The sequence below is a fragment of the Campylobacter sp. S4:11 genome, from assembly GCF_024723695.1.
Classification (GTDB): Bacteria; Campylobacterota; Campylobacteria; order Campylobacterales; family Campylobacteraceae; genus Campylobacter_D; species Campylobacter_D jejuni_C.
Genome location: NZ_JANQDC010000009.1, coordinates 1 through 57,671 on the forward strand (window position 1 = coordinate 1; position 57,671 = coordinate 57,671).

The 57,671-nt window shown below is 29.8% G+C and carries 55 protein-coding genes, 6 tRNA genes, 1 other RNA gene and 2 pseudogenes (1 of these 64 running past the window's edge); 30 read left to right on the plus strand and 34 right to left on the minus strand.

Annotated elements, in window-relative coordinates:
- Window positions 1-54: 54 nt before the first annotated feature.
- From CAMP5053_RS04430 to tig, 17 genes are all read right to left on the minus strand, one after another.
- The gene (locus CAMP5053_RS04430; protein WP_337217358.1) at window positions 55-639 is read right to left on the minus strand and encodes a bacteriohemerythrin; all 585 of its coding nucleotides are present in this window, start codon (window positions 637-639) and stop codon (window positions 55-57) included.
- Window positions 640-645: 6 nt separating this feature from the next.
- Window positions 646-1,236 (minus strand): bacteriohemerythrin, encoded by a 591-nt coding sequence (locus tag CAMP5053_RS04435; RefSeq protein ID WP_158211391.1) that lies wholly within the window; start codon window positions 1,234-1,236, stop codon window positions 646-648.
- A gap of 200 nt (window positions 1,237-1,436) precedes the next feature.
- Window positions 1,437-1,521: transfer RNA gene (locus CAMP5053_RS04440), tRNA-Leu, on the minus strand.
- A 5-nt stretch (window positions 1,522-1,526) separates the two neighbouring features.
- Window positions 1,527-1,603, minus strand: a tRNA-Arg gene (locus CAMP5053_RS04445).
- A 26-nt stretch (window positions 1,604-1,629) separates the two neighbouring features.
- Window positions 1,630-1,706: transfer RNA gene (locus tag CAMP5053_RS04450), tRNA-Arg, on the minus strand.
- 3 nt (window positions 1,707-1,709) lie between these two features.
- Window positions 1,710-1,786: transfer RNA gene (locus CAMP5053_RS04455), tRNA-His, on the minus strand.
- A 12-nt stretch (window positions 1,787-1,798) separates the two neighbouring features.
- A tRNA-Pro gene (locus CAMP5053_RS04460) sits at window positions 1,799-1,876 on the minus strand.
- A gap of 85 nt (window positions 1,877-1,961) precedes the next feature.
- Entirely contained in the window at window positions 1,962-2,684 is a 723-nt protein-coding gene (locus tag CAMP5053_RS04465; protein WP_337217359.1) for a TerC family protein, read from the minus strand.
- 41 nt (window positions 2,685-2,725) lie between these two features.
- Window positions 2,726-3,298, minus strand: coding sequence for a phosphoribosylglycinamide formyltransferase (gene purN / locus CAMP5053_RS04470; protein WP_087699180.1), 573 nt, complete (start codon window positions 3,296-3,298; stop codon window positions 2,726-2,728).
- On the minus strand, window positions 3,289-4,635 hold the full coding sequence (locus tag CAMP5053_RS04475) for an NAD(P)H-hydrate dehydratase (RefSeq protein ID WP_337217360.1): 1,347 nt from the start codon (window positions 4,633-4,635) through the stop codon (window positions 3,289-3,291). Before CAMP5053_RS04475 ends, purN begins: the two co-directional genes overlap by 10 nt.
- The gene (gene rmuC / locus CAMP5053_RS04480; RefSeq protein ID WP_337217361.1) at window positions 4,619-5,959 is read right to left on the minus strand and encodes a DNA recombination protein RmuC; all 1,341 of its coding nucleotides are present in this window, start codon (window positions 5,957-5,959) and stop codon (window positions 4,619-4,621) included. Before rmuC ends, CAMP5053_RS04475 begins: the two co-directional genes overlap by 17 nt.
- A gap of 2 nt (window positions 5,960-5,961) precedes the next feature.
- Window positions 5,962-6,651 (minus strand): NYN domain-containing protein, encoded by a 690-nt coding sequence (locus tag CAMP5053_RS04485; protein WP_039627173.1) that lies wholly within the window; start codon window positions 6,649-6,651, stop codon window positions 5,962-5,964.
- An 8-nt stretch (window positions 6,652-6,659) separates the two neighbouring features.
- Window positions 6,660-8,168 (minus strand): YifB family Mg chelatase-like AAA ATPase, encoded by a 1,509-nt coding sequence (locus tag CAMP5053_RS04490; RefSeq protein ID WP_087699177.1) that lies wholly within the window; start codon window positions 8,166-8,168, stop codon window positions 6,660-6,662.
- A complete protein-coding gene (def, locus tag CAMP5053_RS04495) occupies window positions 8,165-8,689 on the minus strand; it encodes a peptide deformylase (protein WP_087699176.1) in 525 nt (174 codons plus the stop codon). Before def ends, CAMP5053_RS04490 begins: the two co-directional genes overlap by 4 nt.
- The gene (locus tag CAMP5053_RS04500; protein WP_087699175.1) at window positions 8,686-9,726 is read right to left on the minus strand and encodes a GGDEF domain-containing protein; all 1,041 of its coding nucleotides are present in this window, start codon (window positions 9,724-9,726) and stop codon (window positions 8,686-8,688) included. The genes def and CAMP5053_RS04500 overlap by 4 nt, the downstream gene beginning before the upstream one ends.
- A gap of 14 nt (window positions 9,727-9,740) precedes the next feature.
- A complete protein-coding gene (gene clpP, locus CAMP5053_RS04505) occupies window positions 9,741-10,331 on the minus strand; it encodes an ATP-dependent Clp endopeptidase proteolytic subunit ClpP (protein ID WP_139426420.1) in 591 nt (196 codons plus the stop codon).
- Entirely contained in the window at window positions 10,331-11,650 is a 1,320-nt protein-coding gene (gene tig / locus CAMP5053_RS04510) for a trigger factor (protein ID WP_214100435.1), read from the minus strand. Before tig ends, clpP begins: the two co-directional genes overlap by 1 nt.
- Window positions 11,651-11,759: 109 nt before the next feature.
- Here tig and folE point away from each other — a divergent pair, with 109 nt between their 5' ends.
- The 11 genes from folE (at window position 11,760) to CAMP5053_RS04565 (ending at window position 20,964) form a co-directional block, all read left to right on the plus strand.
- Complete coding sequence (folE, locus tag CAMP5053_RS04515; RefSeq protein WP_012662169.1) at window positions 11,760-12,332, plus strand: GTP cyclohydrolase I FolE; 573 nt, start codon at window positions 11,760-11,762, stop codon at window positions 12,330-12,332.
- On the plus strand, window positions 12,332-13,642 hold the full coding sequence (fliI, locus tag CAMP5053_RS04520; protein WP_087699169.1) for a flagellar protein export ATPase FliI: 1,311 nt from the start codon (window positions 12,332-12,334) through the stop codon (window positions 13,640-13,642). Before folE ends, fliI begins: the two co-directional genes overlap by 1 nt.
- A gap of 54 nt (window positions 13,643-13,696) precedes the next feature.
- The gene (locus CAMP5053_RS04525) at window positions 13,697-14,185 is read left to right on the plus strand and encodes a hypothetical protein (protein WP_087699167.1); all 489 of its coding nucleotides are present in this window, start codon (window positions 13,697-13,699) and stop codon (window positions 14,183-14,185) included.
- Window positions 14,186-14,238: 53 nt separating this feature from the next.
- Window positions 14,239-14,418, plus strand: a complete 180-nt coding sequence (locus CAMP5053_RS04530) for a putative motility protein (RefSeq protein WP_087699165.1) — start codon at window positions 14,239-14,241, stop codon at window positions 14,416-14,418.
- 77 nt (window positions 14,419-14,495) lie between these two features.
- Window positions 14,496-15,641, plus strand: a complete 1,146-nt coding sequence (locus CAMP5053_RS04535) for a hypothetical protein (protein ID WP_261530379.1) — start codon at window positions 14,496-14,498, stop codon at window positions 15,639-15,641.
- A gap of 127 nt (window positions 15,642-15,768) precedes the next feature.
- Complete coding sequence (locus CAMP5053_RS04540; RefSeq protein WP_087699161.1) at window positions 15,769-16,947, plus strand: NifS family cysteine desulfurase; 1,179 nt, start codon at window positions 15,769-15,771, stop codon at window positions 16,945-16,947.
- A gap of 10 nt (window positions 16,948-16,957) precedes the next feature.
- A complete protein-coding gene (locus tag CAMP5053_RS04545) occupies window positions 16,958-17,929 on the plus strand; it encodes an iron-sulfur cluster assembly scaffold protein (protein WP_087699159.1) in 972 nt (323 codons plus the stop codon).
- An 85-nt stretch (window positions 17,930-18,014) separates the two neighbouring features.
- Complete coding sequence (gene nhaA, locus CAMP5053_RS04550) at window positions 18,015-19,175, plus strand: Na+/H+ antiporter NhaA (RefSeq protein WP_214100434.1); 1,161 nt, start codon at window positions 18,015-18,017, stop codon at window positions 19,173-19,175.
- Window positions 19,172-20,326 (plus strand): Na+/H+ antiporter NhaA, encoded by a 1,155-nt coding sequence (gene nhaA, locus CAMP5053_RS04555; RefSeq protein ID WP_087699156.1) that lies wholly within the window; start codon window positions 19,172-19,174, stop codon window positions 20,324-20,326. The genes nhaA (CAMP5053_RS04550) and nhaA (CAMP5053_RS04555) overlap by 4 nt, the downstream gene beginning before the upstream one ends.
- Window positions 20,327-20,382: 56 nt before the next feature.
- Window positions 20,383-20,457: transfer RNA gene (locus tag CAMP5053_RS04560), tRNA-Glu, on the plus strand.
- 63 nt (window positions 20,458-20,520) lie between these two features.
- Window positions 20,521-20,964, plus strand: coding sequence for a GNAT family N-acetyltransferase (locus tag CAMP5053_RS04565; protein ID WP_087699154.1), 444 nt, complete (start codon window positions 20,521-20,523; stop codon window positions 20,962-20,964).
- Here the strand turns inward: CAMP5053_RS04565 and CAMP5053_RS04570 are convergent.
- From CAMP5053_RS04570 to CAMP5053_RS04595, 6 genes are read right to left on the minus strand one after another with little or no spacing between them, the layout of a single operon-like run.
- Window positions 20,961-21,587 (minus strand): trimeric intracellular cation channel family protein, encoded by a 627-nt coding sequence (locus CAMP5053_RS04570; protein ID WP_214100433.1) that lies wholly within the window; start codon window positions 21,585-21,587, stop codon window positions 20,961-20,963. The genes CAMP5053_RS04565 and CAMP5053_RS04570 overlap by 4 nt on opposite strands.
- A 32-nt stretch (window positions 21,588-21,619) precedes the next feature.
- Window positions 21,620-22,663 (minus strand): Cj0069 family protein, encoded by a 1,044-nt coding sequence (locus CAMP5053_RS04575; protein ID WP_087699150.1) that lies wholly within the window; start codon window positions 22,661-22,663, stop codon window positions 21,620-21,622.
- 54 nt (window positions 22,664-22,717) lie between these two features.
- Complete coding sequence (aroC, locus tag CAMP5053_RS04580) at window positions 22,718-23,806, minus strand: chorismate synthase (protein ID WP_087699147.1); 1,089 nt, start codon at window positions 23,804-23,806, stop codon at window positions 22,718-22,720.
- Window positions 23,803-24,471, minus strand: coding sequence for a ribonuclease III (gene rnc, locus CAMP5053_RS04585; RefSeq protein WP_087699145.1), 669 nt, complete (start codon window positions 24,469-24,471; stop codon window positions 23,803-23,805). The genes aroC and rnc overlap by 4 nt, the downstream gene beginning before the upstream one ends.
- Window positions 24,464-24,904 carry a ribonuclease HI gene (rnhA, locus tag CAMP5053_RS04590; protein ID WP_087699143.1) on the minus strand — a complete coding sequence of 147 codons (441 nt, stop codon included), beginning with the start codon at window positions 24,902-24,904 and terminating at the stop codon, window positions 24,464-24,466. The genes rnc and rnhA overlap by 8 nt, the downstream gene beginning before the upstream one ends.
- A complete protein-coding gene (locus tag CAMP5053_RS04595) occupies window positions 24,901-25,863 on the minus strand; it encodes a hypothetical protein (protein ID WP_261545154.1) in 963 nt (320 codons plus the stop codon). Before CAMP5053_RS04595 ends, rnhA begins: the two co-directional genes overlap by 4 nt.
- A gap of 74 nt (window positions 25,864-25,937) precedes the next feature.
- On the opposite strand from CAMP5053_RS04595, the gene dnaG reads away from it, so the two are divergent.
- Entirely contained in the window at window positions 25,938-27,725 is a 1,788-nt protein-coding gene (gene dnaG / locus CAMP5053_RS04600) for a DNA primase (RefSeq protein ID WP_087699139.1), read from the plus strand.
- Window positions 27,726-27,790: 65 nt separating this feature from the next.
- Complete coding sequence (locus CAMP5053_RS04605; protein ID WP_214100431.1) at window positions 27,791-28,774, plus strand: argininosuccinate synthase; 984 nt, start codon at window positions 27,791-27,793, stop codon at window positions 28,772-28,774.
- Window positions 28,775-28,797: 23 nt separating this feature from the next.
- Here the strand turns inward: CAMP5053_RS04605 and CAMP5053_RS08640 are convergent.
- From CAMP5053_RS08640 to CAMP5053_RS04620, 4 genes and pseudogenes are all read right to left on the minus strand, one after another.
- Window positions 28,798-29,178, minus strand: a pseudogene (locus CAMP5053_RS08640) (methyl-accepting chemotaxis protein); the annotation flags it as partial.
- Between the two features lie 1,071 nt (window positions 29,179-30,249).
- Window positions 30,250-30,879 (minus strand): annotated as a pseudogene (locus CAMP5053_RS08645) (PDC sensor domain-containing protein); the annotation flags it as partial.
- A 192-nt stretch (window positions 30,880-31,071) separates the two neighbouring features.
- The gene (pbpC, locus tag CAMP5053_RS04615) at window positions 31,072-33,225 is read right to left on the minus strand and encodes a penicillin-binding protein 1C (protein WP_337217372.1); all 2,154 of its coding nucleotides are present in this window, start codon (window positions 33,223-33,225) and stop codon (window positions 31,072-31,074) included.
- 47 nt (window positions 33,226-33,272) lie between these two features.
- Window positions 33,273-38,558: an MG2 domain-containing protein gene (locus CAMP5053_RS04620; RefSeq protein WP_337217363.1), complete on the minus strand. Its 5,286-nt coding sequence runs from the start codon at window positions 38,556-38,558 to the stop codon at window positions 33,273-33,275.
- A gap of 98 nt (window positions 38,559-38,656) precedes the next feature.
- On the opposite strand from CAMP5053_RS04620, the gene CAMP5053_RS04625 reads away from it, so the two are divergent.
- Complete coding sequence (locus tag CAMP5053_RS04625) at window positions 38,657-39,019, plus strand: hypothetical protein (protein WP_087699863.1); 363 nt, start codon at window positions 38,657-38,659, stop codon at window positions 39,017-39,019.
- A 31-nt stretch (window positions 39,020-39,050) separates the two neighbouring features.
- Complete coding sequence (locus tag CAMP5053_RS04630; RefSeq protein ID WP_087699861.1) at window positions 39,051-39,365, plus strand: hypothetical protein; 315 nt, start codon at window positions 39,051-39,053, stop codon at window positions 39,363-39,365.
- On the opposite strand, the gene CAMP5053_RS04635 is transcribed toward CAMP5053_RS04630, so the two are convergent.
- Window positions 39,362-41,233: a mechanosensitive ion channel family protein gene (locus CAMP5053_RS04635; protein WP_087699859.1), complete on the minus strand. Its 1,872-nt coding sequence runs from the start codon at window positions 41,231-41,233 to the stop codon at window positions 39,362-39,364. The two genes, CAMP5053_RS04630 and CAMP5053_RS04635, sit on opposite strands and share 4 nt — an antisense overlap.
- Window positions 41,230-41,868, minus strand: a complete 639-nt coding sequence (locus CAMP5053_RS04640) for a carbonic anhydrase (protein ID WP_087699857.1) — start codon at window positions 41,866-41,868, stop codon at window positions 41,230-41,232. The genes CAMP5053_RS04635 and CAMP5053_RS04640 overlap by 4 nt, the downstream gene beginning before the upstream one ends.
- 160 nt (window positions 41,869-42,028) lie before the next feature.
- On the opposite strand from CAMP5053_RS04640, the gene CAMP5053_RS04645 reads away from it, so the two are divergent.
- From CAMP5053_RS04645 to CAMP5053_RS04685, 9 genes are all read left to right on the plus strand, one after another.
- Window positions 42,029-42,730, plus strand: a complete 702-nt coding sequence (locus CAMP5053_RS04645; RefSeq protein WP_087699855.1) for a Bax inhibitor-1/YccA family protein — start codon at window positions 42,029-42,031, stop codon at window positions 42,728-42,730.
- A 101-nt stretch (window positions 42,731-42,831) separates the two neighbouring features.
- Window positions 42,832-43,176: a preprotein translocase subunit SecG gene (gene secG / locus CAMP5053_RS04650; RefSeq protein WP_087699853.1), complete on the plus strand. Its 345-nt coding sequence runs from the start codon at window positions 42,832-42,834 to the stop codon at window positions 43,174-43,176.
- A gap of 13 nt (window positions 43,177-43,189) precedes the next feature.
- Entirely contained in the window at window positions 43,190-43,747 is a 558-nt protein-coding gene (gene frr / locus CAMP5053_RS04655) for a ribosome recycling factor (RefSeq protein ID WP_066006378.1), read from the plus strand.
- Window positions 43,748-43,749: 2 nt separating this feature from the next.
- The gene (gene pyrE, locus CAMP5053_RS04660) at window positions 43,750-44,358 is read left to right on the plus strand and encodes an orotate phosphoribosyltransferase (RefSeq protein WP_337217364.1); all 609 of its coding nucleotides are present in this window, start codon (window positions 43,750-43,752) and stop codon (window positions 44,356-44,358) included.
- Window positions 44,358-44,774 carry an RDD family protein gene (locus CAMP5053_RS04665; RefSeq protein ID WP_087699849.1) on the plus strand — a complete coding sequence of 139 codons (417 nt, stop codon included), beginning with the start codon at window positions 44,358-44,360 and terminating at the stop codon, window positions 44,772-44,774. Before pyrE ends, CAMP5053_RS04665 begins: the two co-directional genes overlap by 1 nt.
- Window positions 44,771-45,793 carry a ribonucleotide-diphosphate reductase subunit beta gene (locus CAMP5053_RS04670; protein ID WP_087699847.1) on the plus strand — a complete coding sequence of 341 codons (1,023 nt, stop codon included), beginning with the start codon at window positions 44,771-44,773 and terminating at the stop codon, window positions 45,791-45,793. Before CAMP5053_RS04665 ends, CAMP5053_RS04670 begins: the two co-directional genes overlap by 4 nt.
- 124 nt (window positions 45,794-45,917) lie before the next feature.
- The gene (gene dba / locus CAMP5053_RS04675; protein ID WP_087699845.1) at window positions 45,918-46,085 is read left to right on the plus strand and encodes a disulfide bond formation protein Dba; all 168 of its coding nucleotides are present in this window, start codon (window positions 45,918-45,920) and stop codon (window positions 46,083-46,085) included.
- Window positions 46,086-46,096: 11 nt separating this feature from the next.
- Window positions 46,097-47,614, plus strand: a complete 1,518-nt coding sequence (gene dsbI / locus CAMP5053_RS04680) for a disulfide bond formation protein DsbI (protein ID WP_337217365.1) — start codon at window positions 46,097-46,099, stop codon at window positions 47,612-47,614.
- A 90-nt stretch (window positions 47,615-47,704) separates the two neighbouring features.
- Window positions 47,705-48,334: a protein-L-isoaspartate(D-aspartate) O-methyltransferase gene (locus CAMP5053_RS04685; RefSeq protein ID WP_263664091.1), complete on the plus strand. Its 630-nt coding sequence runs from the start codon at window positions 47,705-47,707 to the stop codon at window positions 48,332-48,334.
- Here CAMP5053_RS04685 and CAMP5053_RS04690 read toward each other — a convergent pair whose 3' ends face one another.
- A complete protein-coding gene (locus CAMP5053_RS04690) occupies window positions 48,335-48,718 on the minus strand; it encodes a GNAT family N-acetyltransferase (protein ID WP_337217366.1) in 384 nt (127 codons plus the stop codon). It lies immediately after the preceding gene.
- A 118-nt stretch (window positions 48,719-48,836) separates the two neighbouring features.
- Here CAMP5053_RS04690 and CAMP5053_RS04695 point away from each other — a divergent pair, with 118 nt between their 5' ends.
- Entirely contained in the window at window positions 48,837-49,577 is a 741-nt protein-coding gene (locus CAMP5053_RS04695) for a carbonic anhydrase family protein (RefSeq protein ID WP_337217367.1), read from the plus strand.
- A gap of 11 nt (window positions 49,578-49,588) precedes the next feature.
- On the opposite strand, the gene CAMP5053_RS04700 is transcribed toward CAMP5053_RS04695, so the two are convergent.
- Together CAMP5053_RS04700 and typA are read right to left on the minus strand one after the other, a co-directional pair.
- Window positions 49,589-50,221, minus strand: coding sequence for a poly(A) polymerase (locus CAMP5053_RS04700; RefSeq protein ID WP_337217368.1), 633 nt, complete (start codon window positions 50,219-50,221; stop codon window positions 49,589-49,591).
- Window positions 50,221-52,029 carry a translational GTPase TypA gene (gene typA / locus CAMP5053_RS04705; RefSeq protein WP_039629177.1) on the minus strand — a complete coding sequence of 603 codons (1,809 nt, stop codon included), beginning with the start codon at window positions 52,027-52,029 and terminating at the stop codon, window positions 50,221-50,223. The genes CAMP5053_RS04700 and typA overlap by 1 nt, the downstream gene beginning before the upstream one ends.
- 126 nt (window positions 52,030-52,155) lie before the next feature.
- On the opposite strand from typA, the gene CAMP5053_RS04710 reads away from it, so the two are divergent.
- Genes CAMP5053_RS04710 through CAMP5053_RS04730 form a run of 4 tightly spaced genes read left to right on the plus strand, consistent with a single transcriptional unit; the run spans window position 52,156 to window position 56,886 of the window.
- Window positions 52,156-52,494, plus strand: a complete 339-nt coding sequence (locus tag CAMP5053_RS04710) for a hypothetical protein (RefSeq protein ID WP_039619431.1) — start codon at window positions 52,156-52,158, stop codon at window positions 52,492-52,494.
- Window positions 52,495-52,497: 3 nt separating this feature from the next.
- Window positions 52,498-54,198, plus strand: a complete 1,701-nt coding sequence (gene fliK, locus CAMP5053_RS04715; RefSeq protein ID WP_087699835.1) for a flagellar hook-length control protein FliK — start codon at window positions 52,498-52,500, stop codon at window positions 54,196-54,198.
- A 50-nt stretch (window positions 54,199-54,248) separates the two neighbouring features.
- Window positions 54,249-55,256 carry a flagellar hook capping FlgD N-terminal domain-containing protein gene (locus CAMP5053_RS08650; RefSeq protein WP_087699833.1) on the plus strand — a complete coding sequence of 336 codons (1,008 nt, stop codon included), beginning with the start codon at window positions 54,249-54,251 and terminating at the stop codon, window positions 55,254-55,256.
- Window positions 55,257-55,260: 4 nt separating this feature from the next.
- Complete coding sequence (locus CAMP5053_RS04730) at window positions 55,261-56,886, plus strand: flagellar hook protein FlgE (protein ID WP_337217369.1); 1,626 nt, start codon at window positions 55,261-55,263, stop codon at window positions 56,884-56,886.
- Window positions 56,887-56,896: 10 nt separating this feature from the next.
- Here CAMP5053_RS04730 and CAMP5053_RS04735 read toward each other — a convergent pair whose 3' ends face one another.
- Window positions 56,897-57,340: a hypothetical protein gene (locus CAMP5053_RS04735; RefSeq protein ID WP_087699830.1), complete on the minus strand. Its 444-nt coding sequence runs from the start codon at window positions 57,338-57,340 to the stop codon at window positions 56,897-56,899.
- A 52-nt stretch (window positions 57,341-57,392) separates the two neighbouring features.
- On the opposite strand from CAMP5053_RS04735, the gene ffs reads away from it, so the two are divergent.
- Window positions 57,393-57,490, plus strand: an RNA gene (ffs, locus tag CAMP5053_RS04740) — signal recognition particle sRNA small type.
- Between the two features lie 4 nt (window positions 57,491-57,494).
- Here the strand turns inward: ffs and CAMP5053_RS04745 are convergent.
- Window positions 57,495-57,671, minus strand: the 3' end of a protein-coding gene (locus CAMP5053_RS04745; protein ID WP_214126526.1) for an HD domain-containing protein. The gene runs 1,047 nt beyond the window's last position; the window shows 177 of its 1,224 coding nt (coding positions 1,048-1,224); its start codon lies off the right edge, out of view; the stop codon is at window positions 57,495-57,497.

Here is a 57,671-nt window from a genome sequence, read left to right on the forward strand (position 1 = left end):
TAACTAAAAATATTTAGCTATAAAACTTATTTTCACAATAATTTAGATGATAAATTAGTCTAAATTATCTTCCATAAAATTAAAACTTAATTCTTTAGAACATTTCTTACATTTATAGGCTATGTTTAGATATTTTATTTTTACATGTAAGCCATAATCAAGCTTATGAATCATACCTTTACATCCACAAATATATTCAAATTTATCATCTTTTTCTTTTTCTTCTATCAACTCCTTTTTTTCTAGACTTTTCTTAAATTTATTAATCCTCATATCATGCTCTACAATATGCTCCAAAAGCCATACTGATACTATTTTGTAAAGTTTTTCTTTAAGATCATTAGTGCTAGTACATTCACTAAGTAATGCACTCATGTCTTTTATAATTTTTTTATGCATTGCTTTGTGTTCTGATAAATATGGATAGTTAATAGTGTACATATAATCTTCTTCGTCTTTAAAATGAATTCGCATATAATCAAAAAAATCACTTAATAGCTCTTTAACCTCTGTTTTATAAATATGTCTATTTAAAAGTTTAGCTGTTTTATCTGCCAAGCTAAAAAGAGTTTGGTGTTGCAAATCTATGTCCACATTTTCTATACTGTATTTATCATTCCACACAGGGAATGCTTCCACAAAAAATCACTCTATACGAATTGGTTTTTTACAAACTTTACAACTATATCTTGCTCCATCAAGAATTTGTAAATGCAAATGATGAGGAATTTTGTGTTTTTCATTTAAACAGCCACAAACATAAAGAATATATTTTGGTGTTATTTCTTCAAAAGTACTTTCTGTCAACGCAACATCTTCTTCAAAAGTACTTTCTTTTGCTTGGAGTTGTTTTTGTTTTTCATATTTGTAATATTTCATATCTTCTTTTAATATATGTTCTAAAAGCCACTTTTCTGTAATAATATTTAATTGCTCTTTAAATTCATTCACAGTTTTAATATTTTTAACCAAAGCAATTAATGAAGCTGTTATTTCTTGATGAATTCTTTTATGATGCTCTAAATCAGGATAAGCTATGCTTTCCATATAAGCTTCTTCATCTTTAAAATGAGTCTTTACATATTCAAAAAGTTCACTTAAGACTAATTTGATCTCGTTTATACTTGCATGATTTTCAGCAATCAAGTAAGCTTTTTTTGCTATATCAAATAGCACTTTATGCTGTTCATCGATAATTTTATTATGTACACTGTATTCTTTTGCCCATTTAATCATAAATTTCCTTTTTAGATATTTTATAATCGAGCAATAAATAATATAATCTACATTACACATACAAAAAAACGGGTGGAATTATATAATAAATTTTAAACATTTGCAATAAAATTGATATTAATTTATAAAATATTAAAATAATATCTTATTTGGTAAAAATATTAAAAATAAAACTACAAAGATTTGATTTAATTACTGAGTGGTGCGGATGAAAGGACTTGAACCTTCACGCATTGCTGCACCAGATCCTAAGTCTGGCGTGTCTGCCAATTTCACCACATCCGCAAAAGTGGTACGCTCAAGAGGATTCGAACCTCTGACCTACGGCTTAGAAGGCCGTTGCTCTATCCAGCTGAGCTATGAGCGCAAAAAATAAAAGTAACAATAGGCTTATGGTGCGCCCGATAGGAATCGAACCCATAACCTACAGATCCGAAGTCTGTCGCTCTATCCAGTTGAGCTACGAGCGCTGATGGGGTGAGTGATGGGAATCGAACCCACGACCCTCAGGACCACAATCTGATGCTCTAACCGACTGAGCTACACTCACCATTTGTAAAAATGGTCGGGGTGAAAGGATTCGAACCTTCGGCCCCTTGGTCCCAAACCAAGTGCGCTAACCAGACTGCGCTACACCCCGATGTACAAAAATAAAGCGTTATTTTACATAAAAAAATATTAAAAGTCAAGATAAAAAATATTTAGCATAAAAAATGCTAAATATTTTAAGAATTATCCGTTTGTTTTTTTTGAGAAATGATGTTTAAAATTTCAACTATCAAAGAAAAAGCCATAGCTGTGTAAATATATGCTTTATCTATATGAATATCAAAACTTTCACACACTAAAACAAAGCCTATCATCACTAAAAATGCCAGAGCTAAAATTTTAATACTTGGATATTTTTCTACAAAATCTGCAATTGGTTTAGAAGCAAAAAGCATAACTAAAACTGCAATAATCACAGCAATAATCATAATCTCTATATCTTGAGCAATGCCCACAGCAGTAATAACACTATCAAGAGAAAATACTATGTCTATCACTGCTATTTCAGCTACTACAACCCAAAGTTTATTACTAATTTTTATATTGCTTTGATTTTCCTCTTGGTGCATTATACTTTCTTTAATTTCCTTAATAGACTTAACTATTAAAAACAAACCTCCAAGTAAAAGTACTAAATCCCTACCTGAAATTTCATTGCCTAATATACTAAATAAAGGCGTGACAAGCTTCATCACCCAAAACAAAGACAATAACAATAAAATTCTAGTAATCATTGCAAAAGCAAGACCTAAAATTCTACCCTTATCTCTATGTTCTGGTGGTAACTTAGAAACTAAAATCGCTAGAAAAATGATATTATCAATCCCTAGTACAATCTCCAAAGCTGTAAGAGTAAGCAATACCACCCAAGCATCTACACTAAAAATCCATTCAAACATTTACATTCCTTAAACAAAAGCGTAATTATAATGATGAAAAATTAATCATTTTCAAAAATTTTTACAATGGTTTCAGGTAAAAGTATATGTTCAAGCTGGTGAATTTTATCTTCAAATTCTTCAAAGCTTAATTTAGCTTTTTCAAACGCCTTTTGTGCAATGATTTTACCACCATCAAGCTCTTCATTAACCCAATGCACGCTAATGCCCGCTACTTTCATATCACTTTCATAGCTTTCTTTGATAGCATGAGCGCCTTTGAATAAAGGAAGCAAAGAAGGATGAAGATTAATAGCCTTTATATTTTGAGTGAAAACAGGACTTAAAATTCGCATAAATCCTGCTAAGATAGTCAAATCTACTTGACTTTCTTTTATAATTTTTACTAATTCTGCGTCAAATTCTTCTCTTGAGGTAAATTTTTCATGTTCTATGATTTTGGTATCAAGACCATATTTTAAAGCTCTTTGTATACCATAAGCTTCTTTTTTATTACACACACACAAAACCACCTCAAAGGTATTTTTGCCAAAAGTTTTTTTATGTAATTTTTCTAAAATATTTTCCAAATTGCTTCCATTACCACTAAATAAAACTGCTAATTTTATAAGCATTTTAACCCCTTTATTAATTTTAAAGCATCAAAGCTGATTTTATTTTTCTTATAATTTTTAGCCACCAAAGCATGAGCTAATACTGCATTTTTCGCAGCTTCTAAAGCATTAAATTTAGCTCCAAGTAAAGCTGCTATCATACCACTTAGCACATCCCCACTTCCACCTTTTGCTAAAGCTTCATTGCCACAATTTACTACAAAAAGTTTTTCTTTTTGAGCGATGATAGGATTAGCCCCTTTTAATACCAAAACACATTGAAATTTAGAGCTAAATTTTCTTGCATAAAAAAAACGTTTGCTTTGAATTTCTTCTACACTTATATCCTCATTAAAACAAAGTTTTAAAAGCATAGAAAACTCTTTAGGATGAGGGGTTAAAACAACATCTTCTCTGGCAAGATGTGAAAGTAAATTTTCACTTTGAAAGCAATTTGCATCTAGGACTAAAGGAATGTTTTTTAATCTTTCATCTTTTAAAATACTTAAATCATCAAGTCCCATGCCTATAGCAGCTGTATTTATTTTACCTTCAATATCATCTTTTAGCATTATCAAAGGCGAAAAGCTTTCTTTAGCCACTAAAGATACAAGTCCTGCTCCAAACTCTAAAGCACCAAGTCCTGCTAGAGTGCCTGCGCTTTCGTTTGCAAAAATATAAATATGGCCAAAATCACCTTTGTTTGAGTTAGTCTTTTTTGTAATGAGTTTTAAATCTTTTTTTTCTAGTAAAAAACTTGGAGTGTTTTGTATATAAGGTTTTAACCCCAAATTTGCAATTTTAATTTTACCCACAAATTCTTTTGCAAAATCTTCTAATAAAATTTCTTTAATCACTCCCATACAAAGTGTATAATCAGCTTTAAAACATAGCTCTTGTCCAAGACCACTAGGAATATCACAAGCTATTTTTAAAGCCTTACTTTTAGCAAGCTTTTTAAAAATTCTTTGTATATTTTCATCTAAAACTTTATTTAAACCACTTCCAAAAACACAATCAATTATGATGTCAAAGTCTTTAAATTGAGGTTCTTTTTTTAAAAAATTAAAACTTGCATTTTTTAAAATTTGCTCTTGCTTGATAAACATTGTGCTTTTTTTATACGGCATAACATAGGCAAAAGCTTTTTTTAAATGTCTAATAGCTACAAGTCCATCGGCTCCATTTCCACCAGTACCAAGCAAAAATAAAATTTTGGCATTTTTTATTTTTTTACTTTTTTTCTTAATCAAATTTGCAAGCTCTATGCCTGCATTTTCCATCATTAAAAATTCATCTAAGCCTTTTTCAATAAGCTCTTTTTCATAAGAAACATTATCTTTAAATACTGCTTTCATCGCTCATCTCACATTTTATAAGCTTTTGGGTTTTAGCACCTAGCTCTTTAAGCTTTATCACTCTTGAAGCAATATTTCCACTTCCATGAGTAAGCTTTGTTTGCATATTTTCTACATTTGTATTTAATCTTTTGATGTTTTCTTTGATTTTTTCAAAATCATCTAAAACACCTGCAAATTTATCATGAAATTTGCCAAGCTCATCAAAAGCTTTTAGGATATTTTCATTACTTTGTATATTTTTCCATGAAATATTTATAGTATTTAACGCCATAAAAAGAGTGTTTGGTGTAGTTAAATAAACCTTTTTTTTGTAAGCGTATTGATAAATTTCAAGATCTACATTTAAAATCAAATCTAAAATATTTTGATAAGGTATAAAAAGCAAAACAAACTCATAAGTATGTTTATCATACTGCATATAGGGCTTTTTAGCTAACTCATCAATCCTTGATTTTAGATTATAAGCTAAATCAATGCAGGTATTTTTATTAATATCTTCAAAGGCAAAATCACTTGGTAGAGAAAATTTTGCATCTATGATTATACTTTTTTGTTTATCTAAAAACACAACCGCATCAGGAATATAAGTCTTACCCTCATCTTGAAATCTATCTTGCAGTTTATACTGAATACCTTCTACCAAACCACTATTTTCTAAAACAGATTTTAATTGTAATTCTGCGAAATTACCACGAATTTTTTTATCACCCTTTAAAATTTTAGCTAGCTTATCTGCGTTTTCTGTTATATTTTGACTAAATTTAAACATATGATCGATTTGTGTTTTAATGCTAACTTCATTTTGGCTAAGTTTTTCACTGTATTCTTTAACACTTTTTTTCACAGGCAAGAAAATTTCTTCTAAGATTTTTTTTGTATCTTCATTGAGCATAAGTTTGTTTTGGCTTAAAATATTAGCATTTTGTTTTTGTAAATTTTGTTCTAATTCTTGTTTTAATTCTACCAAACCTTGCTTATATTTTTCTTCTAGTTTTATTAAAGTTTGAGTGTATTCTTCTTTCAAATTCGCACGCTCTTTTAAATGTATATTTAAAAGTTCTTGCTGGGTTTGTTCTTTTTGAGCTAATTTTGCTTCCAAAGCCTCATTTTTAGATAAATATAATATTTTTTCATCTAAAAGTTTGGAATTTTTTTCCATAAGTGTGGTTTTTTCAAGCTCTACATTAGAAAGTTGATTTTGCAAAGCTATGTTACTTTGGTTTAAAAACTCCAATTTTGCTTTTTCTTTTTGGCTTTTAAACACATACCATATAAAAGCTAAAATTACAACAACTAAAAAGGCTATCAAGATATTTTCCATTTTTAAGCCTTTGTTTTTTCAATAAGAAAATAAATATTTTTTTCATTACCTTCTTTAAATTGTTTCATTTGCGGTAAAAACTCTTTTACTAAAGCTCTAAAATTTTTAAAACCAAAATTTTGTGGAATAAAGTTTGCGTGTTTTCTATTCATATTAGTGCGAATTTGAGCATATTCAGCACGACCTTTTTCTTCTATCAAGGCTTCTGTGATATTGATTAAATCTTTGATATATTCTTTAGTACTTAATACTTTTTCTTTGGATTCATCTTGATCTAAATAAAAAAATTCACTAAAAGAATTCACATAAGATTTTACAGCTTGTTTCAAACCCATACCTATAACTTGCTTTTTACCTTCTTTAAGCCTTTGGATTAAACTAGTATAATCACTATCACTTGAAACAATGACAAAAATATCAATATCTTTTTCATAAAAAAAACTCATAATCTCGGTGATTAAGTACATATCGCTTGAGTTTTTATTAGCTATAAAATTAAATTGTTGCATGGCAATAATAGAATATTGTGCGATTTGTTCTTTCCAATTTTGTATATTTTTTTGTGTCCAATCTCCATAAATTCGTTTTATAACGATTTCTCCATAATCAGAAGCGATGTCAAAAATTGATTTTGCATATTTTGAAGGAATATTTTCTGCATCAATAAAGATCGCTACACTTTTATTGTCCATTTTTTCTCCTATGTAGTTCTCATTCTAAAACTTAATGCTTTTAAAATATGAGTTTTTAAAATCAACTCACTTTGCTCTAAATCCGCAATAGTTCTTGCTACTTTTATGGTTTTATTCACCCCTCTTTGGGAAAGATTATATGAAATTATAGCCTTTTGTAAAATTTCGCTCGCAGAAGAATCTAAAATACAAAATTGCTTCAGCTGTTCATCATTTAATTTAGCATTAAATTCTTCTTGCTTTCTTTGCTTTTGAAATAAAAATCCTTTAAAAACCATTTCACTCATTTGCTTAGAAGTCAAGTTTGTTTTATCTTCATGTGAAATCTCATCCATAGCTACATAAAGATCAATTCTGTCTAAAATAGGAGATGAAATTTTATTTTTATATTTTTTAATTTCTATTTCTTGGCAACGACATGCAAGACTTTTAGAAAACAAATTCCCGCAAGGACAGGGATTTTGTGCACAAGCAAATAAAAATTTAGTCTCATAAATCACTTTGGTATTAACTCTTGAAATAAGAATTTTAAAATCCTCTAATGGCTCTCTTAAACTTTCTATGATTTGTTTTGAAAAATGAGGAAACTCATCAAAAAACAAAACTCCTCCATTTGCAAGTGCTATTTCTCCTATCTTGGCATTTTTAGCTCCTCCACCAAAAATGCTAGCCCTAGTACTTGTATGATGAGGACTTCTAAAAACCCTACTAGCACTAAAGTCATCATCTAAAGAATTTAATGACTTATAGGCGTTTTGAGCTAAAATTTCTTTCAAACTTTGTGGTGGCATGATAAAAGGAAGTCTTTTAGCACACATACTTTTACCACTACCTGGACTACCTTCAAATAAAATATTATGCATACCCAAAGCTGCTATTATACAAGCAAATTTAGCATTTTCTTGCCCCTTAACTTCTTTAAAATCATAAGGGTAAATAGAATTTTTTATATATTTTTGATTATTAATTTCTATGGCATTTTCAAATAAAGGATGAGCATTATTTATATGATAATTCTCATAATTTTTTTCTTTAAAAAAATCCATAGCTTGGACTAAATTTTCCAAAGCATAAATTGTTAAATTAGGTATCATTGAAGCTTTTTGTGCTATGGCTTTTGGCACCACTACCTTGGCATTTTGTACTTTTGCACTTAAAAAAAGCAAGATAGAAAATAAACTAGCAGTACTTTTTATACTTCCATCTAAACCAAGTTCCCCAAAAACAAAAAAGTCATCTAAATTTTCTTTTTGAAATAAAATCAAAATCGCAATGGCTAAGTCAAAATGAGAACCATTTTTAGGGATATCTGAAGGACTTAAGTTAATAGTTATTTTTTGTGCTGGAAAATTGAAATTTTGACTTAATAAAGTTGCCTTAACTCTTTCTGTGCTTTCTTTAATAGTGGAATTTGCAAGACCTACTATACTAAAACCTGGCAAACCTCTTGTGAAAGTTGATTCTACATCGATAATATCAAGCTCTGTAGAAAAACTTGCACATTTTAGTTTTTTCATTTGTTCTTTTTGGATTTTTTCTTAAAGTCTTTGTCAAATTTTTGGCGCTTTAAAAAAGAAAGTTTTTCTATAAATAAATGTCCATCAAGATGATCAACTTCATGTTGAATAGCCACCGCTAAAAAATCATGTGCTTGTAAACTTTGTGGCTTACCAAATCTATCTTGATAATCAAGTTGTATATTTTTATAACGCATTACATCTTCATAAAAACCTGGTATGCTTAAACAACCCTCATTGCAAGAAATTTTTTCATCATCTAAAGGTGTTATAATGGGATTAATAATTTCTAAAAGGGTTTGCTTGTCTTCTTTTTGCTTACCTTCTTCATCACCAATATCTACAAGCAAAGCTCTAATTGGCACATCAACTTGAATAGCCGCTAAACCTACGCCCTTATTAGCTATCATTGTTTCATACATGTCATCTAAAAGCACATGTAAGTCTTTATCAAAATTTTCTACTTTTTTTGACTCTAAAAATAATCTTGGATTAGGATAGGTAATTATCTCTCTTATCATTTTTCTTTTTCCACTATTATAAAGGGTTCTAAATTTTTTCCTGAATCTTTTAAAGCTTCAATACATTTTTCTATTAATTCTTCGCTTTTGCTGTCTTGATTAACAGCACTTATAGCCACTTCAACATCTACTTCTATTTCTTTATCTGCTAGAAAAAAATTGGAATTTTCTAAAGATTCTAATATTTTATTGCATATTTCTTGTGCTTTTTCTAAATTTGTATGAGAAATCATCATAGCAAAGACATTGTTTCCACAATGGGCTACTATATCGCTTGAAGAGACATTTTTACTAAAAATCCTACACACACCTTTTAAGAAAGCATTTTTTTCTTTTTGAGTATAAGTTTGCTCAAGAATTTCTTCTTTTACTCTAAAAAATATTAAGGAAGTATGATAATTATATTTTGCATTACTTTCAATGCTTTTTTCTAAATTTTCTAAAAAGTATTTTTTATTATAAACTCCAAATTTAGAGTCAAAATCACTTTGCTCTTCTATATGTTTATAAGTTTGTCTAACCTCATCAAAATTTTCTTTAATCTCATCTGAGTATTTATCTAAAATGCTAGAAAACCTTGAAAGATCTGCTTCAAGAGCGTGAATTACATTAGAAACTGCTAAATTACCTGTGCTAATTGCAAGCTCTGAATTACGTCTTCTTAGCATATCTTTAACTGTTTCAAGATGCCTATAAATCATAGCAATGTATTGCAATAATGCCGAAGTAGAACTAAAACTTTTTTTGATTTCTTGCTCTATATTTGCACGTTTGATACCATCATCATTTTGCTCAAATTCCATAATCTCGCTAACTTTTTTCTTAAAAGCCACCGGACGCTCTTCAAGCATTTTTTGAAAATAAACTCCATAATTAGTTGGTGTTGGAGGTACATTATCTTTTACAAGCTCAGTCAAAATAGACTTTGCAAATTTTTCAAATTCACCTCCACTAATTTTTTGAATTTTTGGAGCTTCTTTGGCTGGAGTTGGATCACTACTTAAATTTAAATCAGCAAATAAATCATCATCTAACATTGCTATGTTTTTCCTTATTTAAAACTTTTTTCCAAAACCTTATCGATTAAGCCATATTCTTTAGCTTCCACAGCACTCATAAAAAAGTCTCTATCAGTGTCTTTTTCTATTTTAGAGAGTTTTTGTTTGGTGTTTTTAGCCAAAATATCATTTAAAATTGCTTTTAATCTTAGAATTTCTTTTGCTTGAATTTCTATATCAGTTGCTTGCCCTCTTGCACCACCTAGTGGTTGATGGATCATAATTCTTGAATTTGGCAATGCAAATCTTTTCCCTGGAGTACCACAACTAAGTAAAAATGCACCCATAGAAGCAGCTTGACCAATACAAATAGTACTTACATCAGCTTTAATATAATTCATCGTATCATAAATACTAAATCCACTGGTTACAACCCCGCCTGGTGAGTTAATATAAAGATAAATATCTTTTTGAGGATCTTCAGCCTCTAAAAATAAAAGCTGAGCTACGATAGAAGCAGCAAGATCATCATTAATCTCACCACTTAACATAATAATCCTATCTTTTAAAAGCCTTGAGTATATATCATAGCTTCTTTCGCCCCTGCTTGTTTTTTCAACTACATAAGGTATGTATGAGCTCATTATTTTTCACTTTCTTTTTCAGTTTTCTTTTTATCGTTTTTTTTGAAAATATCAGCAAAAAGTTTTTCTTCAATTAAAGACATTTTAATTGCAGGTAATGCACCTTGTTTTTTATAATTATCTAAATGTTCTTGTGGGTTAAAGCCATATCTATAAGCTTCAAAATAAATCGCTTGGATTAATTCTTGATCACTTACTGTAACATTTCTAAGTTTTGCTAACTCATCTATAATGAAAGTTAATTTTACGCTTTTTTGTGCATCTTCTTTAAAACTTTCTCTTTTTTCTTTATATTTAGCTTCATCTTTAAATTCTTTTAATTCTTCTTCGCTTAAAGTTCTTAAAGAGCTTCTAAATTGCATATCTGTTTCTTGCTCTACTATATTTCTTGGTAAAACAAAGTCAAATTTAGCTACCAAAGCTTCTGCAAATTGATTTTTAAGCTCATCATTGATAAGTTTAAAGATTTTTTCATTTTTTAGTTGCTCTTTTAATTTTGCGTCTAATTTTTCAACACTTGGTTCTTTTTCTTCAGGCAACAAGCTTTTTAAAAGCTCTTCATTTAATTCAGGCATTTTAAGTTCTTGAATTTCATGAATTTTTACTTTAAATACCGCATCTTTTCCTGCTAAATGTGCTGCGCCATATTCTTTTGGAAAAGTTACATTAATATCTTTTTCCTCACCTGCTTTTAAACCAATCATACCTTCTTCAAATCCTGGTATGAATTGTTTTGAACCAATTTCTAAAACATAATTTTGAGCTTTTCCGCCATCAAAAGCTTTACCATCAACAAAACCTTCAAAATCAAATTTAGCAAAATCGCCTTCTTTTAAAGCTCTTGCCTCTTTAATCGCTTCAGGAGTTGCAAATCTTTTTAATAATTCTTCTTTTTTTGCGTCAATTTCTTTTTGAGTTACTTTTGGTGTATTATAAGTTGGAATTAGTTCTTCATATCCATCTAATTTTACTTCTGGTCTAAAAGATAATACCATTTGAGCTTCAATAGCACCATCTTTTCTATCAAATTTTTCAAAATATGGTTCACCTACTAAATCTTTAGCCTCTTTTTTAACTTCTTTTAAAGCACCATCTACAGCATTTCTTAAAAGATCTTGCTCCGCATCTCTTGTAAGCTCTTTTTCATATCTTTTAAGTATAGCAGCAACAGGAACTTTTCCTGCTCTAAAACCATCCATTTTCATAGTTTTAGATGCTTTTTTAGCTAATTTTTCAACTTCTGCTTTAATAGCTCCTTGAGCGATTTTCACAGTAGCATTTGCATTTGCAAAATCAATTAGTTTTGCTGTAACTTCCATAATATTTTCCCTTTTTAAATAAAATTTTTTGATAATATACCAAAATTTTCCTTATCACTTTATATAAAAATAAAAATATGTTAAAATTTTAATTTTTGATGGAGAAAAAATGCAAGAAAAATTTGAACAATCAGTAAAAAATATGTTAGAAATTATCGGAGAAAATCCACAAAGAGAAGGACTTTTAAAAACTCCTACAAGAGTTTTTAAAGCTTTTGAATTTTTAAATAGTGGTTATAAACAAGATCCAAAACAAATACTAAATGATGCCTTATTTGAAAGCTCAAACAATGAAATGGTTTTAGTAAGAGATATAGAATTTTATAGTCTTTGTGAACATCATCTTTTGCCTTTCTTTGGGCGCGTACATGTTGCGTATATACCAGATAAAAAAGTTGTAGGGCTTAGTAAAATTCCACGCCTTGTGGAAGTTTTTGCAAGACGCTTGCAAATTCAAGAACAACTCACAGAACAAATCGCAGAAGCTTTGATGGAACATGTAGGTGCAAAAGGTGTTGGAGTGGTTATTGAAGCAAGACATATGTGTGTTGAAATGCGTGGAGTGCAAAAGGCAAATTCTACCACTAGCACTTCAGCCTTAAGAGGTAGTTTTTTAAAAAGTGAAAAAACAAGAAAAGAATTTTTTACCTTAATTAACTCAGCAAAACAGGTCAGATTTTAATGGGCTTAGAAAAACTTCGTAGCAAAATTGCTTCACAAAATCTTGCTAGCGTTTTTGGGCAAATTACTAAAATTTCAAGCACTAGTATAGAAATAAATGGCTTAAAAACTAGCATAGGTGATATCATTAAAATAGTTTCTAGTGAAGATGAGAGCAAAGAAGCTATGGCTATGGTGGTAGAAGTAGATGAAAATTTAAGCTATTTGAGTCCTTTTGGTTTTGTAGAAGGTTTTAAAATAGGCGATCGTGCTTTTATTAATGATGCGGGTATGCAAATAGGAGTTAGTGATGAACTTTTGGGAAGAGTAGTTGATCCTTTTATGCGACCAAAAGATGGTAAAGGACCGATTGAGGCAAGTAAATTTATGCCTATTATGCGTGCACCTATCGATGCGATGAAACGAGGTTTAATAGAAGAAGTTTTCCCAGTAGGTGTTAAAACAATAGATGCGCTTTTAACTTGCGGAGTAGGACAAAAGCTTGGGATTTTTGCAGGAAGCGGTGTAGGAAAATCAACCCTTATGGGTATGATAGTAAAAAATTCCAAAGCTCCCATCAAAGTCATAGCTTTAATCGGGGAGCGTGGCAGGGAAATTCCTGAATTTATACAAAAAAATCTTGGTGGTAAACTTGATGACACTGTCATAATCGTTGCAACAAGTGATGATAGTGCGCTAATGAGAAAATACGGAGCATTTTGCGCTATGAGTGTGGCTGAGTATTTTAAAGAACAAGGTAAAGATGTATTGTTTATCATGGATAGTGTAACGCGTTTTGCTATGGCTCAAAGAGAAATAGGCCTAGCTCTAGGTGAGCCTCCTACAACAAAAGGTTATCCACCAAGCGTTTTAAGTCTTTTACCTCAGCTTATGGAACGCGCAGGAAAAGAAGAAGGCAAAGGAACCATAACAGCATTTTTTACTGTTTTAGTTGATGGAGATGATATGAGTGATCCAATAGCCGATCAAAGTAGATCTATCCTAGATGGGCATATAGTACTTAGTCGCGAACTCACTGACTTTGGAATTTATCCACCTATAAATATACAAAATTCAGCTTCAAGGGTTATGGGAGATATTATTAGTGATGAGCACAAGCTAGCTGCTAGAAAATTTAAGCGTTTAAATTCTTTGCTTAAAGAAAATGAGGTTTTACTTAGAATTGGTGCTTACCAAAAAGGTACTGATAAAGAACTTGATCAAGCTATTACCAAGAAAGATTTTATGCAACAATTTCTAAGCCAAAATCCTGAAGAAAGCTTTGAATTTGAAGACACGATTAATATGCTTAAGATGATTGATATGCAATAATTGGAATGATTCTTGCTTTTTTCATGATAAAAAGTCATGAAAAAAGGATGGATCATGTCAAATGTAGCATTTTTAGATCACCAACAAAACTTAGGTTTAAAATATACTGATATTTGTCAAAATATTTTTGAAAGAGAAATCTTTACACATATGTTTTTAGAATGTGTATGTTTTGATCTATTAGAAGGTAAAGCTAAATTAAAATATTTAAAAATTATTGCTTCAAAAGAAAATTTTATAGTTGAGTTTAAAATCAATAATCAAAAAAAATCTTTTATTATTAATGATAAAAAGATTTTGAATGAGGAATTTAACTCAAAAAGAATGACTCAAGATGAATATGAAAGAGAGATTGCTAGAATTTATCAAATAGAGAGATATTTAAAAACGCAAAGCAATCTTCAAAATTTCTCTAGCGAAATCAGTACTATAATGAAAAATCTTTTTAAAGATATGGATGAGTTTAAAAACTATATCGATACGCTTGAAGCCAAAGAAAACACCCACAATCATTACTTATCAAAAATTTACAATATAGCTTAATATTAACCAAACTTTGCCGATAATATTACTAATCCAAACAAAAGGAGTATGTTATGGGCGAAGTTACTAACAATCAAGCAAGTTTAATGCTTAACATTGCAACTACTATGATGAAAAAAACCATAGAAGCCAATGAAAATGCAGTAATGCAAGTACTTGAAGGCGTAAATGCAAACCCTACTCCAACTACTACTCCTAGCACTAGTTCAGGATTACTTGACATTTACGCTTAAATTTTCTCTTCGATTCAAAAATTTTGGCATAACTTTTGCTTTTTTGCAGTTAAGCAATATTTTTGAAGAGAAGAGTTATGTTTATAAATTCTAATGTTAATCCATATCAGAATTTTGCAAATTATCCTTTTGTAAAAACTGAACACACAGAAGAAAAAAAAGAAAATACTAATATTAAAAGTGATTTACTTGATATCAAAGGTTCTAATTTAGATTACAAGATAACCTATGCAAGTGAATTTGGTTTTAGAATCAACGAGCAAGGTTTTTTTGAAAAAGATCTTAATAAAACAGCTGCTTTGCCTCTTGATTATGATATTAACATAAAAAGTATAAGAGAGATTTCAAAGCAACTTATAAAGCTTGATGAGAATTTAAACTATAATAAAATAGACTTACCAAGACTTTTAAATACTTATCATAATACATTAAAAACCATTAATCATGAATTTCAAAAAAATGATAATAGCTTTTTAAATAAAGCTCAAATTTCAGAGTTAAATCAAGGCTATAGTTATACTTATGAAGGAAAAATTTTAAAAGTTTATGAAAATGCTAAAAGTCTACAAAGTGCAAAAGAGACAAATAAAAATTTAAATACTTTAATGCTTGATAATAAAATAGGTGATTTTGCTTTTAATACAAGCATAGAAAACACAGCTAGCAATCCTATTATAAAACCTTATCTAAACCGTCAAGGCGCAGTTTCTAAAAGTGGATTATTGCTTAATTATATTTACCATGATTTAAAAGAACAAAACCATCAAAAGGCTAATTTCTTTTTATCTCCTATTGAATTAGATATATCTTCTAATATAAATTTTCAAAAACTCATGAGAGGTCAAATGAGTATGCAAGATTATCTAAGTGAAAGCAATAAAGAAAAAATGAGTTTTGATTTATACTTGCATATTAATGGGGTGGATAAAAACAATACTTCAGAAGATAAACTTTCGGTTTTTTTTCAACAATACATTAACTATCAACATAGTATCAACATGCAAGAATTTGCAAATTCAAGTTCTATTTATAGTCTTTATAGCGAACAAGTTAGTAAAGAAATTGAAGTTTTAAAAGAAGAATTCAATCAAAACAATCCTAATATTGATCTTGAAAAAATCAATACTCAAAAAGAACTTTTAGATACTCAATTTTTAGAAAATCGCAAAAGGCAAGCAAGTATTAATAAAATTTTACACTCTTATTTAAACGCTATGGCTTAAACTTGTGCTAAAATAATAACAAAAATTTTTGCACAAGTTAAAAACTTACTTGATTTAATATTAAATTTAATATTTTAGTGTATATTAACAAAAAAGATAAAAATTATCCTAATTAAAGGAGTATAATTTGAAAGTATATTTAGATAATAATGCAACAACACAACTTGCACCAGAAGCTTACGAGCTTATGAAACCTTTTTTAAAAGAATATTATGGTAATCCAAATAGCCTTCATCAATGGGGTAGCGCAACTCACCCTGCTTTAAAAGAAGCTATGGATAAACTTTATACAGGACTTGGGGCAAGTGATTTAGATGATATCATTATCACTTCCTGTGCTACAGAGAGTATTAATTGGGTATTAAAAGGTGTGTATTTTGATAGAATTTTAAATAGTGATAGAAATGAAGTAATCATTTCTAGCGTGGAACATCCTGCAGTAGCTGCTAGTGCTATGTTTTTAAAATCCTTAGGGGTTAAGGTCATAGAGCTTGGCGTTGATCATGAGGGCGTTTCTAGTGTAAAAGATCTAAAAGAAGCTATTTCAGATAAAACTGCCCTAGTGAGTATTATGTGGGCAAATAACGAAACTGGTATGATTTTTCCTATAGAAGAAATGGTTCAAATTGCTCATGAATATGGAGCATTATTTCATACTGATGCAACTCAAGCTGTTGGAAAAATCAAGGTTAATTTTGCAAAAACTGGGGTTGATTTTGCTTCATTTTCTGCACATAAATTCCATGGCCCAAAAGGTGTAGGTGGACTTTATATTAAAAAAGATATAGAATTAACTCCACTTTTACATGGTGGTGAGCATATGGGTGGTAGAAGAAGTGGAACTTTAAATGTGCCGTATATTATAGCAATGGCAGAAGCTTTAAGAATTGCAAATACTATGCTTGATTTTGAAAACTCACACATTAGAAGATTAAGAGATAAATTAGAAGATTTAATTTTAGCTATGCCTGATACAAGTGTAGTTGGAGATAGATCAAGAAGAGTTCCTAATACCATCTTAGCTAGCATTAAAGGCGTAGAAGGCGAAGCTATGCTTTGGGATTTAAATAAAAATGGCATAGCAGCAAGTACTGGTTCAGCCTGTGCTAGCGAAGCACTTGAGAGTAATCCTATCATGGAAGCAATTGGTGCTGAAAATGATTTAGCTCATACTGCCCTAAGACTTTCTTTATCAAGATTTAATACAGAAGATGAAATTGATTATACAGCAGAGCAAATAAAAAAAGCAACACAAAGACTTAGAGCAATCTCAAGTACTTATGCATATAAGCCTGAAAATATTTAAAGGATAAAAAATGGCAAAGAATAATTTAATTGGCGGATCAATTTGGGATGAGTATTCTCAAAAAGTACAAGATAGAATGAATAATCCTCGACATATGGGAGAATTTACACAAGAAGATGCACAAAAAGCAAACGCAAAACTTATTGTTGCAGATTTTGGAGCCGAAAGCTGTGGTGATGCAGTTAGACTTTATTGGCTAGTGGATGAAAAAACAGATAAAATTATTGATGCGAAATTCAAAAGCTTTGGCTGTGGTACAGCAATAGCAAGTAGTGATACTATGGTTGATCTTTGTATAGGTAAAACCGTAGATGAGGCTGTAAAAATTACAAATTTAGATGTTGAATTTGCTATGAGAGATAATCCGCAAACCCCTGCAGTACCACCGCAAAAAATGCATTGTTCGGTTATGGCTTATGATGTTATCAAACAAGCTGCAGCACATTACAAAGGAGTTAATCCTGAGGACTTTGAAGATCAAATCATAGTTTGTGAATGTGCTAGGGTAAGCCTTGGAACTATCAAAGAAGTAATTAAACTAAATGATTTACATACAGTAGAAGAAATCACGCAATTTACCAAAGCAGGTGCTTTTTGTAAATCTTGTATAAAATCTGGTGGACATGAGAAAAAAGATTATTATCTTGTAGATATTTTAGCTGAAACTAGAGCTGAAATGGAAAGAGAAAGATTAAAAGATCAAAGTAAAGCTGATATTGCTTTTGATGATATGACCATGGTTAAACAATTAAAAGCAGTAGAGGCTGTTTTAGATAGTGATGTACGTCCAATGCTACACGGAGATGGTGGAGATTTAGAAGTAATTGATATACAAAAAAGTGAAAATAAAAATATAGATGTATATATACGCTATCTTGGAGCATGTAGTGGCTGTTCAAGTGGGAGTGGCGCAACCTTATATGCTATAGAAAATATTTTACAAGAAGAACTTAGCCCAAATATACGCGTTATACCTGTTTAAAAGTTTTTTGTATTAGTTTTTATATAAAAATCAAACCTTTTTATGTTAAAATACTCCTTTTTAGTAAAAATAAAAGGTTTGATTTATGCATAGAATTCATACACTTGTCAAAAGTGAAACTTTTCCTGGCGTTTTGCTAATATTTTTTACTGTACTTGCATTAATTTTACAAAACAGCTCTTTAACAGATCAATATACCAATTTTTTAAATATTCCATTCGGATTTCAAGCAGGTAGCTTAGAAATTTTTAAACCTCTACTTTTATGGATTAATGATGGGCTTATTGCGATTTTTTTCTTTGCTATAGGACTTGAACTAAAATACGAAGTTACAAAAGGACAACTCAATAGTATAAAAGCTATGTCCCTACCTGTATTTGCTGCACTTGGTGGCATGATAGTGCCTGCTTTAATTTTTGCATTTTTTAATTATAAAGATACTTTTGCTTTACAAGGTTGGGCTATACCAACAGCTACTGATGTAGCTTTTGCAGTTGGAATTTTAATGCTTTTAGGCAAAAAAGTGCCAAGTTCTTTAAAGCTATTTTTACTTTCTTTAGCTATATTTGATGATCTGGGTGCAATTATTGTAATCGCTTTATTTTACACAAGCGAACTATCGGTTTTTGCTATGATTGCTGCTTTAGTATGCATGTTGGCACTTTATCTCTTAAATCATTTCCATGTTACTAAAAAATCTTTTTATATCATCATAGCTATAGTATTTTGGATAAGTATGTTAAAAAGTGGAGTGCATGCAACTTTAGCAGGTGTGATTACTGCTTTATTTATACCACTTGAGACAAAAAATGGAAAATCATTTTTGAAAGAAATTGAACACGATTTAGCGCCTTGGGTGAGTTACTTTATATTACCTATTTTTGCTTTTGCAAATGCAGGAGTTGATTTAAAAGATATGGATCCAGGCTTTATGTTTTCTTCAGTTAGCCTAGGAATTATCTTAGGCTTATTTTTAGGAAAGCAAATTGGAGTATTTTTATTTTCATATATTAGTATAAAATTGGGGCTAGCAAAGCTTCCACAAAATGTTAATTTTAAACAACTCTATGGAGTTTGTATACTTACAGGCATAGGTTTTACGATGAGCTTTTTTATAGATGGATTAGCTTATCAAAACAGCAATATTTTCGCATATTCGGATAAATTAGCCATTTTAGTTGCTTCACTATTAAGTGCTGTAATAGGATATTTTTATCTAAAACTTATATATAGCTTTAAAAAATGAAAATTAAGAATTATCAAAAATTTTTATCATTAGAAATATTAGGAGGGTTATTGCTTTTAGGAGCAACAATCCTTGCTCTTATGCTTAAAAATAGTCCCTATGGACAACATTATATGGATTTTCTTAGCGTGGAAATGGGTATAAAAGTAGGAGTATGGGAGTTATTTAAACCCTCATTACTATGGATTAATGATGGGCTTATTGCAATTTTTTTCTTTGCTATAGGACTTGAATTAAAAAAAGAATTTGTTCAAGGTGAATTTAAAACTCTTAGCAATATCACTCTACCTTTAATGGCTGCTATAGGTGGTATAGTAGTACCTGCTTTAATATTTTGCGCTATTAATTTTAACGACGCTTATGTTTTAAAGGGTTGGGCTATACCAACAGCTACTGACACCGCCTTCGCTTTAGTTATACTTGCCATGTTAAAACAACGCATACCAAGTTCTTTAAAAATATTTTTAGTGTCTTTAGCAATTTTTGATGATGTAGGAGCTATTTTAATCATTGCTATTTTTTATACTAGCGAACTTTCTACTTTGGCTTTTTTTGTAGCATTTTGTTGCATTATAGGTTTATTTGTATTAAATCGTCTAGGTAATGAAAGAAAATCTTTTTACTATATACTTGGCACTTTACTTTGGCTTAGTGTATTAAAAAGTGGAGTTCATGCGACTTTAGCCGGTATTATTACCGCTTTATTTATTCCTGTATATACAAAAAATAATCATGCTTTATTGGAAGAAATCGAACATGGATTAAAATTTTGGATTGCTTTTGTCATACTTCCCATTTTTGCTTTTGCTAACGCAGGGGTTGATCTTTCTAAAATCCAAACTCATATGCTATTTAGTGGTGTAAGCATGGGTATATTTTTAGGACTTTTTATCGGAAAACAACTCGGTGTTTTTGGATTTGCTTATATGGCAATTAAATTTAAACTTGCAAAATTACCAAAAGATGCAAATTTTAAACAGCTCTATGGAGTTTGCATACTTACAGGCATAGGTTTTACGATGAGTTTTTTTATAGATGCACTTGCTTATGAAGTTAGTGATATATTTAATTTTGTGGATAACTTTGCAATTTTATTAGCTTCATTAGCTTCTGGTGTATTTGGATATATTTACTTACGCTTTATTAAGTAATTAAGTTTTTTTTAAATTAAATAAGATATAATTTCATTTCTTATTTATATTTAATTGGCCCATTCGTCTAGCGGTTAGGACATCGCCCTTTCACGGCGGTAACACGAGTTCGAGTCTCGTATGGGTCACCACTCTTTTAAATTCTAATATAAAAATATCATAAATTTCATTCCCATAAGGAGATTTTTTTATTTGTGCGTATAATTAATATATCAAATAAAAAAGACCTATTAATAAAAGCTTCTAAATGGTTTTCTGAAAAATGGGGCATTGATGAAAAGATTTATTTTAAAAGTATAAAAAATAGTTTTAATAGCCAAACAATTCCTCAGTGGTATTTGGTTTTAGATAAAAATACAATCATAGCTGGAGCTGGGATTATACAAAATGATTTTCACAAAAGAAAAGATTTAGAACCAAATTTATGTGCTTTATATGTTGAAGAAAATTATAGAGGAAATAAAATATCTAGTCAATTGCTAAAATTTATAAAAAATGATTTAAAAACAAAGAATATAAATAAATTTTACCTACTAACAGAGCTTGTAGGATTTTATGAAAAGTATGATGGAATTTTTATTGAAAATATTGTAGATAATGAAGCTTATCCTTTAAGAGTCTATAAGATAGAATTTTAACCTTCTTTATTTTCCCCATCTTTAAAAGAAAATATAGGCAAACTTAAGCCATAGTATATTGCCAAAAGCCTTGCTATAGTTCCTACAATCAACGAAGTAAGAATTACCCATAACTCATCTACACCCAAAATATACAATATATAATACAAAGCCCCTGTTAATATAGCAACACCTGCATAAATTTCTTTTTGAAACACAAGTGGTATCCTAGCACATAATATATCTCTTAATATCCCACCAAACACACCAGTAATCACGGCTGAACTCACAGCCACTATAAAACCATATCCCATTTCTATTGCAATTTGTGCACCTAAAACACTAAAAACAACCAAACCTATAGCATCTAAAATCAAAAAAAGTTTTTCAAGCCTTATAACATATTTAGCAATTTTTGTTGTAATCATAGCTGCAACACAAATTAAAATCACATACTCAGGAGTTTTGATCCAAGTTAGTGGATGATGATCAAGTAAAATATCTCTAATCGAACCTCCACCAATGGCTGTTACTAAAGCTATAAATATCACTCCGAAAAGATCCATTTTATGCCTTCCTGCAGCAATAGCTCCTGTCATTGCATCAACGGTAATTCCGATAATATAAAGTATAGTTAAAAGCATAATGAGTTAAAAAACCCTTGTTTAAACAAGGGTTAGTTTTTACTTACGATATTAATAATATTTTGAGCTACTTTTTTAGCAATTGGCTCAACAAATTCAGCAGGAGAAGTAAATCCTACACAAGAGCAATTAATCTCACCTAAAACATATTTATCTTTACCATTTTCATCTGTATCTAAAATAAAATCCGCTGTCCAAATCAAAGGAATATCGTAATTTCCAAGTTTTGAGCGAATTTCTGGCAATGTTGCTAAAAACCAATCTACCAACTCTTGCCAATCTTTTGGTTCATCATATCTATATTTTGCACCTGAAAAAAGTGTAGCAGAAAATGCATCAGCACCTTCTGCAGGTTTTTTATGCACTACATAAATTGGAGTATGATAAAGCATTAAAATTCTAATCTCACCTTCTTTAATACGCGGTAAGAAAGTCATATCTACAAGCATACCATTATCGCCTACAATGTATTGCTCACAAAAATCCATAAACTCACCAAGCTCTCTTTCTTCTGTGTGGTTATCTTTAGCTTCTGTACATTTGATTTTTGCGTTTAATGGCACGCTCACAGCCCCTACTGGTAGCTCATCTATCAATCTAACACGCCAAATTCCCTCTCCAGTTGAGCCACGATTTTGTTTTAAAACCCTCTCACCTTTTGCTAAAGTTTTTGGGAAACTTTCTTTAAAAGTTTTAATATCATAATATGCATAAGTATCTTCAGGTACTAAAGCAGTTTTATTTAGCTTAGTCAAAGCATCTTTAGCACCATATCCTATCATCGCATCAGGATGAGGCATGCCTATAACCCCATTTGCACAAAGTTTTCTAAGCATATCAAAATACTCATTTTCTTCTTTTAAATTTCCTGGGTTGATTCTAGAAACATAAGCATCAGCATTATTTTTTACATATTCATAAATTTCATCTTTTTTTTCTACTTCAAAGAAGATAACCTCAGCATTCCAACCTTGTTCTTTTAAAGCATTTACCATAGGCATAGTATCTTTTCTATGGCCATCTTCACCTTTGTCACTACCACCTCTAACTTCAAAAAATACGATATTTTTTTTCATATTGCTCCCTTTTTAAAGATATTTTATCATCATATCAAAACAAGTATTAAATTTTTATTTATTTTTTCCATAAATACGTTGTAAATTTTGCAAATTTGAGCTTGCATTTAAAAGTAAAGCATCGGCCATGCAAACTGCTACCATAGCATTTACTACAACACTACCTCTTATACCTACACAAGGATCGTGTCTACCTTTTAACTCATGTATAATATTTTCTCCTTGAATATTTTGTGTTTGTTGGGGCAAAAATATAGAGGGGGTTGGTTTAAAATATGTTTTTATATCAATAAAATTTCCATTAGAAATTCCACCCAACAATCCTCCGCTATGATTGCTTAAAAACACTCCATATTTTAATTCATCATTATTTTCATTTCCATTCATATAACTACTTTGAATACCACTTCCTATTTCTACAGCTTTAACCGCATTTATACCCATGATTGCATGAGCAAGTTTTGAATCAAGTTTATCATACAAAGGCTCACCTAAGCCTTTGATAGGATTTTTTACTCTAGTAAAAACTCTTGCACCTATACTATTTTTAGCCTTTTTGGCTTTCAAAATTTCATCTTTAAAGTTTTGTTCTAAATTTTTATCTAAAGCATAAACTTCACTATTTTTAGCATAATCAAAATCAAACTCATCATTGCTAAGTTTACTATCAATACTTCCTACTCCAAAAACTCCGCTCATTATTTCTATATCAAACTCTTTTAAAAGCATACAAGCTAAAGCTCCTGCTGCTACTCTTGCTACACTTTCTCTAGCGCTAGCTCTTCCACCACCTCTATAATCTCTAATACCATATTTGTGATAATAAGTAAAATCAGCATGCCCTGGACGAAATACATCTTTTTCATAATCTTTTGAACGTGTATTTTCATTATACACCAAAACACTTATAGGAGTTCCTGTTGTATAACCTTCAAAAACTCCACTTAAAACTTGAGCTTTATCTTCTTCTTTTCTAGGAGTACTAAATTTATTTTGACCTGGTTTTCTTTTATCTAGCATTTCTTGTAAAAAATCAAAGTCAAACTTCACCCCTGCTGGCATACCATCTATCACACAACCTATAGCTTGACCATGAGATTCGCCAAAGCTTGTAAATTTAAATCTTACTCCAAAGCTATTCATAGTTTTCCTAATTTTTCAAGTGCGATTTTAGCACATTGTTGCTGGGCTTCTTTTTTACTACCTGCTGTAGATCTTGCTACTTCTATACCTTGAATTTTTACTGCAATTTCAAATTGCTTTTTATGATCAGGCCCAAAAGCCTTTACTACAATATACTCAGGAGTGCCCGCCATATTTGCTTGTGTAATTTCTTGCAATCTTGTTTTATAATCTTTAAACAAACTTTGCGTGTCAATATGCGGATAAACTTCATTAAGCAAATTTAATGCTATATTTTTAGTTTTTTCAAAACCTATTTCTAAATACAAAGCTCCCATTAGTGCTTCAAAAGCATCAGAAAGTATGGAAGGCTTATTGCGTCCATCGTTGTTTTCTTCTGCAATAGACATAAAAATACATGTTCCAAGATCAAGTTTTTGCGCTAAGGTTGCAAAAGATTTTTCATTCACCAAAGCTGCTCTAAGCTTAGAAAGGTTCCCTTCTGAGTCTTTTTGAAATTTAAAAAACAAAAACTCCCCTACCACTAAATCCATCACCGCATCACCTAAAAACTCTAATCTTTCGTTGTTATAAGGCTTTTTGTAACTTTTATGCGTCAAAGCTTCGATGAGTAATTGCTCATTTTTAAAATGATAGTTTAGTCTTTCTTGGAGTTTTTTAAGCATTTATTGACCTTTCTTCTTGGAGCTTTAAGGCTGCATTTCTTGCTAGCTCATCACAACGCTCATTTAATTCATGGCCATTGTGTGCTTTGATCCAAAAAGCAGTTATTTTATGATCTTTAGCTACTTTTAAATACTCTTTCCAAAGATCAATATTTTTTTTACCCTTAAAATCTTTTTTTACCCAACCTTCAAGCCACTCATTAATACTTTGCACCATTAAATTTGAATCTGTGTATAATTTTACCTCACAAGGTTCTTTTAAAGCTTTTAAAGCCTCTATAATAGCCATTAACTCCATACGATTATTTGTTGTATTCTCACAAGCCCCACTTTGTTCTTTTTGGTAATTTTTATAAGTTAAAACATAAGCCCACCCTCCAAAACCAGGGTTGTTTAAACAAGAGCCATCAGTATAAATTTCAATATTTTTCAAGCTTTTACCTCATAATAAATCTCACATTTTCCAAATTCATAGCAAAATGGACAATGGTAAAAAAACAAAGGACTTTGATTTTTACAATTATTACACACATAAGTAAAGCTAAGATTTGCACTTAACTCATTATCATTTAAAATTTTTAAAATTTTTAGTTTATGATTTTTGATAGAAATAGATTTTGTACTTAAATTTTTTGCATAAAAAAACTCATGATATTTTTCATCTTCAAGATTAAGCGGGCTTTTGCATTCATTAAGCAAATCAATGATATTTTCAAATTTAGGCATTTGAGTAAGTTTGTCTTTATAATGCAAAAAGCAAAGTCTTAAAATAAACTCATTATTCTTACTTAAAGCTAAAATTTCTTTTATTTTTTGCTCTTGCTCTTTAGAGCTTGTTTGAATTTTCAAAGCCTTTATTAAAGCTTTTTCTGCATATATATTTTCTCCTAGCTCAAACAAACATTCTAAAACATCTAAAACCTTATCATAATCTTTAAGTTTTAAATAAACAATTTTCAAAAGTTTTAAGCTTTCTTTATTACGTGCTTTGATTTTTAAAGCATTCAATAAAGCTTCTACGCTACGCTCTAAAAATCCTGCTTTTAGATAAACTTGTGCTAGCGAAAAAAAGATAAACTCTTTTTGGCTTGCCTCATTTGATTTTTGCAAAGCTATAAGATAAATCCCTACAGCTTTTTCAAATTCACCACTTTTAGTAAAAATTTGAGCTAAAAAATTTAAATTTTCAATGCTTAAATTAGCATTTTTTAAAATTTGTTGATGTGTAGAGTTAATTTCAAATTTTTTTACAAAGCGATCAAGTTTGCTTTTTTGGTCCTTATTTGCAAAAATACGCCATATATAATGTGAGCTAGCTATGATAAAAACTAAAGCGGTTAAAACAATAAGACCAAATAAAGGATCGCGGTATTCTACAAAGAAAAAATCCATAACCTTGCAACTTAATTTTCAAATTTATAACAATTATAGCTAAATGCTTATATAATTTTCTTTAAGGTTTAAAGATGATAGAACAAGCAAGTATAGAACAACTTTTACAAAAAACAGATATTGTTGATATCATAGCTCACTATGTTGAAGTGAAAAAACAAGGTTCAAGCTATGTATGCGTTTGCCCTTTTCATGATGATAAAAATCCTAGTATGCATATTAATTCCATTAAAGGATTTTATCATTGTTTTGCATGTAAGGCTGGGGGTAATGTTTTTAAATTTGTAATGGATTATGAGAAATTAAACTTTGTTGAAGCAGTGGAAAAAGTCGCTTCGTGGAGTAATTTTTCACTTACTTACACCTCACAAAAACAAGATAACAAAAAATCCATCATCCATATCTTACCTATTCTTAATGCTTTTTATAAACAAAATTTAGCTAAAAATAAAGAAGCTTTAGTTTATCTTTATAAAAGAGGTTTAAATGATGAAGATATTAGAACCTTTGAACTAGGATTTGCACCAAGCTCTAATGAAACACTAAGACTTTTACAAAATGAACAAATCACTCAAGAAGAAGCCCTAGAAGTAGGTGCAATAAAACAAAATGAAAATGGTGCTTATGCAAGTTTTATCAACCGCATTACTTTTAGTATTTATGATCATAAAAATTTACTCATAGGTTTTGGTGGTAGAACTTTAGATGAAAACAATATGGCAAAATATGTTAATTCACCCCAAAGTAAACTTTTTGACAAATCACGCGTTTTTTATGCACTCAATTTAGCAAAAGATGCTATTTATAAGCAAAAAGAAATGATAATTTGCGAGGGTTATATGGACGCTATAGCCTTTCATAAAGCAGGATTTAAAAATGCTGTAGCAGTTTTAGGAACAGCTTTAGGTGAAAATCACATACCTTTAATAAAAAGACTAGAAGCAAGAGTGATTTTGTGCTTTGATAATGATAATGCAGGACTTAATGCTGCTGTGCGTTCAGCACATTTGCTAAGTTTAGCAAAAATTGATGGAAAAGTAGTCTTAATAGAAGGTGGAAAAGATCCGGCTGAACTCGTAGCAAGCCATCAAGAAAAATTACTTTTTAATATTTTAGAAAAAGGTATAGAACTTGGAGAATTTTATATAAGAAGTTTAATCACAAATTTTGATTTAAACTCAGCACTTAGCAAGCAAAAGGCTTTAGAAGAGGTACAAAAATATACCTTTAGTCTTGAACCTTTAATAGCAAATTCCTACACTACTTTAGTGGCAAATCTTTTAGGTGTAAATGTTAGTGATATAAGGCTTTCTAAAAATACAAGAAAAAATATAAACTTTACCAATCCCATCAAACAAAGCAAAATCAATAATATAAGCGAGTTGGAGCTTTTGAAATTTTTATATGAAAACCAAAAAGCCATAGGACTTTTTAAACTTTTAAGCACAAAAGAATATTTCTTACATCAAGACATTGCTAAAGCTATTTTAGAACAAAAAGACTTTAATGATCCTAGTATAAGAGAACTTTATGAGGTTGAAAATATTAAAATTTTAAGCAATTTAGAAGAATTTTTATATGCTATTTGCAAAATTAATTTTGCTTATTTTAATAAATTAAAAAATATAAACTTAAAGCAAGCACTTAAAAAGCAAATTTATAATTTACTCAATCAAAATTTAGAAAAAATCAAAAAAAACTATCAAAACGATGAAAAATTTTTTAATCATCTAATGGAAGTTTTAAAAAATATACAATTTTTAGATGATGAGGAAAGCTTAGAATTATTTTTAAGTAGATTGCAAAAAAATATAAAAGATAAAAAAGCAATTCATCATAACTTTGAAGAAGAAGTTTTTTAAATAAAAACTTGTATAAAAATTAAAAAACATTTATTACAATATGCCAAAAATTTCGAAAGGAAAAAATGAAAGCATTAGCACTTTTTAGTGGTGGGCTTGATTCTATGCTTGCTATAAAACTCATAAGCTCTCAAGGTATAGAAGTAAAAGCTTTAAATATCAATATAGGCTTTGGTGGCACAAGTGATAAAAGCGAACTCATGGCAAAACGCGCTGCTATGGCAGGGGCTAGTTTTGAGATGATAGATGTGAGAAATGCATACTTACAAGAAGTTTTATTTAATCCTCAATATGGCTATGGAAAACATTTTAACCCCTGTATAGATTGCCATGCTTTTATGTTTAAAACCGCTCTTTCTATGTTAAAAGATGAAAATGCAAGTTTTATCATCACAGGAGAAGTAGTTGGTCAACGTCCTATGAGCCAAAGAAATGATGCTATGGCTAAGGTAAAGAAACTAGCTCTTGATGAAGAAGATTTAATCTTGCGTCCAATGTGTGCTAAAAATTTACCTTTAACTAAGCCCGAACGTGAGGGTTGGGTTGATAGAGAAAAGTTAGAAAACATAAGTGGAAGAAGTAGAAAAAGACAACTTGAACTAGCTGCCAAATTTGGTTTTGAAGATTTTGAAAGTCCAGGTGGTGGATGCTTGCTTACACTTGAGAGTTTTTCAAATAAAATCAAAGATTTCATTAAATTTGATAAAAATATGCAAGTTAATGATGCACAACTTTTAAAATACGGACGTCATTTAAGACTTCCAAATGGCTCTAAAATGATAATAGGTAGAAATGAGCTAGAAAATCAATTTTTAAAAGAATTAAAAACTCAAAAATATGAAGAATTAAAACTCTTTGATTTAATAGGTGCTTATTCTTTAGTGGATGAAAATATCAATCCTCAAGATCTTGATCTTGCATTTAGCATAGCCCTAACTTATGCTAAAACTCAAAATAATACAAAATACAAAATAGGCTTTAAAGATAAAATTTTTCAAAGTATGGCCTTTGAAGATAAAAACAAAATTCAAGAGTATTTTATAAATTAAACTACCCTTTAAAGGGTAGTTTTTTAAAATTTCTTTCTTCTAACATCTGCCACTATTTCAGCCGACATTAAATCAACCTCATTTGCTACAGAATTAGTTGCATGTGCAATTTGTGAGTTTTCTTTAGTTAAACCATCTATTACTGAAACAGCTTGATTGATTTGTGAAATCCCTAAAGCTTGCTCTTTAATACTCTCACCCATTTCATTAATAGATTGAACTAAGATATTAGTATTAGCTTCAATCTCACCTAAAGACTTTTGAGTTCTTTCTGCTAGGTTTCTAACTTCATCAGCAACAACAGCAAAGCCACGTCCATGCTCACCTGCACGTGCAGCTTCAATAGCAGCATTTAATGCAAGTAGGTTAATTTGATCTGCAATATCTCTGATAACATCAGTTACATCTTTAATATCACTACTTTGTTTAATAACCTCTTCAGTTCTTGCTGCCACTGCATTCATAGAAGCACTCATTTCTTCAACTGCGGCCGCACTTTCTTGTAAAGAATCAGCTTGTTTTTGCGCTCCTTCATTAAGTTGAGTAACGCTTTCTTTTAATGAATCAGCTTTTTGTTGCAATACTTCTCCTTGATTTAAAGAAGTTTGAAGCATTTTTCTAATTTCTGCACCAACTGCATTAAGTGATTTTTCTATCTCACCTTCTGCATTATCAAGTTTATCTGAAAAATCAAGATTTTGAAAACTAGCAAATACTCTTTCTATTTCATTTAAGTCTTTACCAATTTTCATTTGCATATCATCAAGCATTTTATTTAGTACTTCTTTTAGTTCTACAAGCTTTGGATTAACAGGATTTGCTTCTATTCTTTGAGTAAAATGTCCTTTTTCTATATCACAAGAAACTTCTAAAATATTTTGCACGGTTATATCGTCTTTTTCTAAACATGTGTGAATATATTGAACATTGTCATTAATCATTAACGCCATTTTTCCAAGCTCATCATTATATCTAGGAGTTAAAACTTCAACTGTCGAAGCTTCATGATTTAAATATTTAAAGAATTTCATTAAGTGAGTTTGCAATCTTTGCACTCTTATGGAAACAATTCTTTTTACTGAAGTGCTAATAACAATCACAATAAAAATCACTGCTATAACTGAACTAACTAAAATAATATTCCTTAAATCCACGATAGGTGCATATACAGATTCATTTGGAACAATAGCCAACATAGCCCAATGAATTCCGGTGTTTGGCCACACTTCAAATACTCTTATAGCACCATGATATTCACCGCCATCATCTGCTTTATAGTCAATCGCTCCAGCGTGAATAGTTTTTTGTGCTTCAACTACATGTGATGCATTTTTATTTACTTCAGTAATTTTCTTTGTCACAAAATCTGCATTTGGATGTGTAGCTATAACGCCATTGCTTGCTATTAAAATTCTTCTTGCTCCTTGATAAATTGATCTTGATGAATCATTTAAAAACGTAGCAATAGGCTTAAGATCAAAAAGCATACCAACAACACCTATTGCTTTACCTTTTTTATCTGTTATAGGCGCAGCAACATTAAGTCCTAGAAATTTATTTCCATGAATGTTATACCATCTTGGCTCACCAAAATAAAGCTTATCACCGCTCATTAAATTTTTAATAGCTTGAGTACTTGCAACCTCTTCGCTTGCTGCCAAAGTTTCCATACCACCAGAATTTACAATATCAGCATCACGCATTAAAATCATAAATTCATTTTGGTTTGTAAAATATTTATCATCAACACCTAAATTTCTATATGCTGTTCCATCTTGCAAAAAATAATAACCATAAGCAATCTCTCTATTAGCATCAATAGCCTCTCCAAGAATATTTTCTATTCTTTTTGGATTTATGGCACCTTCTGAAATAAGATTATTTAAAGTTCTTTGAGTACCTATAGCGCTTACAAATAAAGATTTTATAGAAGCTTCAGCTTGATTACCGTAACGATGCACAGATGCTACAAGTGTATTTTCAATTTGAGTGTTCAATACAGATGTAGAGCGATTAATAATAATCAAAGACAAAATACTCAAAATTAAAATAACAGTGATAATTGTTATTGCAACAATTTTAACGCCAAGACTCCAATTACGCATTTTTTCTCCTTGAAAATTAATTAGTAAAATTTTTTCGTAATTATAAATACTTATTATTAAATAAATATAAAAATTATTATATTTTTGTTATATTTTAAAATAATTGTAAATAATTCTAACTATTTTACTCAAAAACCTAAAAACTGGGGGGGGGGGAATGGATTTTTAGCTAATAATTTTTATTATTTGTATTTAAAATATATTAAATTTTATAAAATCACTTGTTCCATCTTCACTGATAATACAAAGAACATATTTACCTTTTTTTAAGTCTAAAGGCAAAGTCTCTTCTTTACCTTCGAAAATCAATTCCTGATTTAAATACCAAAAAAGCTTTTCTTTTTTAGGATTTACAAGTTTTACCAGTAGTTTTTGCTTACTTTTTAAGTCTTTTGGCAAAACAATATTAAGATTATTTAATGGATATATGATTTTTAAATTTTGGTTAGAACTTTGTAAAATTTGTTTTTCTTTAGCAAAAAAAGCTTGAGCGTTAGAAGGTAAATTTAATATAATCTTTTTCTTTGCGTGAATAAAATTTTTATCTAAAGAATCAACTTCTTTGTTTTTGTACATAAAAACTTCTTTTAAAAATGGTGAAGTTCTTAAGATATTTGCACTTTGTGGGTAAAGTACTTCTTTAAAGCCAAATTTATAATCATATCTATATCCTGTTTGATTTTCAATTTTGATAGTAACTAAATCATTAGGTTTTTCAAATTCTAAATTAATTCTATCAAGTAAAGCTAAAAGCTCAAAAAACAATTCCCCTGCTATACTTACACCATATAAATTTGCATTTGCTTCGCCATTAAAATTTCCAACCCATACTCCTAAAGTATATTTTGGAGAAGTTCCTATAGCCCAAGCATCTTTTCTGCCATAACTTGTGCCTGTTTTCCAAGAGATGATAGTATTAAAATCATACTGTTTCAAACCCACTCTATCTAAATCCTTTAAAGTTTGCAAGGTTAAAAAGCTTGCTCCATCACTAATAAGTTTTTTATCTTCTTTAGTAAATGCATTTTCTTCATATAAAAGCTCTTTAAAATTTCCATAATTTCCAAGTCCTAGATAAATTTTTACCATATCTTCTAAACTAAACTCTTTTGTACCCAAAATCAAAGAAAGTCCATATTTTTTAAAATTTTCATCTTCAAAATCTAAAATATCTTTGAGTTTATAAAAAAACTTCTCATACCCATATTCTGCAAGTAAGCTTACAAAAGGAATATTAAGTGATTTTTGTAAAGATTCTTTTACGCTAATAAAACCATGGTATTTTTTATTTGCATTTTGTGGAGCAAAATTGGAAAAAAATGTAGGCACATCAAGCACTAAAGATTCAGGCACTATAAGCCCTTCATCTATGGCAAAAGCAAAAAGTAAAGGTTTTAAAGTTGAACCCACACTACGCTTTGCTATCACCCCATCAACTTGACCAAAACTTGCAAAATCATAAAAATCATTAGAGCCTACATAAGCTAAAACTTTATTTGTTTTAGTATCTGCTAACAATATAGCTAAATTTTTTATGCCTTTTTGTTGTAGTTTATAAGAATATTCTTTGGCTTTTTCTTCGAATTTGATTTGAATCTTTTTATCTATACTAGAAATGATTTTTTCTTTATCTACTAAAAGCCTACGCGCTAAATGCGGAGCTAAGTTTTTTCTTGCTTTAAAGCTAGGAAGTTTTTCAGCCTTTGCAAGAGTTAAGATATCTTTAGAAAAATATCCCTTTTCAAAAAGCCTATCAAGTAAGGCATTACGTTTTTTTAAAAGTCTATCTTTGTTTTTTTCAAGATTAATTAAACCCGGATTATTAGGAAGCACAGCAAGCAAAGCTGCTTCACTCCAAGTAAGATCTTTTAAATCTTTTTCAAAATAAAACAAACCAGCACTTGCAACACCTACTAAATTTCCTCCATAAGGAGTATTGTTTAAATAAAGCTTTAGAATTTCATCTTTTTCATAAGCACTTTCTAAAGCAAAAGCTTTGATGATTTCATTAAATTTATTAAAATATGTGCGTTTGTTTTGCTCTAGCAGTTTGATTGTTTGCATAGAAATTGTACTTGCACCACTTCTTTTACTTGAAAAAAGATTATTTTTAAAAGCTCTTATAAGTGCTAAAAAATCTACTCCATAATGAGAATAAAAATTTTTATCTTCATATAAAATAACTGCACTTTTTAATTTTTGCGGTATAAACTCACTCTCTAAATGCCATTGTTCATTAGCATCTAAAAATACACTAAGAATTTCTTTATTTTTATCAAGCAAAACCTTACTATAAGTGCCTTTAAATAAATCCTTGCTATCAAAACTAAAATAAATCAAGCCCATGTAAAAACATAGGCTTAAAAAGCATATCGCAAGGCTTATTTTAATTTTCACTGCACTACTTTGACTTTTTTACTCTCACTTAAAGTTCTATAGGCATTATCATACATTGCTTCAGCATAAGCTCCACTCAAAGTATAAACACCCGGAGTAACAGCGCTTAATTTCACAAAAAATTCTCTTGATTCATCAGAATATAAAGGGAAGAAATACATGATCTTATCATCTCTTATATCAACAAAATCATAATAAGAATTTTTCACAAAATCAGGAGTTTCATCATCTAAAAGATCCTGCACTATCTCCCATCCACTTGGTAAAATTTGAGTTAAAGCTATATTAGAAGCACCTGGATAATTTTTATTTGATATTTTTAATTTCATATAAAAAATTTGAGAGCTTTTTATAGCACTTTCATCTATTTCATTTCCATTTTCATCATAAAAACTTCTTTCTATATACATACGCTGTGCAAAAGGCTCAGCAATACCTTTTTTAATACCCTCTACTCCAAAATGTACAAAAGTATCTTCTTTAGCTTCTATCAAAGCACTGCCTTGATTAAACTCAAATTTAGAAAAACTTGCATTGAGCTTTTTACTCTCACCATTAATTTTTACTCTTGCATTGATAACTTTAGAGCTTTCATCACTAAAGCTATTTGCCAAAGCATATAAAGCATAGCCTGTGCTTTGAGTGCTAAGCCAAGCTTGGCTTTCTAAAGTTTTTTTAATATCATCTAATAATTCATCATTATCTTTACCATAGATTATTTTATACGCATTTGCAATAATAGCTTCATCTCTTAAAAAAGATCCATAAGTATAAGTGTAATTAGTTTTTTCATCAGGCTTTGTGCTTAAGTTTTTAGCTATATTTAAAGCTACCTCATCAAAACCTGCTAATTTATAAGCTGCGCTAAGTTGCCAAAGACTTACATTGTTTAAGCTTTGCAAATAAGCACTATCTTCATAAATAGCATTCATTATGCTTAAATTTGGCTCTTTGGCTAAAGCTAAAAGATATAAAGAATTTATTCTAATTTCTTTATTTGTTTGAGCTTTTAAAACATAGCGTTTTTGATAATCAAGCCATGCTTTAAACATTCCCTCACTCACATAATAGCCTCTTTCTTTAGCCAAAATCATAAACATACCTGCATAGTTACTTCCCCAAGCATCAGAATCTTTAAGTCCTTGCCAATAAGCAAAGCCACCATTAGCAGTTTGAAAATTTGCATATTTACTTAACAATGTATTAATATTGTTGATATTTTTTTGTTCATTTGCTCCTTGATCAAGTTTTTGCAAAAAAAGTTGTGGTAAAACTGCTGAAGTGCTTTGTTCTATACATCCATAAGGATAATTTTGCAAGTATTTTAGTCTATGATTTATATTCAAAATAGGCTTAGAACCCACACTCAAAAACGCCACTGGATTAATATAATCTTGTGTAATTTTAAACTCCATAGAAGTATTTGCAGGAATTTTAAAAGATTTACCCTCATAAGTAATGGTATTTATAGCTTTTATATCAATTTGCGTATTTTGAGTATAGGTGTAATCTTTTACATTTAAACTTAACTCTATTTCTTCTACTCCAAGCTTGTTTGAATTTACTTTTGCATTAACATAAATATCTTTGCTTTTTTCATTGTCAAAATCAATCAAAATTTCATCGTTTTCAAAATTTATGAGTGAATTTTTTGTTTTTAGTTTAAGTTTTGCATTTTTTACATCATCATCTACCTTAAATACTTGCACCAAAAGCTTAAACTCATCATCAAGTCTTAAAGCCCTTGGTAAAGTTTCAAGCATCACAGCAGGTGCACTAACTTGGATATCTTTAGAAGCACTGCCAAAACCTGCTAAGTTGTTTGCCACCACCATAACTCTAACCGAACCTAAGTATGATGGCATATTAAATTTTAATTTTGCATAACCATTTTCATCACTTTGCACTGGCTCTTGAAACAATACAACCGGTTTAAAGCGTCTTGTTTTTTCATCGTTTTTGCTTTTATTTGCTCTACTTTCTAAGAAAACATCACCACCTGTAGTTAATACCTTAGAAGCATTAGAAATATTTTTAGCAATGATTTTATCATAGGTATCATATATGCTCATATTGAAGCGAATTTTTTGATAAAAATACCCCCAAATATCTGGAGTTTTAAAAGCATTCACATCAAGCAAACCTTCATCTACAATAGCTAGTGTATAAGTATAACTTTGTTTATTTTTACTTTGAATTTCTACTTCAAAATCTTGTTTTGGCATGATTTTATCCGGTGCTTTTAAATCAAGCTCGATTTTACTTTGTTCATCTACTACATTTAAAGGCACCACGCCAAAAAGTCTTAAGGCTCTATCATTAGTATATTGATCATAATCTTGAAGTAAAATCACGCTCACATAAACATTTGGCATATATTCTTTAAGAATAGGAATTTCAACCTTTGTAATATCTCCATGTGTATCTATCACAAAGCGTTTTAAAATCTTTGCATTATCATTTAAAGTAACAATAGCTTTTGCACCCTTAACACTTTCAAATTCTATATAAGCTGTTTCATTTGGTTTGTATTCTTTTTTATCACTTTTAATCTTTAAAGAACTCACTATATCAGCATTACTTGGCGCACCAAAACTACTAATATAAAAAAACTCTCCTGTGCTTGTTTTACTTTGTGTATCTTCAAGTTCTATGAACATTTCACCATGGTATTCTTTTGGATCAAACTCAATTTTAACTGGTTTATCTTTGCTTAAAATAGTTCCTTGAGTAATGATTTGTGTGTTTTTATCTTTTTTGAGCGATTTTAAAAAATCATCATAATTATCATAATCCCACCACCAAGAATAATCATTTGCATAAATAGTGTATTTAATTTCCCTATTTGCTATTAAATTCTCATCTAAATCACCCACAATGGCTTCAAAATTGATAATAGAACCCGAGCTTAAATAGTGATTTTTTAAACGCTTAATACCCACAAAATACTCATGCAATATCACTTGTGAATTCACAAGCGCTTCAACCGATCTTGAACCTTTTTCAAAAACCCTAGCCCTTATGTTAGCTTCAAGATTATATGGAGTATTTTTAAAAAAATCATTTAAAGCAAATTCTTGCTTTACAAAGCCATTTTCATCTAAAATACCTTTTAAATTATCTTGATATTTTTGCACTAAAACACTAGGATTTGAAAAAATATACTCTGGATATTTTGAATTTTTATATTCTTTTTTATTCACAAATAAATCAGCTTGATATTGTAAATTACTCGCTGGTGCTCCAAAAAGATATTTTGAGCTAATATTAAAATCTAATTTTTCATTTTCTTTTATGGTTTTTGGAGCTTGCATGGATACTTTTATACGATTTGGCACTATATTTTGCACTAAAATTTCTTTATCAAAAACCGCATTTGCAAATTCAACCCTAGCTAAATACACTCCGCTTAAAGCTTGTTGATCAAGTGAAATCTTTTTATAAAAAGTTCCATTGCTCAAAGGATCAAGCTTGATTTTATCTAAAAGCTTTTTATTGCGTGGATCAAAAAAACTTAAAAATATAGGGTGATTAACAGCTCCTTTATCATTTCTTGCAACCATAGTTAAATGGATAGCATCACCTGGTCTATAAACCCCTCTTTCTGTGTAAATAAATACTTTATTTTGAGAAGTCAAATCAAAACCATCAACATCAAAACCATCATATAATAAAGGCGAACTTAAACGTAAAACAGAAGCTTGCTTATCTTTTGAAGCAATGATAAATAAAGCTCTTGACTCATCAATATCATCAAAAACAGCCAAACCATTATCATCGCTCATTTTAGAAGCTAAAATTTGATTGCTTTTGCTAATTATATCAACCCTGACCCCACTCAAAGCCTTTTGCGTGGTAAAATCCCTCACATCTACAAAAAGCTTTTTATTTAAATTTTGAGTAATTAAAGCTATATCTGAAAAAATTAAGTTCTTACTTACTTTTGCCTTTTGGTTGAAAAATCTATATTTTTTCCAACTCTCCATTCCCTCATCAAAAACATAATCGACATCTTCTTCTTTAAAATAAAGCTTGACTATAAATACACCACTTAAATCTTTTAAACCATCTAATACTATTTCATTTTCTTGCCATTGATTTTTAGTGTTTTTTATATCAAAATCCTTTTTTAATACTACTTCGCTAGTGTAATCACTCTCTGAAAAAATATCACTATCATAATCACTTAAATTTTTTGCACCTTGAAGGTTTTTATATCTTAAATATTCACTTAGGTTGTTTGAAAAGACTTGATAAACTTCCAAATGAACTTTTTTAACATTCATACTCTTAAAAGCTATTTTTTTGCTTGCTTTACTAGATAAAAATACTCCTTGATTTGTAAAACTTATAGAAGGCTCATAGTCTTTTAAACTTACTTGAGTTTTATAATTTTCTTTTGTGCCAATTCCATTAGCACTTTTAATTCCTTGAGCAAGTTGAATTTCATAAGTTTTATTCGGAGAAAAATCTCCTGTGAGTTTGATTTTATTTCCAAAAGCCAATGCTTTAAAATCTACTTCAGGGTCAATAAAAATCAATTCTTTTAGATTTTGATCTTGTGAGATATTTTGAGAAAAAAGTAATTCTATGTTTTTATTAACTATATTTGCATTTTGAAAAACAAATTCACTCTTTGCAAGCAAAATATACTCTAAATCTATATTGTTTTCTAAACCTAAAATATTTTTATCAAAAACTACTTTTATATTAGTATTAGTATTTTTAATATTAAGTGCTTTAGAATACACACTTGCTATATCACCTTGAATGATAATTTTATCTACTTGAATTTCTTTTTCTTGTGTAGTAATTTTAATAGCTTTTAACAACTCGTCTTTATTAAGAGTATAAAAACTTTGAATATTTAAGACTAACATACTTTCATCATTTGAAATGTTTTGAAAATATCCTTTAATATCTAGCTTTTCAAAAGGAGTTTGTACTTTTAAATGTACTTTTTCATCAGCTAAAATATCATTTAAATCTATAAAAATATCGTATTTTTGGTTTGCTTTCAAAGTTGTTAAAATATTTAATCTTGTAGGCGTTTCAAACTCGTATTTAACTTTTGTCTTTTGATTATTAACAACAATCTCTCTTTCTTTTATAACACCTATTTCTTGGTTAATAATATTAGTGTTAAACTCTACAAAAACACTCTGTGTATTTTCATTAAAGCCATAAGCTCTTATAGCAGAACTTTTATCCTCATTTTTAGAACAAGCAACTAATAAACCTGCAAGTAAAAAAGCAAAAAAATAGTGTAAAAATCCTCTCATATATACCTCATTTAGTAAATTTTTCAAATTATATCTAAATTCACTCTTGCTTCACTCAAAAAATTATATAATTCTTGCATAAAAATAAAGGAGAAAAAATGAAAAAGAAAATCACTACGTTATTAGCAGCTTTAAGCCTTTCAGGCTTTGCTTATGCAGATGGAATTTATGGGGTAATTGTAGATGTAAATGATGGCGCAAAGACTATTTTAATTGACACTACTTATGGAGAGAAAATGAATATAAAAATTTTACCAAATACAGAAATTGATATGGATGATTGTGGTATTTTTGGTATGGATAAATACGGCACCTTTAGAGACTTAAAAGTAGGAACTTTTATAGAAGCTGAAGTTTTTCACGGCTATGCCCAAACAACACCAAATCCACAAACTCCAAATCAAGTTCAAAATATAACCGCTAAAGAAATCAAAATCGAATGCAAAAAAAGAGCTTATTAAGCAAAATAACTCCTAAAAAGGAGTTATTTTAATGCGTTTTTTTCTTATATTAATTTGCATTAGCACTTTTACATTTGCTTATAAAGTTCAAGGTATATTAAAAAACACCTCTGCACACACATTAAGTATTCAAACAAGTTTTAATAATAACTTAATTATTACCATTTTACCCCAAACAAATATAGATATTTATAACTGCAGAATTTTTGGAAGCAATAAAAAACAAGCCAATGTGCAAGATCTAAAAAAAGGAAGCCTTGTTAAAATTAAAGGCAGCAAAAATGGAAGTATTATCATCGCTGAAAAAATAGTAGTAGAGTGCGATGATCAAAGAAGAGCTTATTAAGATAATAACTCTTCTTTATCTTCTTTGTTGATTTTTTCTATATAAAGGCTTTGAGAAGGAAAAGCAAAACTTAATTTATTTCTTTCAACAATTTTCATTAACTCAAGCAAAATGCTTTGTCTTGCTGCTCTAAAACCTGCAGCATCTACTGCTTTAGTATAAAAATACACCTCTATATCAATAGAACTAGCACCAAAACCGCTCACAGCTACATAAGTACTATTTTTATAACCTTCTAAATCATTTACTGAAACTAAATTTTGTCTATATCTAGCACGTGTTCCACCGTGATTTAACGCACTATCATCAACTTGAGCTATCAAAGGGCTAGTGGCTAGTAAATATCTTATATCTTCTACACATTGTTCAAGTTGTTCAGGTTTTGCATCATAAGTTACACCAACAAATAATTTTACATGGCGTCCTATTTTTCTTTTACTCCAATTTTTTATGTTTGTTCCCATTATGGTTGAGTTTGGTAAAAACACCAAAGAATTATCAAAAGTCCTAATGGTTGTTTTTCTGAGTCCAATTTCAACTATAGTTCCTTCTATACCTGAAATTTCAACCCAATCGCCTTGATTAAAGCTATTATCAAAAAGCAAAAGTACAGAAGCAAAGAAATTTGCGATAATATCTTTAGCTGCTAATGCCACAGCTAAACCGCCAATACCCAAAGATGCAATCAATGCCGAAATATTAAAACCTAAATGAGCCAAAACAAATAAAACAGCTATTACTATGATAATAAAATATAAAATTTTAATGATTAAATTCACAACTTCACGCTTACCACTTTTTTCAGCAAGCTTTGCCACTATTACCATACCATAGCTATCAAAAATATTTATCACAAGCCAAGCAGTTAAAATGGTATAAACTATAGATAAAACATTGCTAACTCTTATATCTACAGGCGCAGGATAATAAAAAATAGTAAAACAAATTCCAATAGCATAAGCAAATAAAAACCAACCTACCGGCCCTTGAAGCTTTTCCAAAAAATGGGTTTTTATTTCCATATTAGCTGAATTTTTTCCAAACAAACGTATTAACATAAAATACAAAATCTTTGCGAGATAAAATTTCAAAGAATAAAATAAAACAATAACAATAACAGAAATAACTATCTTTCCAACATTCACACCGCTAATAGAAGTTTGCTCATTGATGTAATTAATTGCATTTTGTAACCCTAAACCTGTAAATAAAAAATTTGTCTCAAGTAGATTTGCATTGTTTCTTAAATAAACTAAAATTTCATTATAAGATTTGATAGTATTTCTTAAATTATTTTCATTAGTTTCTAAAGTTCTAAGCTGGGTAATATCATTAATTTTTTCTTTATCTAAGGTAAAGTTAAATACCAAATCTTCCTTAAGCATGTCAATACTTTTATCAATAACATTTTTTATTTCTTGACTTTGTGCTCCTTGAGCAAAAATCTTTTCTAGCTCAAAGATACAAAGATAAAAATGTTCTGCAGAAGTTAAATTTAAAAGCTTTATTTTATTATCTACATACTCATAATATCTTTTTTTAGCCTGTGCATTTTCAACACTTCTTTGTAAAATATTTTTAGTTTTTAAAAAATCTTTTGCTTCTTTATCATCAATTTTTTGAGATACCATTTTTAAAGGAAGGGCAGTCAAAAGCGTAGTTTTTTGCTTTTCTATTTCTTTAATATTATCTTGAAACTCAGTATTATTTACATCACTATTTTTAAAACTTTCTAAAAGCAAATTAAGCTCTATGTAATTTTGCACTAAAGTAAAAATACTATCTTTATGTTCTAAAGAATTTTTTTCTTGCGCATATAATATATTAATAAAACAACATAATATCACTATAGTAAAAAATTTTTTCATGCTTTTTTTATCCTCTCTTGAATTAAAATAAAATTTTCAAAATTAAAATCATATTCATAAATTTCTCCTGTCTCGATAATATAATACCAAGCATGAAGTTCGATTTCTTTTTTATTTAAAGCATCTTCTATGCCTGGATAGGTTAATAAATTTTGTAAAGAATTAACCAAATTCATTTTTTCTGTCATCCAAGCACGCATAGCTAAATCACTTCCTGCTACTTGCAAAACTTTACTTTTTATAGACTCAAGCAAAGTAAGCCATTTTTTAACATTGGGCATATTTTTTAAATCATTTTCATTTGCATACAAAGCCGCACATCCTCCACAATTACTATGCCCACAAACTATAACATTTTTTATATGCAAAGAATTAAAAGCATATTCAATAGCTGAAGTAGTTGCCAAAAAATCATCTCCTACCCTATAAGGTGGGACTATATTGCCTATATTTCTTATAACAAAAAGCTCTCCTGGACCCGTATTGGTAATTAAATTTGGTATTACTCTTGAATCAGCACAACCTATAAAAAGCGTATGAGGATTTTGCTTATTTTTTAAACTTTTAAAAAGTTCTGCATGCTCTTTAAAATCTTCTTGCATAAATTTTAAAGCACCATTAATCAAGTCTTTCAATAAAAGTCCTTTTTTGCATTTTAATAAAGAATTATACTAAATTATTTTTACTTAAAACAAATCGATTAAATTTATTTTTTATTGCATTTTTATGTGGTTTTAATCTTTCATTTATCTTTTTTTTGTAAATTTTAGTTTTAAAAATTATTGGAGGATTTTAATGAGTCTTTATGATAGAGATTATTCTAACTCTAAAACTCAAGAATTTGAAGGTTATGCTAGAAGCGATTTGAGCATTTTTATAAAACAAACTTATCAGCTTTTTGCTGCTTCATTGTTGGCTGCAACAGCAGGTGCTTACATAGGAATTTTTGCCTTAGCACATTTATTTGCACAATCTCAAGCAACTTTTTGGATTTTATTTATCGTTGAAATTGGTTTATTGTTTGCATTACAATGGAAAAAAAGAGAGGCTCCACTTAATTTAATTTTACTTTTTGCCTTTACTTTTGTTTCAGGACTTACTTTAACACCACTTCTTTATTCAGTTTTAGCACTTCCTGCAGGAGCTAGTATTATCGCTCAAGCTTTTGCTTTAACAACAGTAGCTTTTGGTGCTTTAAGTGTATTTGCTATGAATACAAAAAAAGATTTTACTATGATGGGAAAAATGCTTTTTATAGCTTTAATCGTTATCGTAGTAGCTTCTTTAATTAATCTATTTTTCCAAAGCTCACTTGTGAGTTTAGCAATTTCTGGAATTGGTGCGATTTTATTTTCTTTTTACATCCTTTATGATACTCAAAACATCATTAGAGGCAATTATGAAACACCAATCGAAGGTGCAGTTGCACTTTATCTTGATTTTATCAACCTTTTCATCTCTCTTCTTAATATTTTAAGAAGTTTTAATAGCAGATAAAATTTGCGAGATTTTTTCTCGCAAATTTTATTTACCTCTTTCAAGTTTTTATCAAACTTTTTAAGTTAAAATACTCATTTTATTTTCAATAAGGAAAATTCATGACTACTCTTTTAATTATTTTGCAATTTGCAATTGTTGTGATTATTTGTATTGCGGTTTTATTACAAAAAAGTTCAAGTATAGGACTTGGAGCTTATAGTGGAAGCAATGAAAGTTTATTTGGTGCAAAAGGTCCTGCAGGATTTTTAGCCAAATTTACTTTTGTGATGGGTATTTTACTTATTGCCAACACAATTGCTCTAAGTTATATGTATAATAACGCTAATTCTAATTCACTTGCTGAAAAAGCAGAACAAATTTTACCAAAAGCACCAGAAACAAACACAACTAGCATTCCAGTCGCACCAAGTGCTCCGATTAGTGAAAGCAATACTAGCAAATAAAAAAGGAAATACCATGCTAAATGAAATTTATACTAAGCAAAAACAACAATCAGACAAAAGTCTAGAGGCTTTAAAAAAAGATTTTACCACTATAAGAACTGGTAAAGTAAATATCAACATACTTGATCATATTCATGTAGATTATTATGGTAGTGCAACCCCGCTTAATCAAGTAGCAACGGTTTTAGCAACCGATGCTTCAACCATTAGTATTACTCCTTGGGAGAAATCAATGCTAAAAGCTATAGAAAGTGCTATAGCTGCAGCAAACATAGGGGTAAATCCAAACAATGATGGCGAAAGTGTAAAATTATTCTTCCCTCCTATGACAAGAGAACAAAGAGAAGAAAATGCTAAAAATGCTAAAGCTATGGGAGAAAAAGCTAAAGTAGCTATTAGAAATATTAGAAAAGATGCAAATGATGCGGTTAAAAAATTAGAAAAAGATAAAGCAATTTCAGAAGATGAGGCTAAAAAAGCTTATGATGAAGTTCAAAAGCAAACTGATAACTACACAGCAAAAGTAGATGAATTAGTTAAAAATAAAGAAGTAGAACTTTTAAAGGTTTGATAATGAACTTAGAACAAATTTATAAAGATTGTGGGGCATATTTACAAGGGCATTTCTTACTGAGCTCAGGAAAACACTCTGAGTTTTACCTTCAAAGTGCTAAAGTTTTAGAAAATCCGAAACTAGCGGGTGAGCTTTGTGAGGAGCTTGCAAAAGTTATTGCTAGTTTTAACATTGAATTTGATAGTATTTGTTCTCCTGCTTTAGGTGGAATTTTAGCAGGTTATGAGCTTGCTAGAGCTTGTAATAAACGTTTTATTTTCACTGAACGCGTAGAAGGAGTGATGAGTCTTAGACGTGGTTTTGAAGTAAAAAAAGGTGAAAAATTTATTATTTGTGAAGATATTATCACAACAGGTGGTTCAGCACTTGAGAGTGCGAAAATCATCGAGAGTTTAGGTGGGGAGGTAGTTGGCTTTGCAGCTTTAGCAAATCGTGGTTTTTGCGCGGTAAAAAATTTAAATAACCCAAGAAAAGAAAATGCAAAATTACCTGAAAATTTACCACTTTTTGCATTAGGAAATTTCGAATTTGACATCTATGATGCAAATACTTGCCCACTTTGTGAAAAAGGCACCAAAGCTATCAAACCTGGTAGTCGTGGAAACTAATGAAAACTAAAGCAAAAATAGCTACTCGCTTTTTAAGATTTAAAGCTTTTTTGATTGATCTATTTTTGCTTTATGTGCCTATTTTATATTTGTTTTATTTTACACTTGGTTCCAAAGAAGCCTTTTTAAACAATCAACTTATAATTTTTTTATGTTCTTTAATTTTTGGGCTTTTACAAGCCTTATTTTTAGCGAAAAAAGCCCAAAGCCCTGGACTTAAAGCTTATGATTTATACTTGATTGATCTTAAAAATGGCCAAAAACTTAATTTTTTTAGAATACTTTTACGCTATATTATTTTTATCGTAAGTTTTGGTTTATTAATTGGCTTTTTGGTAAGTTTTTTAAGAAAAGATACTTTGGCTTTGCATGATATTTTAAGCCAAAGTGTTATTGTAACAAAGGTAGAAAAATGAATAGAAAAAGAATTTACAACCCAAAATCAAATGAAACTTTAAATGATAGAAAAGTATTCAATGGTAATCCTCACGGGATTTTAAATTTCACCAAAGCAAAATATACTTGGGCTTTAAAACTTTGGGATTTAATGGAAGCAAATACTTGGTTTCCAAAAGAAGTAGATACAACCAAAGACGCGCTTGATTATCGCTGTAATCTAACCGTAGCAGAAAAAAGAATGTATGATTTAGTTTGGTCTCAACTTATCTCAATGGATAGTTTTCAAACAAACAATCTTGCTGATAATATTAATCCTTACATCACAGCACCTGAAATCAATGCAGTTTTAGCAAGACAAGCTTATGAGGAAGCAAACCACTCAAAATCTTATGCGGTAATGGTTGAAGCAATCTGTGAAAATACAGACTTAATTTATGAAATGGAAAAACACGATGAAACTTTAAGAGAAAAAAATGATTTCATTTCAAGTATTTATGAAGAACTAGCTGGCGAAGTAGATGATAATAAACTCTTGCTTGCTATGGTAGCAAATCAAATTTTAGAAGGGGTATATTTTTATAGCGGTTTTACCGCTATTTATGCTTTAGCACGCGCAGGGAAAATGCTAGGATCAGCGCAAATGATACGCTTTATACAAAGAGATGAGATTACTCATTTGTTATTATTTCAAAATATGATTAATTCTGTACGTAAAGAAAGGCCTGACTTATTTAATGATACTAATATAAGCAAAATCTATGATATGTTTAAAAAAGCAGGCGAACTTGAAATCAAATGGGGTAAATACATCACTCAAAATCAAATCATGGGCTTTACAGATGATATTATAGAAGAGTATATTCACTATCTTGTTGATCAAAGACTAATCGCTATTAATCTTGATAAAATTTATAATGCAAAACATCCTATTAAATGGGTGGATGATTTTTCTAAATTTAATGATCAAAAAAGCAATTTCTTTGAAAGCAAAGTTACAAATTATTCCAAGGGAAGTTTGAGTTTTGATGACTTTTAAGTCACAAAACTACCCAAAATTTTATATTTCTTAAACTAAAAATTTTATTTAATTTAATATTTTATTTTTATTTATTCTAATACAGTAAAATCCGCGGTTTTTATTTTAATCATAAGGAGTAATTATGGAGTTTTTAGAACTTTTATTAATTTTTGTTGCCATAGTTCTCATGATAGCTAAACCTGAAAAAGAAAAGTTAGCTTTTTCTATACTTGTAATTTCATGGGCTATTATGGTATTTGACTATTTAGGTCGTAAATCAGGCGCAATCTTAGGCCTAATGAATCTATAAAGGTGACGAATATGTATGATATTAATAAAACTAAATTCTTTTATTTTTTAATGTGCATGGCAGGTTTTTTAATAATTTTATTACCTGTTGGAATTGCAAATTTAATTTTTGGCTATATGCTAGGTGATAGCCCTTGTACTTCTTGCTGGGGTCAAAGAGAATCAATGATTTATATCGGTGTAGCGGCTTTATTTGTTGTGCGTTATGGCATGAAAGGTAAATTTTTAGCATTCCTTTTATTTGCAACTGCGTTTGGTTTATGGCAATCATTTAACCATATAAGTGGTCACGCACATCGTGATCTTGATCAAGGTTTTGGTTTACCTATTTTTGGTCTACACACTTATTTTTGGGCTGAAGTAGTGTTTTGGGCGGTTGTTTTACTACTAGGTGTTATTTTTGCTTTTGCTCCAAAATTTGGATCTTTTGAAAAAGAAATGGAAGGAGCTAGCTTTAGAAAATTAACTAAATTTAACTTAGCCGCTATAGTTATTGTTGCTTTTATTGTAGCTTCAAATGTATTCCAAGCTTTCGTAAGCACTGGTCCTATTCCATATAGTGGGCAAGGTGATCCAGTTCGCTTTAGTTTAAATCCTAAATACATCATTTGGGATGATTCAGGTTGGAGTAAAAGCTGGAAAAGTGTTTCTTTCTTAGGAAAACGCGATGTTAAAGAACCTGATTTTGCTTTTGCACCTGCTAGTGAAAAACTAGGCATTCAGTTTGATAATAATATCAGCAATGCTCCATTTGCAAGTATTGATGAAAATCTAAAAATAACAAATGAAACAAAAATTGATTTTCCTAAGGCTATTAACACTCTTGATTATATTAATGGAGAGTATGTTGCAAGTTCTAAATGGGAAGTATTTTTCTTAGATGATAATTTTAGTACTAAAGCAGATTTTCTATTAGATCCATATTTTTCAGCTACAATTAATCCTATCGTAGGAATTATTCCTTATTTAGATGACAAATATATCTTAATGGGCTCTAATAAATCTTTCTTAAGATTTGCTCAAAATCCTAATGCAGATGAAGCTTTACAATATGCTGATTTTATGAGAGGAGCAAATAATTTCGAAGGGCAAGGTAAAGATCTTGGTCGTGGTAGAATTGATACAGTTAGAGCTAAATTCCATCATGTTTTAAGCACAACAACAGATGGAAAATATATGTATACAGCAACTGTTCCAAACAATAAAGACGCTAAAACTTTTGTAATTTCTAAAATTTCTTTGGCAGATAGAATTCTTTCAGCTGAGTTTACTCCTAAAGCTGAACTAAAAGAAGGAAAAACTTTGGGCGATCTTTATGTAACTTCAATGGCATTTAAAGATGGTAAAATTTATGCATTAAGTAAAAAGCATAATGTTATTGCTGTAATTGATCTAGACAAAGAAGAAGTTGTAAAAACTATTTCTTATCCAGAAAATATAACTAATGCAAGAAGCTTATTCTTTAAAGATGGCAAAATGCATATCTTATCTTATCAAGATGGGTCAAACATCCTTTATACACTTGATTAATCTTAAGGCGTTTTTACGCCTTAAGGATTTTAAAGCTAGATAAATAAAATTTAAGATAAAATAACGCTTTTTATCAAGGAGTGCTTATTGATTCATATATTTGAACAAAAACAATGTCAAACTATGGCAGAAGAAATTCGCAAAAATACTTTCATCAATGAAGAATTATTTGAAGCTTTTTGTTCTACTCCAAGAGAAATTTTTTCACCTTTAAAAATGCATGCTTATAGACTTGATGCACTTCCTCTAATGGGCAATCAATGGATAAGCTCGCCTTTAACCGTAGCTAAAATGACTATGGCGCTTGATTTTAAAGATGCTGATAGTGTTTTAGAAATAGGTTGTGGTAGCGGGTATCAAGCCGCGATTTTAAGTAAGCTTATTAGAAGAGTTTTTACCATAGAGCGCATTGAAAAACTTGCAATTAGTGCTATAGAAAAATTTAAAAAACTAAACTATGCTAATATTCATGTAAAATTTGATGATGGACAAAATGGTTGGAAAAATTATGCGCCTTATGATAGGATTTTACTCTCAGCTTATATAGAGCACATCCCAAATGTATTATTTGATCAACTTGAAAACAATGGAATTTTAGTAGCTCCTTTACTCATAGGAAATCAACAATTCATCACTAAATTTACCAAAAAAGATGGTGAGATTAGCAAAGAAGTTTTAGATGAATGCCTTTTTGTACCTATCAAAGATGGCAAAGAATAGTTAAAATTTCATTTTTAAAACAATAAAACCATATACATCTTTATATTCACCCTCTTGTATAAAACCATTTTTCTGATAAAATTTATATGCCTTATAATTGTCTTTATTTACTTCAACATATTTCAAATGATAGTCATTTATGGCTTTAGATATTAAAGTAGTGCCTATACCTTTGTTAAAATATTTTGATCTTATAAACAACATTTCAATTTTATCATCCACAAATGCTAAAAATCCAATCATTTCGTCTTTATCATAGCAAATCAAATAATTTAAACTAAAAAATACTTGAGAATTTAAAAGATCATTTTTAATCTTTTCTCTATCAAAATCAGATAAAAAATCATGGGAATGTTTTACACTATCCTCCCATATATCGATCAATTTATCCTTAATATTATCTGTAATTTCTTTAAAATATTTAATTTTAATATAATTATTTTTAAACATAAGCTTCTTATAGGATTTATTTTTTTATAATTATACTAAAAAAAGGAATATTATGAGTTTTAAAAAAATACTTTTTGGTTTATTTACCACTAGCATGCTTTTTGCCTATGAGCAAATGCCTCAAAATGCCTCACATGGAAATTTCTTAGACAAAGACAAATGGAAAAATTTAGATAAAAACTGGATTTATTGTGAAAGTGGGTTAAATCAAGATTTTATCAATATAAACAGTAAAAAGGTTACAAATAAAAATCATTCTTTAGAATTTAACTACTCAAACGATTCTTTTGGCTTAATAAATGATGGTTATACTATAAAAATGCATTTTGCAAGCAATGGAAGCCATATCGTGCTAGATAATACAAGTTATAATTTATCTCATTTTCACTTTCACGCTCCATCAAAAATTTCTATTGATAAAAAGTCTTACCCTTTAGAAATTCATTTTAGTCATGTAAGTCAAAAAGGCGATATAGCAGTGGTTGCATTATTTTTACAAGAAGGCGTGGAAAATCCTTTTATTAAAAAAATCATTCGTGCTTTTCCTAAAAAAGAAGGCGATAAACTTTATGTTCAAGGCTTAAGTGCTAATGAGTTATTGCCAAATGACCTTCAATCTTTTTATATCTTTAAAAACAAACTCAACAAGCCTTGTAATCAAAAAATCACTTGGATAGTTTTAAAAGATATGAGCTATGCCTCTAAAGAGCAAATCCAAACCATACAAAATTTAATGGGAAAAAATGAGAATTTAAAAATACAAGAAATTAATAATTTAGAACAAAATGATTAAGTAAGCTAAACTTAATCATTTATGAAAGCTTGAATTTTTTCTAAATTAGCTCTAAAAAGTTTAAAATTTAACTCGCAAGATATTTTTAAATCAGCAAAAAAAGGATTTTTCAAACTTGCTATGAGCAAATAATCATCTTTTTTCAAAACTCTTTGTGTAGAAAATTCTTTATCCTTTACTTTTTCAAAAATACTTTCATTTGAATCAATATCTTCTTTTAATTTCTTACTATAAAGCAAAATTCCACAAAAGAAATTCCCAAATTCATCTTTAAATTTCACATCATAAAGAATAAAATCATCGAAAATAAAAGAATTTTGAGAATGATAAGTTTTTAAAGAAAAATCAAAAGCAATTTTTTCAAAATCTTTTTGATCAAAACCTTGTTTGTCAAATTTAGCATTGTTTTGTTTTAAAAATTCTTCACACATTTTAAACACAAGCTCATTGCGTCCCCACATAAGCTTTCTTCCTAAAATTCTAAAAAACAAAACTCCTGCTAAAACAGCAAAAAATAAAGCTATAATCACATCTTTGCTAAATTGAAAAGCAAGAAAAAATACAACCAAAGCTTCAGCAAATGCTAAAATTTGTAAAGCTTTGAGTCTTTTATTTAAAGCTTGTCTTATGGCTTCAAAATCCATTAAGACTTAGCCTTTTCCATTCTTTTTCTTTGAGTAGGATCAAGATATCTTTTTCTAACTCTAATATTTTGTGGAGTAACCTCTACAAGCTCATCTTCTTCTATCCACTCTAATGCTCTTTCAAGGCTTAATTTTCTAGGTGGTACAAGCTTAATCGCATCATCGCTACCACTTGCCCTAACATTAGTTAAATTTTTACCTTTAATAGGATTAACATCTAAATCATTTGGGCGTGAATGCTCGCCTATAATCATACCTGTATACACTTTTGTTTGAGGATCGATAAACAATACCCCTCTATCTTGCAAGTTAAATAAAGAATATCCTAGCGCAACACCATTTTCCATAGAAATTAACGCACCATTATTTCTTTTTTCAACTGCTCCGCTAAATGGACGAAACTCTAAAAAGCTATGGTTCATCACACCCTCGCCTTTAGTATCTGTTAAAAATTGCGATCTAAATCCTATAAGCCCACGCGCAGGAATTTCAAACTCAAGTCTTGTTTGACCATCTCCAGTTGGTGTCATGGTTTTCATTTCAGCTTTTCTTTTACCTAGTTTTTCAATCACCACTCCGGTAAAATCATCAGGCACATCAATCACTAGATGCTCAAACGGCTCTGTTTTTACCCCATCTTCTACCTTAACGATAACTTCAGGTCTTCCCATACAAAACTCAAAACCTTCTCTACGCATATTTTCAGCCAAGATAGTTATTTGTAGCTCGCCTCTTCCGCTTACTTTAAATTTACCCTCACCTGTACTTTCATATTTCATAGCAATATTAGTTTTCATTTCCGCTTCTAGGCGTTCTGCGATTTTATTTGAAGTTACGTGCTTTCCTTCAGTACCCGCTAAAGGACCATCATTTACTGAAAATACTATGCTTAAAGTTGGCTCTTCTATATGTAAAGGATCAAGTGGCATAGGGTTGTTTGGATCTACAACACTATCTCCTACATCTAAAGCTTCAAAACCTGCAATCGCAACGATATCACCTGTCCCTGCTTCTTCAATGTCCATTTTTTCTAGTCCCATAAAACCAATAAGTTTTGAAATTCTTCCATTGATTTTAGAACCATCTGCCTTAGCAAGCATTACATTTTGATTTTTCTTTACTTTGCCATTAAAAATTCTTGCAATGCCTATTTTACCAACGAAATTATCATAACCTAGAGTAAAAACTTGAAGTTGTAAAGGATTTTCATCACTACCACTTGGAGCAGGCACACGCTCAAGTATAGTCTTAAACAATGGCTCCATATTAGTGCTTTCATCTTCAAGTGCGAGTTTTGCATAACCATTTTTAGCAGCTGCATAAACCACTGCAAAATCAAGTTGTTCATCATTTGCCTCTAAAGCCACAAAAAGATCAAAAATTTCATTGATTACTCTTTCAGGATCAGCAGCTGGCTTGTCGATTTTATTAATAACAACAATAGGTTTAAGACCCAAAGATAAAGCCTTTTTTACCACAAATTTAGTTTGAGGCATAACCCCTTCTTGTGCATCAACTAAAAGTAAAACCCCATCAACCATTTTTAACACACGCTCAACTTCACCACCAAAATCAGCATGGCCTGGAGTATCTATAATATTTATCTTAGTGCCTTTATAATTAATAGCAGTATTTTTAGAAAGTATAGTAATACCTCTTTCTTTTTCTATATCATTGCTATCCATTACGCGTTCTGCTATTTGCTCACGCTCGCTAAAAGTTCCTGATTGCTTTAAAAGCTCATCTACCATCGTTGTTTTACCATGATCAACGTGAGCTATAACGGCTATATTTCTAATATTATCCAAGTTTTTCTCCAAAGTCTTAAATTTAAAATCTAATATTATATAAAAAAAATGCTTAAAAATTAAGATTAACAAATTGGAACACTTGTTGCTTTTGTTTGGGTAAGAATTATTTTTAAGGAGAAAAATATGTCAAACCTAAATACTCAAATCTTCAACGCTAACTTAGAAAAACAAGGAACTTCAGTTTTAAATAGTAAGCATTTTATGGAACTTTTAAATTATTTAGAAGTTGTAAATTCAAACGAAGAAAAAGAACTAAACTATGCAAAGCTTTCAAGCAAAGTAAGCGAAATTTTAGATGATGCTCATAATGAAAATGCGGTTTTAAACGCTAAAAATATAGAAGAATTGTTAGTAATATTTAAAAATTTTAATCTTTCTCATGAAAATTTAAAACTTGATTGTGCAGCACAATTGCAAAATTTATTTCCAAATTTAGCAAAAAATAATTTTTTAGTAGGTTAATTAATGTCAAATATCCAAGCAGGCGATGCTTTAAATTTATTAAGCATCGCTCCACAAAATGAAAATCTTAACAAAGAGAGTACTAATTCACAAAACGATGGAGAGGAATTTTTAAATTCCTTGTTACAAGCAATAAATGAAAAAGATGGAAGTATATCAAAAGATTTTAAAGCACCACAAAAAGAAAACACAAGCAAAGATAAAGACTTAAAAGATACCAATAATAAACTTTCACTAGATGAAAAAGATGCTATAAAACTTTTTGAAGGTGCGAGTTTTATGCAAATTCTTTCTTTATTAGAGGTTTTACAAAGTGATAGCAAGGATATAAAATTAAACAAACTCGTGCAAGATAATACTGCTATTTTAACTCTTGAAAAAAACTTGCACAAGCTAAAAAATATAAAAAATATTAATGAGCTTTTTAACATAGCAAAAGATCTTGGATTAAACATCAAAAATATAAAATTTGAACAAATTAAAGATTTAAAAGAAGCCTTTCCAAATCTTGATAAAAAAGGTTTTTTTAAAACTTCAAATTTAAACAATAAAGACTTAATTGAACCACAAAAACAAAACAATACTAATGTTTTTCAAGATTTAATCAATCAAAAAATCACTAAACTTTTAAAAGAAGAACCAAATTCAGGTAAAAATATAAAAAGCAAAGAAAATGAAGGTATTTCTTTGCTTTCTTCTGCTTTAAAAAATATAGAACTTCCTAAAAAAAATGAAAAAACACCAAATAAAGATAATATTCAAAATATAGATTTTAAAGAAAAATTAGTAGAAAAAATTCAAGATAAAGATGAAAAAGAAATAAAATATACAAAAAACATACAAAATATAACCACTAAACATAACGATAAAGCCAATGATATTGAGCTTATTAATCTCACTCAAAATACAAACTTGAAAAAAGAAATCAAAGACAAAGAAAAGATAGACTTTAAAGAAATATTAAAAAATGAAAAATTAACCACTAGCGAAGATAACTTTAGTAAAAAAATAAGTTCTGTTTTAGAAAATTCAAAAGATTTAAAAACCGAATTAACAAATACAAAAAATATCCAAAATTTACAAAATCAAAATCAAGATTTGAAAATTAATTTAGAAAATTTACTAAATACTCAAGACAAACAATTAAAAACAGAAAAAAATACTCAGAACACAGATGTTTTTAACGATATTTTCAAAAACACCAAAGAACTTACAAAAGATGATAGTGATCATAATGAAGAAAATTTAAATTCTTACGTGAAAGAAATGAATAGAGTTTCTAATAATTTTGTAAGAAATCAAAATATTCCTATGAAAGAAACTTTCAATGATTTTGCTCAAGAATTTAAAGAAAAACTAGAAAGTTATAAAGCACCTATAACACGCTTTAGTATAACTTTAAATCCACACAATCTTGGGGAAGTAGAAGTTACTTTAGTCCAAAGAGGATCTAACCTAAACATCAGCTTCAATTCTAATCAAAACACTTTAAATCTTTTCATACAACATCAAGCTGAGTTTAAAAATGCTCTTGTAAACATGGGCTTTACAAATTTAGAAATGAATTTTAACAACCAAGAAAGAAAAGAACAAAATAATCAACAAAAACAAAAAAGTAGTAATAATAAAGAAGATAAGGTGAATTTTGAAAAAGAAATTCAAGAAAAACCAAGCTTGGAAATGGTTTTAGCAAAATATTTTTAAATGGAATATTTTTTGCTTTAAGCTTTAAAAATATATAAAAAAGGATTTTTATGTCAAATATAAATACACAAACTCTTCAAGGTCCTTTAGCAGCGCTTAACACCAAAGATATGCCAAATACTAAAGGAAATGCTAGAGCTGGAGAAGGTGATAGTGGATTAATTTATAACCCTGGAGCAGAGCTTGACAAGGATGCATTTTTAAAACTTCTTCTAATAGAGCTTCAACATCAAGATCCAACTGATCCTATGGATACTGAAAAAATGCTTACTCAAACAGCACAACTTTCAGCACTTGAAATGCAAGATAACACCAATAAAACCATGACTCAACTTGTAGTAGCAATGACTAAATTACAAAATTCTATTGCAGCAAGTACTGGTATGAGTGCATTAGCTGCAGTTGGAAAACTCGCAACGGTTAAGGATAATTATCTTGTAGTAGCAGATGATGATATACAATTTCAAATTAATATGTATTTACCAAAAGAACCTCAAAAGGGTAAAAAGACTGACATTGATATAGAAGGTTTTGAACTTAATAAAAATGGTGAAGATAAACTTGATATTAGTGGTAAAGTTGATAAAGAAGTAGCAAAACCTGGGGAAACCATACATATTAAATTGAAGGACGATAAAGGACAAGAAGAGACTGTTCAGGCAATAGTTGGAGAAGATCAAACATTTAAAATAGTAGGACACACTCCAAGTGTTGATATAAAAACAGCTAAGATTGATTCAGCTTATAAATCAGATAGTGAACCTGTAACATTTACTATTTACAATGAAGCAGGAGATCCTGTAAGAACAATGAGTGTTAAAGATATGAGTGCTGGTATGAAGCAAATTGTTTGGGATAGAACCGATGATAGCGGAAATCCTGTGCCATCTGGAAAATACTATGTAAGAGCAAGCTATATAGGTGAAGATGGAACAACAGTGAACTCAACTTATGGTGCTTATCCTATTACTGGAGTTAGATTTGAAGAAGGTGAAGCTCTAGTTGGTATGGGCGGTAGCTGGGTTAAATGGGAAGATATTAAAGAGATTACAGGATAAAATCATGTTTACAGCATTTTATAATGGAGTAAATGGAGTAAAATCTCAAAGTTATGGTATAGACAATACTGCTCATAATATAAGCAATGTCAATACAGTTGGTTTTAAATACTCTGACGTAGCTTTCAAAGATGTATTTTATAGCACCATAACAACACAATCATACAATAAAGGTCAAACTGGTTATGGTAGTGTAGCAGGAGCTACTAATGATATTTTTGAACAAGGTCCGTTAGTTTCTACTGATAATGAATTTGATGTAGCAATTGCCGGAAAAGGCTTTTTTGGTGTAAGTAATGCCAATGGAGTTTATTATACTAGAAATGGTGCTTTTAAACCCGATGCAAATGGCTTTTTAGTAGATTCAAATGGCAATTATGTGCTTGGAACTATGAATCCATCATTAAAAGAAATTCAACTAAGCGATAGGGTTTCAAATATGTTTGGTCAAGTTATGGGACAAAAAGTTACCACAGCTTGGAGTGGAACGCCTGGAGAAAATTTCCAAATAGGTGGAGTTAATACTCAAGGGCCTATCTCTGTACCTAAAAATCTTTATTTGCCACCTCAACCAACACAAAATATCACTTGGAGTGGAAATTTAGATACAAGCACCAAAACAGAAGCGGTAAATGTAGATGTAGATGCTTCTAAATTTGAATTTATCAAAAATGAAGATGGTAGTGTAAAAATTTCAGGAAGTGTAAAAGATGAGCAAATTTATGGCTTAAAACCTGGCGATACTATATATTTTAAAATCACTGATGAAAAAGGTGCTAGTCAAACATTACAAGCTACTTTAGATGAGAATTTGGCTTTTAGTATTGATAATCAAAAATTAGATAAAGTAGATTTAGAAACAGCTAAATTAGAATCATCTCATTTAAGTGTAGAAAAAGAAGTAGCTGACAGCTCAGAGCTTTCTGCAAAATTAATTAATCCTGATGGTTCTACTAGCTGGGTTAAGGTTAAATTAGATAGAGTTTTACCGCAAAATGGTACAGACTTAGAATACAAAGCAGTTGCTCAAGTATATGATAATGATGGCAACAAAACAGGCGGAACTACCGAAGGTTTAATTACCTTTAACGAGGCCGGAGCCTTGGTATCTAACACCTTAAATTCAGTAGATAATAATGGCACAAAGGTTAACATAAATCTTGGTTCTTATTATGATCCAAATATACCAAATTCAGGTTATGATGGACTGCATGCTTTACAAAATAAACAACCTTCGGTACACACACAAACAGATGGCAAGGGTGAGGGATTTTTAAATAACTATTCTATTAATACAGATGGTACTATCATAGCGACTTTTACAAATGGAGATCAAATAGCTATGGCAAAACTTGCTTTGTTTAATTTTACAAATGAACAAGGCTTAGAAAAGCTAGGAGAAAATCTTTATGGGCAAACAGGAAATAGTGGTAATCCAACCTTTTTGCTTGATGCTAATGGAAATTTCAGCACAGCTACCTTTGAAGGTGGAAAACTAGAGCAATCTAATGTGGATTTATCAGTAGCTTTTACAAACTTAATCACCTTACAAAAAGCCTATGATTCAAGCAGTAAAAGTATCACAACAGCTGATCAAATGATACAAAAAGCAATCAATATGAAACGCTAATTTCAGCTTTTCATATTGATTCTTTTGAATTTTTCTCTAAAATATATTTTATTTCTTGCTCAAAAAACTCATACACCCTAAGTTGTATCAAAGCTTCTTCTTCATTTTTATCCATCAAACGCTCAAGTCTATGAAAATTAATCTTTTTTGCATATCTTGGATTTTTCTTTAAAAGCAAGGCAATATTTTTAAGCAAAGCATCCAAACTAAGCTCATTTTTTAAAACTCTATCTACATATTCTTTAGAAGTTTGCACCAAAATTGCTTGTCTGCTTTTATCATTTGGATAAACTTCATTTGCAATATCAGCTAAAACTTGCCAAATTTCTGCTTTTATATTTTTATTCGCCACGATAATAGCAGCAAAAGATTTTGCTCTAAATTCTAAAGACAAATGACTTGGAACAAAAAATTCTCTAAATTTAGATAAAAAGTTTGCAAATATACTCAACATACTTCACCTCAATGTTTTTTAAGATATTTTAAGATATTATTTCAACTGCCTTCTCTTAGACCTGTGCAATGCTATTTTTAAGCACCGCTTCAGGGTGGGAACACAGCAGAGCACTTAGACTTAGTGTGTGCCGCAGTCATCTGGGAGAGGGTTTTTAAAGTTTAAAATATCCTTTAATATCCTCACAAATTCTAAAGAAATTTACCCCATTAATGGTCGGATTTGTTTTGAAATACTCACACATTCCTAAAAAACCATTTTCAAGCTCTTTAGACTTTACTCCATAGCTAATTGACAAAGCCGCTTCTATAAAAGCTGCTAGTTTATCACA

Excerpts from the sequence above, each read along its gene's own strand:
- tig (WP_214100435.1), bottom strand. The coding sequence starts at position 11,650 with ATGGAAGTTACAGCAAAACTAATTGATTTTGCAAATGCAAATGCTACT.
- dba (WP_087699845.1), top strand. The coding sequence starts at position 45,918 with ATGGAGTTTTTAGAACTTTTATTAATTTTTGTTGCCATAGTTCTCATG.
- CAMP5053_RS04485 (WP_039627173.1), bottom strand. The coding sequence starts at position 6,651 with ATGGACAATAAAAGTGTAGCGATCTTTATTGATGCAGAAAATATTCCT.
- CAMP5053_RS04645 (WP_087699855.1), top strand. The coding sequence starts at position 42,029 with ATGAGTCTTTATGATAGAGATTATTCTAACTCTAAAACTCAAGAATTT.
- CAMP5053_RS04545 (WP_087699159.1), top strand. The coding sequence starts at position 16,958 with ATGGCAAAGAATAATTTAATTGGCGGATCAATTTGGGATGAGTATTCT.
- CAMP5053_RS04625 (WP_087699863.1), top strand. The coding sequence starts at position 38,657 with ATGAAAAAGAAAATCACTACGTTATTAGCAGCTTTAAGCCTTTCAGGC.
- CAMP5053_RS04700 (WP_337217368.1), bottom strand. The coding sequence starts at position 50,221 with ATGGATTTTGAAGCCATAAGACAAGCTTTAAATAAAAGACTCAAAGCT.
- CAMP5053_RS04535 (WP_261530379.1), top strand. The coding sequence starts at position 14,496 with ATGTTTATAAATTCTAATGTTAATCCATATCAGAATTTTGCAAATTAT.
- CAMP5053_RS04570 (WP_214100433.1), bottom strand. The coding sequence starts at position 21,587 with ATGCTTTTAACTATACTTTATATTATCGGAATTACCGTTGATGCAATG.
- CAMP5053_RS04730 (WP_337217369.1), top strand. The coding sequence starts at position 55,261 with ATGTTTACAGCATTTTATAATGGAGTAAATGGAGTAAAATCTCAAAGT.
- fliI (WP_087699169.1), top strand. The coding sequence starts at position 12,332 with ATGGGCTTAGAAAAACTTCGTAGCAAAATTGCTTCACAAAATCTTGCT.
- fliK (WP_087699835.1), top strand. The coding sequence starts at position 52,498 with ATGTCAAATATCCAAGCAGGCGATGCTTTAAATTTATTAAGCATCGCT.
- dsbI (WP_337217365.1), top strand. The coding sequence starts at position 46,097 with ATGTATGATATTAATAAAACTAAATTCTTTTATTTTTTAATGTGCATG.
- CAMP5053_RS04630 (WP_087699861.1), top strand. The coding sequence starts at position 39,051 with ATGCGTTTTTTTCTTATATTAATTTGCATTAGCACTTTTACATTTGCT.
- CAMP5053_RS04475 (WP_337217360.1), bottom strand. The coding sequence starts at position 4,635 with ATGAAAGCAGTATTTAAAGATAATGTTTCTTATGAAAAAGAGCTTATT.
- CAMP5053_RS04530 (WP_087699165.1), top strand. The coding sequence starts at position 14,239 with ATGGGCGAAGTTACTAACAATCAAGCAAGTTTAATGCTTAACATTGCA.
- CAMP5053_RS04710 (WP_039619431.1), top strand. The coding sequence starts at position 52,156 with ATGTCAAACCTAAATACTCAAATCTTCAACGCTAACTTAGAAAAACAA.
- frr (WP_066006378.1), top strand. The coding sequence starts at position 43,190 with ATGCTAAATGAAATTTATACTAAGCAAAAACAACAATCAGACAAAAGT.
- nhaA (WP_214100434.1), top strand. The coding sequence starts at position 18,015 with ATGCATAGAATTCATACACTTGTCAAAAGTGAAACTTTTCCTGGCGTT.
- rmuC (WP_337217361.1), bottom strand. The coding sequence starts at position 5,959 with ATGGAAAATATCTTGATAGCCTTTTTAGTTGTTGTAATTTTAGCTTTT.
- purN (WP_087699180.1), bottom strand. The coding sequence starts at position 3,298 with ATGCTTATAAAATTAGCAGTTTTATTTAGTGGTAATGGAAGCAATTTG.
- aroC (WP_087699147.1), bottom strand. The coding sequence starts at position 23,806 with ATGAATAGCTTTGGAGTAAGATTTAAATTTACAAGCTTTGGCGAATCT.
- folE (WP_012662169.1), top strand. The coding sequence starts at position 11,760 with ATGCAAGAAAAATTTGAACAATCAGTAAAAAATATGTTAGAAATTATC.
- pyrE (WP_337217364.1), top strand. The coding sequence starts at position 43,750 with ATGAACTTAGAACAAATTTATAAAGATTGTGGGGCATATTTACAAGGG.
- CAMP5053_RS04595 (WP_261545154.1), bottom strand. The coding sequence starts at position 25,863 with ATGGATTTTTTCTTTGTAGAATACCGCGATCCTTTATTTGGTCTTATT.
- CAMP5053_RS04525 (WP_087699167.1), top strand. The coding sequence starts at position 13,697 with ATGTCAAATGTAGCATTTTTAGATCACCAACAAAACTTAGGTTTAAAA.
- CAMP5053_RS04695 (WP_337217367.1), top strand. The coding sequence starts at position 48,837 with ATGAGTTTTAAAAAAATACTTTTTGGTTTATTTACCACTAGCATGCTT.
- clpP (WP_139426420.1), bottom strand. The coding sequence starts at position 10,331 with ATGAGCTCATACATACCTTATGTAGTTGAAAAAACAAGCAGGGGCGAA.
- rnc (WP_087699145.1), bottom strand. The coding sequence starts at position 24,471 with ATGCTTAAAAAACTCCAAGAAAGACTAAACTATCATTTTAAAAATGAG.
- CAMP5053_RS04735 (WP_087699830.1), bottom strand. The coding sequence starts at position 57,340 with ATGTTGAGTATATTTGCAAACTTTTTATCTAAATTTAGAGAATTTTTT.
- CAMP5053_RS04465 (WP_337217359.1), bottom strand. The coding sequence starts at position 2,684 with ATGTTTGAATGGATTTTTAGTGTAGATGCTTGGGTGGTATTGCTTACT.
- CAMP5053_RS04500 (WP_087699175.1), bottom strand. The coding sequence starts at position 9,726 with ATGTTAGATGATGATTTATTTGCTGATTTAAATTTAAGTAGTGATCCA.
- CAMP5053_RS08650 (WP_087699833.1), top strand. The coding sequence starts at position 54,249 with ATGTCAAATATAAATACACAAACTCTTCAAGGTCCTTTAGCAGCGCTT.
- CAMP5053_RS04605 (WP_214100431.1), top strand. The coding sequence starts at position 27,791 with ATGAAAGCATTAGCACTTTTTAGTGGTGGGCTTGATTCTATGCTTGCT.
- CAMP5053_RS04670 (WP_087699847.1), top strand. The coding sequence starts at position 44,771 with ATGAATAGAAAAAGAATTTACAACCCAAAATCAAATGAAACTTTAAAT.
- dnaG (WP_087699139.1), top strand. The coding sequence starts at position 25,938 with ATGATAGAACAAGCAAGTATAGAACAACTTTTACAAAAAACAGATATT.
- CAMP5053_RS04490 (WP_087699177.1), bottom strand. The coding sequence starts at position 8,168 with ATGAAAAAACTAAAATGTGCAAGTTTTTCTACAGAGCTTGATATTATC.
- CAMP5053_RS04435 (WP_158211391.1), bottom strand. The coding sequence starts at position 1,236 with ATGATTAAATGGGCAAAAGAATACAGTGTACATAATAAAATTATCGAT.
- secG (WP_087699853.1), top strand. The coding sequence starts at position 42,832 with ATGACTACTCTTTTAATTATTTTGCAATTTGCAATTGTTGTGATTATT.
- CAMP5053_RS04620 (WP_337217363.1), bottom strand. The coding sequence starts at position 38,558 with ATGAGAGGATTTTTACACTATTTTTTTGCTTTTTTACTTGCAGGTTTA.
- CAMP5053_RS04635 (WP_087699859.1), bottom strand. The coding sequence starts at position 41,233 with ATGAAAAAATTTTTTACTATAGTGATATTATGTTGTTTTATTAATATA.
- def (WP_087699176.1), bottom strand. The coding sequence starts at position 8,689 with ATGATAAGAGAGATAATTACCTATCCTAATCCAAGATTATTTTTAGAG.
- CAMP5053_RS04575 (WP_087699150.1), bottom strand. The coding sequence starts at position 22,663 with ATGAAAAAAAATATCGTATTTTTTGAAGTTAGAGGTGGTAGTGACAAA.
- pbpC (WP_337217372.1), bottom strand. The coding sequence starts at position 33,225 with ATGGGCTTGATTTATTTTAGTTTTGATAGCAAGGATTTATTTAAAGGC.
- nhaA (WP_087699156.1), top strand. The coding sequence starts at position 19,172 with ATGAAAATTAAGAATTATCAAAAATTTTTATCATTAGAAATATTAGGA.
- CAMP5053_RS04665 (WP_087699849.1), top strand. The coding sequence starts at position 44,358 with ATGAAAACTAAAGCAAAAATAGCTACTCGCTTTTTAAGATTTAAAGCT.